Source organism: Pseudanabaena sp. PCC 9330, assembly GCF_055795045.1.
Window position 1 is genome coordinate 55,977 of the sequence record NZ_JAYFES010000107.1, and the last position, 55,846, is coordinate 111,822.

Sequence of the window (55,846 nt, forward strand, 5' to 3'; positions counted from 1 at the left end):
GCTGGTGATTTTCTGCATTCCCCTGGTAATCAAAATCTTTGAGGTGCTTCAGTTTGGAGCACTGTTTAGCTGGCTCTCCCAAGTACTGATTGCCCTGCTGGGGGGGCTGCTGTTTTTAATCAACTATTTCTATATTTTGCTGGTGCCTCTGGTGGGCTATGGCATTATCAAGTTCTTTCAAAAGGTGGTGCTCAACCCGCGCCTTCAGGTGGCGGGACGGGTGCAAAATCAAAAGTGCATTCGCTGCGCCAAAAAACTACACCCGGCTGATACTCACTGCCCCCACTGCGGCTACCACCAGGAAGTGGAGTGCGGCCACTGTCACCAGCCCACCTATAAATATCTGCCCTACTGTCGCCACTGCGGCGGCAGTCAGGAATTGGTGGATTGATGCCGATGGCAGAAGCGGTTTATAGCCGGTTTTGTCTGTACAGCCCCGATTTGCAGGGGTGTTGTACTGCAACGATTTCTACCCGGTATCGGCTTTGAATCGGAGTTCTGTGAGTCGGATTCGGTATGAGTACCTAATCCCAAATCCGAATTCCATACCCCTGATACCCAACCGGCCAACCTGTAGGGCGTTGGCGTAGCCTGGCCGAAGGCCTTACCGCTGTTCGCCCTGCTGAATCGGGGGCAGGCAAGCAGGATTTGGTATCAATGGCCGTGGGAGAACCAATCACGCAAAAAAATGGTCTCTGGCTGACGGGCCAGAGACCATAGATGTAAATCAATTCAGAGTAATGCGTTATGGGCGGTAAGCGAAAAGCCTCATCGGCCAGCAGACATAGTTGGTACCAACAACCTTGGTAAGAGCCAGCAGCCTTAGGCCTTACGGGAGTAGTACTCAACCACCAGCAGTTCATTAATGTTGAGGGCTACCCATTCGCGCTCGATGATGCCGTTGACCTTGGCGGTGAGTTTGGCTTTATCGAGTTCGAGGTGAGCGGGCACGTTGGCCAGACCGGGGAACTCCAGGTTGGCTTCAACCAACTTTTTGGAGGCGTCGCGATCGCGCACGGTGATCACATCGCCGGGGCGGCACTGATAGCTGGCGATCGACACTACGCGGCCATTGACGCAGATGTGGCCGTGGTTAACCGCCTGACGCGCCGAGGGAATAGTGGGGCCAAAGCCGAGGCGAAACACAGTATTGTCAAGCCGCATTTCGAGCAGCTGGAGAATCACCAACCCGGTGGAACCACCGGCCCGGCGGGCTTTTTTCACGTAGCGAAGCAGCTGCTTCTCGGTGAGGCCGTAGTTGAAGCGCAGCTTCTGCTTTTCTTCTAGCCGCACAGCGTATTCAGACTTTTTCTTGCGGTCTTGGCCGTGCTGACCGGGGGGATAAGCCTTGCGGGGGGTCTTGCGGGACAGGCCCGGAAGCTCGCCCAGACGGCGTACAACCCGTAGGCGAGCGCCTCTATATCGCGCCATAAACGTTTACTCTCCGAACAAATTCCAAAGATTCTAATCTTAGCGCTAATGAGCAATCAGATCAACAATTTACGAGAGTAAATTTGGCTCTCTGGGGTGATGCATAGAGACAGAAGTGAATGGGTGGACGGTGCCCACCATCCACCCATTCACTTGCTAGTGCTGGCTGAGGCGGCTGAGAAATGACTTTAGGCGATCGCTGCTGGGATTGGCGAACACGGTGGCGGGGTCGCCTTCTTCTTCGATGATGCCGTCGTTAAAGAACAGAACCCGGTTGGAGACCTCTCGGGCAAACTGCATTTCATGGGTGACCACCACCATGGTCATGCCCTCCTCGGCCAGCTGGCGCATGACGCCGAGCACCTCGCCCACCAGCTCTGGGTCGAGGGCGCTAGTGGGTTCGTCAAAGAGAATGGCGACGGGCTTCATGCAGAGGCTGCGGGCGATTGCCACCCGCTGTTTTTGACCGCCGGAGAGCTGCTCAGGGTAAGCGTCGGCGCGGTTCCCCAGTCCCACCTTGTCGAGATAGTGGGTGGCTAGGTCGTGGCAGTCGGCGGCTGAAAATTTGAGCACCTTGCGGGGTGCCAGCATCAGGTTTTCGATCACCGTCAGGTGGGGAAACAGGTTGAAATGCTGAAACACCATGCTCACCTGGCTGCGCAGGTGATAGAGCGCCTGCCGGGGCAGCCGGGCGGCGGAGACATCCTGCCCCATCACCTCTAGATGGCCCTGGTTGATTGCCTCTAGGCGATTGAGGCAGCGCAAAAAGGTACTTTTGCCACAGCCCGAAGGGCCGATGATCGACACCACATCGCCCTTGGTAAAGGCTGTGCTCACTCCTTTGAGTACCTCAATAGGGCCAAAGCTCTTGTGTAGATTATCGCAGGCAATGACGGGAGAAGCGATCGCGGGCAGGGTTGTGGTCATGGGTGATCGGCTAGCTGACAGGTGGGTGTTACCTTCCAGAAAATCACTGGTATCTGGGAGTATCTGTATCACAGATAACATTATTTTTCCGACAGAATTGACTATGGTGCGTCAAACCCCAGCCACTGTGGTTAGAGATCCTCAAGATTTGTCCAAAGGTTGTTGCTAAGCCCATGGTTCATCGTATACTTCGCGTTCGCTGGTTTAGGCGCTTTCTTGCCCTGGCGCTGGGACTATTGCTCGGGCTGGGGACGGCTCAGATGGTCAGCCTGGCCCAAGATCCACCAGCGGTGTGGGAGGTAGGCACTGAACCGGCCTTTCCCCCCTTTGAAATGAAGGATGAGGCCACTGGCGAATTGGTCGGCTTTGACATTGACCTGGTGAAGGCCATGGCAGAGGCTGCCGGGCGGGAGGTGAGATTTATTACCCTACCCTTTGACGGCCTCATCCCCGCTCTACAGTCAAAAACCATCAGCGCGGCTATTAGTGGTATGACCATTACCGCTGAGCGAGCCCAGACCATTGATTTTACTCGGCCCTACTTTAAGGCGGGCTTGGCGATCGCCGTCAAGCAAGACGATGACACGATTAAAACCCTAGACGACCTCAAGGGTAAGCGCATTGCTGTCGCCATCGGCACCACTGGGGCCGACCAGGCTGGGCAGGTGGAAGGGGCCACCGTCAGCACCTTTGACAACTCACCTCTGGCTCTGCAAGAGCTGCTCAACGGTCGGGTCGACGCGGTCATTAACGATCTGCCCGTCACCCTCTATGCCATTCGAGAGGCCAACTTGCAGGGGTTAAAAATCGTCGGCGAATTGGTCACCGAAGAGTATTACGGCATTGCCATCCCCAAAAACTCTGACGAGCTGGCGGCGATGAATGACGCCCTCGCCACCCTGCTGCAAGACGGCACCTACGCCGAGATCTATCAGCGCTGGTTTTTAGCCGAGCCGCCCGAGCTGCCGTTGGTTGCCCCCGCCCTAGCCGAAGCCGGTGCGGCCCAAGGCCTCAACTGGGGACGACTATTCCAAAATCTGATGAAAGGAGCCTGGATCACCATTCTTCTGACGGCGTCCTCGTTCTTCTTTGGCCTAATTGGGGGGACGCTGGTGGCCTTCGCCATGATCTCGCCCCTCAAACCCCTGCGTTTGCTGTGCCGCATCTACGTCGATTTCTTTCGCGGCACGCCGATGCTGGTGCAGCTGTTTATGATCTACTTTGGCCTGCCTGCCCTATTCCAAAGTCTAGGCTTTGACCTGAGCTTCAACCGGATTTTTGCCGCTGTTTTGGCTCTGAGTTTAAATGTGGCAGCCTACCTGGCGGAGATTTTGCGCGGCGGCATTCAATCTATCGATCGCGGCCAGTGGGAAGCAGGCGAATCTCTCGCCATGAACCCGATGGAAACCATGCGCTACGTGGTCTTTCCCCAGGCATTTCGACGTATTTTGCCGCCCCTGGGCAACGAGTTTATCACCTTGATCAAAGACACCAGTTTGGCAGCGGTGATCGGCTTTGAAGAACTGTTTCGCCAGGGGCAGCTCACCGTGGCTACCACCTACCGCGCCTTTGAGGTGTACTTAGCGGTGGCGATCGTTTACCTGATTATGACCTCCCTGGCCTCCTTTGCCTTCAAGCGTTTAGAGGCCTATATGGATCCTCTAAACCGGGCTAAACCGGTGAAAAAAGACCCCATCCCATCTACCGTTGGGGTTTAAGGTAGGGCTCTCCCCTTAGCGCTAGGCTCTGCCGATGGGGAGGTTCCACTTTTGACTAGGGGTTGCCGACAATCTCGGCCAGCAGTGACTCTACCGGGCCTAGCCCAGGCCCCATGGGGCTGTCGGCCCACTGGAGCAAGGCTGCTACCCGACTGGCCTGGGGCGATGAGTCGGGGGGCACATTGCCAGCAGGTGGGTTGAGGGTAAACACCAGTTGGCTAAACTGCGGCCCTGGCAGTCTAGAGAGACTGGTAAACAGCTGGCCGCGATTTCTAGTTAACGCTGCACCAGCATAACGGGGCACCTTCCCCAGTTCAGCGCTCCCCGCTGAGGGTGACTGCACAGGCTCAGATAGCGGCGGGCTGTCCCAGGCATCTTGCTCTTGTGCAGAGGGAGGCGATAGAGTCTCCACTGCTCGGCGAATGCCTTTGACCACATCGAGAAAGGCGGCATCGCGGCTGGCCCACGTCTCTACGGGCTTGCCATCCTTAGGTACGACTTGCAGTCGGTCAAAGGGTGCCCCCTTCCAGTCAGTGGGGGTGAGAATAATTGGAATCACCCGAGCGTCGCCGTTGCGGTGGCGCTCCATGGCTCGCTCCATTTCTTTGCCGTAGCAAAAGTCGGAGTTCATAAACCGGGGGCTGACCAACAGCAAAATAATGTCTGCACTATCTAGAGCGGTGCGAATTTGATCGTTCCACTCTGTGCCTGCTTCAATTTGCCGGTCTTGCCAGGGGCTGATTTTGCCCTGGCGCTTTAAGAGGGCCAGGTGATCTTCAAGTTCTTGCTTGAGGACCTCATCTCGATGGGAATAGGAGATAAAGACGCTGAGGGGCTGAGATGACATAAGTCAACCGGGCAAGCAGGGCTTTGTGCCCCTACTATAGCCTGGTTGCTGTTGCCAGCGGTATCTAGCAGATTCGCTAGAAGGGCAGCTTTTTCTTGCTGGCTTTTTCGCTGTCGTAGTCTAGCTCCTTCAGCTTTTTCATAATCCGGCTGAAGTACTCTTGCATGTAGTCTTCGAGGGTGGTGATCTCGTCTTTGGGAATGCCAAAGACTTCGTAGACCTCATCCATCGGAGCATCTAGGGGTTGGCTACCGGCGATTACCTCTACAAAAGCAAGGCGATCGGCAAAGTTCCAACCCCACTGAAAGAAGCCTGCCACTTTGCGGATCGCCCGCAGCAGCTCAAGGGAAATACGAGAGACTCGGGCCTGTTCGCCACACTTGCGCTCGCACAGCCGCATAATTTCGTAGGCTCCCCAGGCGCGGGTGCCCGCCAAGGGAAAGCTGCGGTTTTCGGTGGCGGGCACCGACAGGGCTTTGACAGCAAACCGAGCGATGTCTTGGGTATCCATGTAGGCGATGGGGGCGGCTTCACCCATGACCCAGATGGGCTGTTTCTCTAGCACGGGAATAGCGTATTGACCAATCAAGCCCTGCAAAAATCCGCAGGGCTGGAGAATGGTGTAGTTGAGCCCGGACTCGGCCAAAAATTTCTCGGTGCAGCGCTTGATGCTCATCAGCGGCACGTGGGGAAATTTTTCAGCATTGAGCAGGGAGATAAAAACAAAGCGCTGCACGTTGGCCTCGCGGGCAGCCTTAATCAGGTTGACCTTACCGTACCAGTCGACATCCATCACCGACTCGGAGGGCCGAGCTGTAGAGGCGTCAATCACGGCTTCAATGCCCTCAAGGGCAGGGGGAAGAGACTCTGGACGGGAAAGGTTACCCCGCACTAGCTCAACCCCCCACTCTCGCAGAAAGCCAGCTCGCTGAGCGCTCCTGACCATGCACCTAACCTCGTGCCCCTCGTCTAGGGCACGGCGGGCAATTTGTCTGCCCAGGGTGCCAGTAGCGCCAATGACCAATACTTTCATGAGGGAAATGATACAAAAGTTTAACTTCCTCTAAGAATATCAGATGGCTCCACCGGATACATCCCTAGAGCAAAATCTACTCTTCGCCACCCTGCACCCGCAGCATTAGAAACCCAACGCCTAAGCCCACTAGGGTGAGGGTGAAGATTGTGATTGCAGTAGTAAAAATTTCGCCGCCCATACGCTCTCCTTTCACAGCAATGAATTCAATCGATCGGTCGTCTAGCCCGCTAGCAGTGGACTTAACCGCTCGCAGCCCCTATTTTAGACCAGTTTGGCATTCCCCCTTTGACGATGACAGCCTGACCCGATGCAGTAGGAGCCCTGCCACTGGTCTAGATCTGACAGGGCTGATGGCCGGTGGGGTATGGGGCTACCCCGCTACTGCGGTACGGGAGGTAAGTTCGCCATTGCGGTAGGGTTCTTCCCCCTTGGAGCTAGCGAGAAATCTGGCGCACCATAGGAACTGTAGAGGACGGAAGCATAGTGATAGCTACGGTTTCAGAGATAGTTAGGTTTATGCCCTAAACGCTCTGACGATGGCTATACAAATGCTAGACCTCTAAATCCAAAGATTTCTTGGACAACTTCACCCAAGAAGATTTGGAGCAGCAACAACCAGGAGGTTCACATCTATGATCATTCGTCGTTATCTCGACCCCATTACCGAAATCAACGCTATTCGCCGCCAAATTAATGATGCGTTTGGAGATCTCACCACCGAAGCCCTGGCCAAGACCGACTGGGCCCCTGCCATTCGCCTGGTCGATCGCGGTAATGAGTTTGTGCTCACTGCCCACTTGGTGGGGGTGGCGGCGGCTGACCTCGACGTACAGGTGAGTGCCGATGTAGTGTCGATCTCGGGCAATCGTCAGCAGCCTGAGGCCCTCACTGAGAAGGATAGTACAGTGCTTTACGACGACACCCGCTACGGCAGCTTCCAGCGTATGGTCAACCTGCCCGATGCGGTGCAAAACGACCATGTAGTGGCCGACTTTAGCCACGGGGTGCTGACGCTAACGCTTCCCAAGGTGGTTGAAGCCCGCAACAAGGTGGTCAAAATTAGCTTAGGTGGTACCGAAGCCCCCGCGATTGAGGGGGCTGAGGCCTAGGAAAGGGCGATCGCAGCCCCACTTACGCCGCTAGAGCGTTTGAGAGAGTAGGCCATGATATCTGGGGGGTAGGCCAGTCTTACCCCTTCTTTTTGCCTGAGCAGGCTTTGGTGCATAAATGCGGCAAAGTCTGCTCAGAAATTACCTAAAACCGGACTGATTTTCTTTCTCTTGGTTGAGCAGAGCGTTTAGGCGGGCCTCACACAGCGTCAAAATCGCCTCGGTGTAGGGGCGGCGGCTGGCGATCTGAGTGCTGATATAGATGTGGCGCACTAGGGTAAGCGCGGTATAGAGGTCGATCTCGCGGCCCAGGGCGGCGGCCACGTGACCCGCTGGGTTGGCCCCGCAGTAGGCGGCTATGTAGGCAGCTTGCAGGGTGGCTTCGCGAGAGTTAAAGCTTGGCCCTGATGGGCCATCGCCTATCTCCCGCAGGCTTTGCTCGGTGATGTGGGCGATGAAATTACCAATATCTAACGCGGGCGAACCCTGGCAGTAGAGGTCAAGATCTACGAGCCACAGGCGAGAACCCCCGAGGTTGTCATCATTGACCAGGATCTGGTCGGCGTAGAAGTCGCGGTGGATGCCGGTGGTCGGCAGTAGGGGAGGCGCTTTGAACTCGGCGGGTTTAGCGATGGGATGGGGGAATTGGGCGGCGAGGCGATCGCAGGCATCGAGCACGCGATCGATCCGTACCGCCCATTGGGGGTATTGCGCTGAGACCAGGGGGAGGCGATCGCGCAAAATGCCCAATTCATCGGCCAGGGTGTGGGTTTTTGGGGTGGATGCGGGGGTGCGGTGCAGTTTGTGGGCCAGGGCGGCGATGCGCTCGGCTAGCGAAATGCTTTGATCGGTCGCCAGCAACTGGGTGGCGGGAATGCCGGGTACCTTGCACTGGAGGGCCATGTGCCAGTCGGGCACCAGCCCCAGGGGCTCTGGAATCGAGAATCCATCGGTGCTGTCGGCAGACCAGCCGTTTTGCCAGAGGGCTTGCTGGATCTGGTAGCTGGTGCGATCGGTACCCTTGGCGCGAATTTTGCCCAACAGGGTCAGCGGGCCTGCCGCCGTTTCTGCACGATACTCCACCAAGGCGCGGCGACCTAGCTTGTGGCGCACCAGCGTAGCCGCTGTGACCTGCTTCAGCGTGGGGAGCGTGGTCTGAAGCTGGGCCTCGGCCTGCAATAGATCTAGGGCGCTTTCTAAAAATGGAATTTTGGCATCTAGCACGGTCGATTCTCTACCTTGACACCGGCGAAGACTCATCCCTCAGAGCTGATTGCATACGAAACAGAGTTGAGTAGGAGCCGTTCTTAGCTATCAGTTCCCCATGGGTACCCTGTTCGATCACCTGGCCCTGCTCTAGGTACAGCACCCGATCGGCCTGGGTCGCCAGCGACAGATCGTGGGTGATTAAAAACGTGGTGCGCCCCTGGGCCAGCCGCCGTAGGGCAGCGACTACGGCCTGCTCATTGGCGTTGTCGAGGCCGGTGGTAGGTTCATCCAAAATCAAAATTGGGGTTTGGCGAATGGCGGCACGGGCGATCGCAATTCTTTGTCGCTGCCCTCCCGATAGAGTTGCCCCCCGCTCACCCACCAGGGTGTCGTAGCCCTGGGGTAGGGCGCTGATAAACTCGTGGGCATTGGCCAGGCGGGCGGCGGCCTCGATTTCGCCCTGGCTGACTCCGGCCACGCCGTAGGCAATATTTTCTCGCAGGGTGGCAGCAAACAGCAGGCTCTCTTGCAGCACTACGCTGATCTGGGGGCGCAGACTGTCGAGGGTGTAGTCGCGAATATCTTGCCCGTCGATGCAGATGCTACCAGCGGTGGGGTCGTAGAGACGCAGCAGCAGACTCATCAGGGTCGATTTGCCGCTGCCCGAGGGGCCGACGATCGCCACCTGCTGCCCCGGCTGCACCGCGAGATTCAACCCCTTGAGCACGGGGTGGCCCGGTTCATAGGCAAACCACAGATCCTCCAGGCGTACGGCCCCGCCAAAGATAGGGGCAGGGCGGGCGGTGGGGCGATCGCGCACCTCCGGCTCAGTCTCCATCACATTCAAAATGCGCTCCCCCGAGGCCGAGGCCTTGGCCAGCCGTCCGGTGTACTTGGCAAAATTCTGCACCGGCTTAAAGGCGTTCTTAAGGTAGCTCAAAAACACCAGCACATCCCCCGGCGACAGGGCATCGCGAATCACTAGCTGCGCCCCGGCCCACAGCACCAGTGCGGTGCCCAGGGCAATCACCACATCCACCGTACGCTCCAGGTGGGCCGCCAGGCGCTTGGTTTCTACCACCTCGCTGAGGCTGCGCTGGTTTTGCTCGGCAAAGGTGTCAGCAAAGGCATCTTCTAGAGACAGCGCCTGTACCAGCTTAATCGCCGCCAGCGACTCCGCCGCCGTCGCCGCCACTGCCCCTTCCTGCTTGCGCTGCTGAAGCGAGGCACTGCGAATGCGCTGGCTAAATCGGGCTGCCGCCAGCCAAAACAATGGGAATGTGACAGTGGAAAGCAGCGCCAGCCGCCAATCCAGCCAGATCATCACCACCACCATGCCCGCCAGGGTCAGCAGACTCGACACCAGAGGCAGGGCCGCCGTGATTAGCACTTCCTGCAGGCGGCTGGCATCGCCGCTGACCCGCACAATCAGGTCACCGCTGCGAGTCTGGGTATGGTAGCCCAGCGACAGCCGCTGCAAATGGCGATAGAGCTGGTTGCGAATTTGGGTCATCACCCGGCTGCTGGCGATCGCCAGACTCACCGTATTCCAGTAAGTTGCCACGGCTCGCAGCCCGGTCAGCGCCACCATCGCTACCACCGCTGCCGTCAACAGCACAGCCGGATCCCATGCGCTCAAGGGTTCTAACCGGGCCGAATTGTCGCCCCGCGCTGGCACCAGCACGTAGTCGAAGATCACCTTCATGGGCCAGGGCTCTAGCACCCGCAGAGCCACATCGGCCAGCAGGGCCAGGCTAGAGACCGCCAGCAGCGGCCACTGGGGACGAATGGTTGGCCAAAAGAAGCGGCCAAATTGCCACAGACCGGGGACAGCTTGGGTGAGTGATGAGGTGGAGCGATCCATGTCAGGAGTGAAAGGGTGAAGGGCTGTAGGGTGCATTCACGCAGCAATGCACCGCTCAAAGATGTTTTCCGTAGGGTGTATCCACCAATTCACGGCTCAGAGCTGGGCTTTCCAACCGGTTAGGGGCAGTGCATTGCTGGGCGTTGGCGTCAGCCTTGCCTAGGCGAATACATCCTACAGGGTGGGTGGGGGTGGCTTTTCAACCGATTAGGGGCGGTGCATTGCTGCGCGAATGCATCCTACGGGATGGGTGACGGGTTGGGATTGGGCGATCGCCAAAATCTGCTCAGCCACGGCATCCCAGGTGTGGTGGGCGAGAATGTGCTGGCGGGCGGCGCAGCCCAGGGCAGCACGGCGATCGCGATCGGCCCAGAGCTGCTCTAGCGCTGCTGCCAGCGCCCCCTCATCCCCCGGTGGGCACAGCAAACCGGTACTGTTGGGCACCACCAGATGCCGCAGCTGGCCGATGTCGCTCACCACCACCGGCAGCCCCGCCGCCATATACTCCACCACCTTCAGCGGCGAAAAATAGAAGTTCGTGCTGGCGGGATAGGGGGCCACCGCCACATCCATCTCGGCCAGGAGGGCGGGGATCTGCTCCGGGGGCACTGCTCCGGTCAGGCGAGTGACGGTCTGAATCTGGCGCTGAGCCAGGTCAGCCTCCAGCGCCTCCCGCTCTGGGCCGTCGCCCACGATCAAGAGCCGGGCGTCGGGCACCCGTTGATGGAGTTGGTCAAAGGCATTGACCAGGTGAGCCAGGCCATGCCAGGGTTTGAGAGAACCGACAAACCCCACCGTAAACGACCGATTTTCGTTCAAAGACGGCACAACATCCCTAAACCGAAGGTGGTTGACCCCGTTGGGAATCACCTGCACCTTCTCTCCATTGACCCACCGGGTGAGGTACTGCTTCACTTCCTCAGACACCGCCGCGATCGCCCCCGCCGCATCAAAGACCCGCTTCGCCACCTGCATGGCAATATCGCGATGCACCAGCCCTCGATGTTGGGCCTGCTCCTCAATCAGGGGCGCATTCACCTCTAGCAGTCCCGGAATTCCTTGGGCTTGAGCAAATTCCATGGCGCTGTAGCTCCACAGCGAGTAGCGCTCATAGATCAGATCGAAGGGGGACGCCAGGGTCAGTTCGGTCCGGAGGTCGGCGTTAATCGACAGAGCCGCCTGTTCGCGCTGGGCCAGCTCACCCTTGGGCACAGGGGGTAGGGGATGCAGCGGCACATCGGCCAAATCTGCTGGCGGCTGACCGCCCCAGCGCACGGCAAACAGCTCCACCGTGGCCCCCTGATTGCGCAGGGCGCGAATCACCTCCTGCACATGGATCGAGCAGCCCTTGTGGCCAAAGACGGGAATCCCTGGATCGGCACAGACGTAGGCAATCCGCATGGGTCATACCTCCTGAAGTTTGGGCACGGCAGGAACCTCAAAGTGCGATCGCAGCTCGGCGGCGTTGCGGGCAATGTCAAACTCGGCCTCGATCAGCGATCGCGCCCCCGCCGCCAATCTCTCCCGCAGTTCTGCCTCGCTCAGCAACCGCTGGATTGCTGTCGCCAGCCCATCACTATCGCCCTGGCCCACCAGCAGCCCCGTCTCGCCATCGCGAATCACTTCGGGAATGCCGGTCACATCGGTGGCCACACAGGGCGTGCCCAGGGCCATCGATTCTAGCAGGCAGGTGGGCAGGCCATCGCGGTTGCCGTCGGATCCAATCACGTAGGGGGCGGCAAACACTGCCGCCTGCTGCATGAGCTTAAAAACTTCCTGCTGAGGCCGGGGGCCGAGAATGTCTACCCAGTCGTCGAGGTGGAGGGTTTGGATTTGCGATCGCAGGTCTGCCTCCAGCGGCCCCGAGCCCACAATCTGACAGCTAAACTCTACTCCTCGCTGGCGCAGCAGAGCGCAGGCATCAATCAGGTGAGTAATTCCCTTTTTCTCTACCAGGCGGCAGACGGAGAGGATCGTGGGCGATCGCCCCACCGGAGACCGATAGCCCAGTTCCGACAGATCCATGCCGTTATAGATGCGCCGCACCCGGCCCGCATCGGCCCCAAACTGCTGCCGCAGGTAGGCCAAGTTGTAGTCGCTCACCGTGATTACCGACGCCGCATCCCGCAGCTTGCGCCGCAGATCCTCCGGCTCCACCGACTCATGAAAAATATCCTTAGCGTGGGCCGTAAAGCTGTAGGGTACATCGGCAAAGTGGGCCGCCAGCCGTGCCACACTGGTGGCCACGCTGCCAAAGTGAGCGTGCAGGTGCGTGATCCCCCGCAGGCGAATTTCCTGGGCCAACCACGTCGCCTGATACACCACGCTAGAGCGCTCTTCAGCCGCCAGGGCCAGCTTGCTCCATAGATCTGGAAACACCTTCGCCGCCTCTTTTAGCTCTGACCAAAAGTAGGTAGCCGAATTGGGCGTCAGCGTGGTGATCGAGGGATTGTTGCGCCCCTGGGCGGGTTTGCGCAGGTAGGTGACCGGGGCGCGCACCCGAGAAATCTTGTCCTGAAAGTGGGTATCGGAGGGTGGCCGCAGAGCAAAGATCTGAACTTCAGTACCCGCTGCCTCGTGGGCCAGGATCTCGTTGACGATGAAGGTCTCGGAGTAGCGGGGGTAGCGCTTGACGATGTAGGCGATGGGCATGGGAGTAGGGGGGGAATTAATTAGGGGGTGATGGCGGGATGAGATGACGGCGGAGTGGTAGGGCGCATTCGCGGCTCATTACCAGGCACCGATCGCCCCAGATTTCAGCCCTAGAGCCGCAGTGCGTGTTACTAACACGCCTGGGAATCGGGCATCGAGTCTACCGCCAGCAGACCATCCAGCTCATCTACCAGGTTTCTCAGGCCGTTGAGGTTGATCGGTCGGGGGGCTGTCGCCGGATCAATCGGCTGCCGTAGCCACTGACTGATGCGATCGGGGCTGAGCTGATCAGGGTGCAGCAGATCGATATACCCCTGACGGCGCAGGCGATCGCCGCGAATCCACTGCTCTTGGCGGGGGCTAATGCGGGGCACCAGCAGGGCAGGCTTTTGGTAAGCGAGAATTTCGCAGGTGGTGTTGTAGCCGCCCATAGCCACGACGCGGCTGGCCGACTTCAGCAGCAGGGTGGGCTCCGTCAGATATTCCACTAGGCGCAGGCGGGGGTTGACCTGGGCGAGGGCGCAGAGACGGGCTTTGGCCTCAGCGGGCATAAAAGGGCCAGTGAGCAACACCCCCACCATGCCGGGGGGAAAAGTCGCCTGGGCAAAGGCTTCGGCCAGGTCGGCACCGTCTTGGCCACCACCCACTTGGCAAAACACGAGTTCGCGATGGCTAGGCAGCCCCAATTGCTGCACCTGGGTGTGGGCAGCGGCAGTTAAGTACTGAAGTCGAGTGCGAGGGTCGAGGTAGCCCAGAGGACGCAGCTTAGCCACGATATCGGCAGGAAAGCGGTACTCCTGCCGCAGATCGTAGACCTTAGGGTCGCCGTAGACCCAGACCGTATCGTAGTAGCGCCGAATGGCGGCAATATTCTCCGCTCTCTGCCAGTCGCGATGGACGGCGGCGGGGGTGTCGAGCACGTCGCGCAGGCCCAGCACGCAGCGAGTACTGAGGTGACGACGAATGTATGCCAAAGTGGCATCTAGCTCACGCACTGCGCCTCGGGGCACGTTGTCGACAATCAGCACATCGGGGCGAAAATTTTTGACGGCAGCCAGTATGAGCTGCGATCGCAGCTGCACAATCTCTTGCAACCCCAACCCCAGCCGCCGCGCCTCATACCCGCCATCGCTGTTCTTAGAGAGGGCTGGCAGAGTCAGTGTATCCATTCCCGCAATCACTGGGGTCGGATTGGCATCGCCCATGCCGCTCACCAGCAAAATGTCGGCCTCCAGACCGGCGCTGCCGATAGCCTGGGCAATCAGCAGATTGCGGCGCTTGTGCCCCAACCCCATGGTGTCGTGGGAGTAGAGCATAATGCGCGGCTTTGAGGCGGGGGCGGGCGGGGCGATCGCACGACTACCCCGCTGCCTAGCTCTACCTTTAGCACCTGCCAGGGGCTGAAGGGGTGAAATCTGTGGCTGACTATGTGTGGACAAAACGGCCTCCTGACGGCTTAGAGCGAAGTAATTAAGCCATTCACGATTAAAGATGAGTTAAGAGTCGACAAAGTTCCTAAAATCCCGTTTTTTTGAGAAAATCAGAGAATTTTTGTCGGAAAACATGACTTCCCATCCTTATTCTGCCGATCTTGTCTAAATCATCCGTGAAAGTTAAATGAGACCATTCTCACATAGCCATCCAAAGTTCCTGCCACTCGAGCCACTACCCTCAGCCCGAGAGTTGTACTCACATTGGTTAGACCACCCAAAAACCCTAAGCCTTCAAACGTTCTAGCCCGCACAGGCTGCTCTCAGCCATGCCCCACCCCACCCTCTACAGCCCAACGCCGCCACCCAAACCCTAGATACTGTCAATTACGCAGTGGTCATTTTGAATTTGGGTTGTTACAGTGAATTAGCTTTGAGTTTTGTAAAGAAAGTATTAACGAAACTTATATGTGGTGACGTTTGGTGATATGCCGAGTCGCCCTCCACCGTGAGGAGTTCCCTTTGACCATGTCTGCCATCACCATTTTTTGCGACTTCGACGGCCCTATCGCCGACGTGTCTGACCGCTACTACGCCACCTACCGACAGGGTCTAGGGTGGATACAGGCCGCCGCCCAAGCTCAGGGAGATCCTCTAACCGTGCGCTACCTGTCCAAATCTCAGTTTTGGACTTTTAAGCAAAATCGCATACCCGATCGCCAGATCGCCCATTGGTCTGGGCTCAACGGCCCCCAGATAGACGCCTTTTTGGCCCAGGTCAGCCGTATTGTCAACCAAGCGGCCCTGCTCGACCACGACCAGGTGCAGCCCCAGGCCCGAGCCGGACTCGATATTTTACGCCAGTGCGGTGTGCGGGTAGTGCTCGTTACCCTGCGCCCCCCCGACCAGGTCCTAGAGTTTCTCGCTCAGCACGATCTGGAATGGGCCATTAGCGACCTCTACGGCATGCCCCAGGCTGAAGCGGCCTACAACAACCAGGCCAACCACAAGGTAGACCTATTGAGGACGGCGATCGCCACCCAGCAGCGCCAGGGCTACGACCTCAGCCAAGCCTGGATGATCGGCGACACTGAAGCTGACATCATGGCGGGTCAAGCTCTTGGCATCGACACCGTTGCCGTCACCTGCGGCATCCGCAGTGATAGCTATCTCCAGGGGTTTCGCCCCACCCACCTAATGCCTGACCTGTGGACTGCCTGCCAGAGGCTCCAGCAGCGGGTCACCTTGAAGAGATAATCAGCCAACAGAAGAACGGAGCAGAAATTTCTGCTCCGTTCTTCTAGTCGCGGGTAAAGCCTTCTAGTCGCGGTCAAAGCGCCCCCACCAGCGGTTGAGGGGGTAATACAGTGCCGGCGCCCACAGGCTGCTGAGAATGGCTGAGCTGAGGGCGATGCGCTGATGATAGAGCCAGATTGTGCCCAGGGGCGGATAGAGAGAGTCGGCAGAGATGAGCTGATTAAAGCTGATTTGCAGCGCCAGCACCGTTTCGGCAATCACGGCCATGGCAAATACAATTAGCGCCACCGAGACAATGTCTTCTTGCAAGTAGCGCTGCTTTTGCAGTCGCGCCGTCAGCACCCCCACCACGATCAGGCTCAGGGTATGGGTGGGGTCGGGCGCGGTCATGGCATCTTGCAGCAGGCCGAGAACGAGACCGGCGATCGCCGCCTCCCACTGGGTGCGCTTCACGCTCCAGGCTACTATCCAAATTAGCAGCCAGTGGGGCGACACGCCCAGCAGCTCCATCCCCGGTATACGACTGGGCAGCAGCAGCAGACAGATCAACACCGATGCCGCCGTCACCGCACTATTGATTGCCCAAGGCCGTCGCCAGACCGGCAGTGACGAAACCCGTGACACAGAGGTCATGGCCCATCCTCAAGAATGACCGCAGGTTCTTCCCCAGGCAGCACTGGTGCGTCAACCGTTTCCTGGGGCTCAAAGGGGTGAATGACCGCCCATTCTAAAACGGGCAGAGGCGACGACAGCTGAATCACAGCCTCCGGGGCAGGGCTCTTAGTCAAATCGATCGACTCGATGCGCCCGATAGGAATATCGCGAGGAAACAGACGGCTGTAGGACGAGGTGACAATTACATCACCAGCCTTGACATCGGGAATTTTTTCAAAAAATTCAATGACCACCCGATTATTTGACTGCCCCCGCACTACTCCCATGGCCCGGCTGCGGCTGACTTTGGCACCCACCCGGCTGGTCGGATCGCTGATCAACAGCACCCGGCTGGTGCTAGGCGACACCGCCACCACCCGACCGACGAGCCCGCCAGGCCCGGTGACCACGTGGCCCACGGCTACGCCACTGCGGCTGCCTCGATTGAGAATGGCATGCTGCCACCAATGGTCGGCAGCCCGGCCAATGACTGCGGCCCTGATGCCCTCGATGGGTAAGGCATCGGTGTAGGCTTCTAGAGTTTGTAGCGCACGATTTTGATACTCCAGCTCGACAATACGCTGCTGAAGCTCAAGAATATAGCTGCTCTCAAACTGTTCATCGCGACTGAGACCTGGCTGCAGTGGTCGAGTCAGCCAGTGATAGGCCTCATAGACAACAGCACCATCGTTGGCCCGCATCACCCAAGCGGTCGAAACAGCCAGGGTAATCAATCCAGCTTTGAGGGCGTGGCGAGTCCACCAGCGTCGTAGGGCAAACATACTTGTTGGTTATAAATAAACCTCATCCCAGTCCGAAAGCTGAGTTCTGCCTGGGGAAAACTACAGACCCCGAGCTAGACTTAGCACAACTCTAGGGTGAGCCCTACATGCTCGATCGCCCGCTGAAAACCCGACCCATTTGGCTGAAGTTTTCAAGCACACGCCCAGTGCCGAGCACAACGCAGCTCAGTGGGTCGGCGGCGACGTGAACTAGAATGCCGGTCTCATGGCTAATCAGGGTATCGAGCCCCTTCAGTAGGGCACCCCCCCCGGCTAGCATAATGCCGCGATCGATAATGTCGGCAGCCAGTTCCGGTGGGGTGCGCTCTAGGGTGCGCTTCACCGCCTCAACAATAACTGAGAGGGGCTCGGCCATGCTCTCGCGAATTTCGGCACTCTTGACGGTAACGGTGCGAGGCAGACCTGACAGCAGGTGTAAACCCCGCACATCCATAGCGATCTCGTGATCGTCGGGGCTGGGGTAAGCCGAGCCGATGTTGATTTTGATCTCTTCGGCGGTGCGCTCACCCACGACCAGGTTGTGCACCTTTTTCATATAGCTAGAGATAGCTTCGCTCAGCTCATCGCCCGCTACGCGCACCGACTCGCTCAGCACCGTGCCCTGAAGGCTAAGCACGGCCACCTCAGTGGTGCCACCACCGATATCGACAATCATATTGCCGGTGGGCTCGGCCACCGGCAGCCCAGCACCGATCGCCGCAGCTACGGGTTCGTCGATCAAATAGACCATGCGCGCCCCAGCCTGCTGGGCGGCATCCATTACGGCTCGACGCTCTACCCCAGTGACACCGCTAGGAATGCCGATCACAATGCGTGGCGACACCAGGGTACGCCCTTCGTGCACTTGGCGAATAAAATGCTTGAGCATGAGCTCGGCAGTATCAAAATCGGCAATAACGCCGTCGCGTAGGGGGCGGAGGGCTACGACGTTGCCGGGAGTACGACCTAGCATGCGCTTGGCTTCTTCGCCCACCGCCAGAGGTTTCTTTTCAACCTGGTCAATGGCTACTACAGAGGGTTCTTGCAAGACGACCCCTTTGCCAGAAACATATACGAGGGTATTGGCCGTACCTAGGTCAATGCCCATATCGCGGGAAAATCTGTCGAAGAAAGCCACAGGCAATAACGCCCCTACACTAGAAAAAACAGAGCATCAACGCTAGCGCAAACCTTTGGGCATTGACGTTGATATCGAAGTGGATTCTATTACGTTTCGTATCGATGCGTCCAGTAAAAAAATAAGGATTGGGTAAGGAAAAATTAGCTACTGGCATCGCGTTGGCGGCGCAGTATTGACAGGCTGGGGGGTGTGGGGTTTACGCCAACGCTCATTGGCCAACAAATATAAGGAGATCTCTGGAAAAATAAAGACATTCTCCCGCAGGGGCGCAGAGCGCCATCAGGAGACAACAAAAATACCGAAGACTTTTGTGGTCAGAATTGGTCTCAGGGTTATCCATAGCCCGCCTCCTGACATCGCCCAGAGCGCTCTGGGTGCTGTCCGATGATTCAGAGTTTCGCCTACAATGCGAAAACGTGAGTTGGGCGAGTGCTGATGACGATTAATGTGGTAACTCTTGTAGGCCGGGTGGGCACTGACCCAGAGGTTAAATATTTTGAGTCTGGCACGGTGAAGTGCAATTTGACCCTAGCGGTGCGGCGGCGATCGAGTCGCGACGACAAGCCCGATTGGTTTAACCTGGAGCTTTGGGGCAAAACCGCTGAGATTGCGGCTAACTACGTGCGCAAGGGCAGCCTAATCGGGGTCAGCGGGTCACTCAAATTCGACCACTGGCAAGATCGGGCATCAGGAACTCCCCGCTCTAAACCTCTGATCAAAGTTGAAAATCTAGACCTTTTGGGGTCAAAGAGGGACAACGAAGCGCCCACAGGCTACAGCGACGACGAATTTTAGGTGTGCCAGCTGGCGGCAGGCGATGCTCACCGCCAGCAACATTGCACCTTGCTTCAGAACTTTGCTCAAGACATGTCTGGAAGCTGCCGGTGAGAGTCTTCGAGCCAGTCAAAAATTTGGCTGAGCTGCTCGGTGCTGACCAGGCCGTATTGCCAGAGCGCCATGGGCAAAAGATTGGTTGCCTGCCCCGCTTTGCGCAACCCCATGGCGATCGCCTGTGAAGACAGCGCCATTTCGGTCTGCAAAAACTCAATGAGTTGGTGGTGGCGCTGGGAGGGCATGACAAACCAGGGCAGTGGCGACAAGTTAGGCTTCACTATAGCGAGCCTGGCCCAGGTTTGCCTCTGCCCTGGGAAGATGTGCCTGTCTATCTCAGGCTTGAGCCGGTTCAATCCAGAGGTGGATGAAGGGGGGCTATTGGGGACGACTTTCTAAGTAGTCGGCCAGCCGAGTCAGGGTGTCGTTGAGTTTTTCCTCGATGGTCAGCTCTGCCGCCTCGGCTGCCTCGACGGCTTCCTTGCGCTTCAGCTTCTCAAAGCTGCGGATGATCAAGAACAGCACTAGGGCAATGATGGCAAAGTCGACGATGGTGCCCAAAAAGCTGCCCAGGCGAATGCCCGGCCCTACCACCGCCTCGCGCCAGTCGGTACCGGCCCCAGACAGGAGCGGGTTAATGATGGCGGGCATCAGCACATCTTCTACTAGAGAGCTGATGATAGCCCCAAAGGCAGTGCCAATAATCACCGCTACCGCCAGATCAACCACGTTGCCCTTCAGGGCAAATGCTTTAAAGTCTTCCCAAAAACTACGGACACGACGTCCACTACCATTGGCCATAGGACTCTACTCCTCACGGGGTTTACTGCTTAGTAAGCAAAGCTCACATTAGTACAGACCCCCAAAAGAATCTACTGGCAACCAATCATTTGGGCTAGCTGATCAGCGACCCTGCCGACCAATCGACGCGCACTCTGATTTTTAGTTTTGACGCTGCACTAAGGCGGTAGTGTCTTTTGCCATAGCCCCTGTAAAGAAGCACTGGGGTAGCGATCTGGCCTCAGGAAAGCATAAAATTTTCTCCTGAGGAGGCGCTGGAGGCTGGTGTGTAGAGAATCGGAGCTTAAAGAGGCAGAGGGCAGGGCTTAAAGTGCTGTTAACCCGGCCTGGGTAAACAGAGCTATAAGATTGCCAAGCAAGATTAACAATCAACATTTCTGGTAGAGCCGTTGCACCATGCTAGAACCCACTCAAGTCATTGAACTGTTTTTGACTGCGCCCCACATTCTCGAAGTCAAGGCCGGGGAGACCATCTTTGAGGTCGGCACGCTTGGGGATGTCATGTACGGTTTGATCGAGGGCGAGGTAGAGATGCATGTGAATGGCCACGCCTTTGAAACCATTGCCCATGGCGATGTGTTTGGAGAAGGGGCGCTGGTGCAAATTCCCCCCGTGCGGGCCTCTACGGCGGTGGCCAAGACCGACTGCAAACTGGCGGTGGTAGACAAGGCCCACTTTATGTTTTTGGTGCAGGAGACACCGCTGTTTGCCCTGGAGGTGATTCGCAGCCTCTCTAGCCGACTGCGCAAGGTCAAGGCGCTGGCCTAGGTCTGGCCCCAAACCCTGCCGATGGGAGATGATGGGGAGCCTAGCTGGGATGTGCGACTCAGTTTGGACGCTTTTGTGGCACGACAGTGTCACAGCGGTCGTCTTGATCCTCTAAACTGCACCTCAGTAACGATAGTGAATACGGTTGAGACCGAGGAGTGACAGGATGGATGCAGCCGCCCTCTGGCAACGCTACAAAGACTGGCTCTACTACCACGAAGGTCTGGGCTTTTACTTAGATGTCAGCCGCATGGGCTTTGACGATGCCTTTGTGGCCAGCATGCAGCCTCGCTTTGAGAAAGCGTTTGCAGATATGGCGGCGCTAGAAGCGGGGGCGATCGCTAACCCCGACGAAGACCGCATGGTGGGTCACTACTGGCTGCGAGATGCTGACCTGGCTCCCACCCCCGAACTGAAGCAAGACATCCTCGAAACCCTCACCAGTATTGAGCAGTTTGCCAGTCAGGTACGCACTGGAGGCATTACGCCCCCCGGCCAGGCGCGCTTCACCGATGTGCTCTCCATTGGCATTGGCGGCTCAGCGCTGGGGCCGCAGTTTGTTGCCCAGGCCCTGGGGCCAGACTTTCCGCCGCTGGATATTCACTTTATCGACAACACCGACCCCGAGGGCATCGATCGCATTCTCGCCCGCCTCGAAGACAAACTGCCCACCACCCTGGTAATTGTCACCTCAAAGTCGGGGGGCACCGCCGAAACCCGCAACGGCATGGTCGAAGTGCGTACCCGGTTTGAGCAGCGGGGGCTAGATTTTCCCAAGCAGGCGGTCGCCGTCACCGGACGGGGCAGCAAACTCGAAAATCAGGCTCTCAGCGAGGGCTGGCTGACGACCTTCCCCATGCGCGACTGGGTGGGGGGTCGCACCTCTGAGCTGTCGGCGGTGGGCCTACTGCCAGCGGCCCTGCAAAACATCAGCATTCGCTCTATTCTCGGTGGTGCCAAGGAAATGGATGCCGCCACCCGTGTTTCTAACCTGCGCCGCAACCCGGCGGCCCTGATTGCCCTGGCTTGGTACTATGCGGGCAACGGCAAGGGGGAGAAAGACATGGTGGTGCTGCCCTACAAAGACAGTTTGCTGCTGTTTAGCCGCTACCTGCAACAGCTGGTGATGGAGTCGCTGGGTAAGGAAAAAGATTTGGATGGCAACCTGGTCTACCAGGGCATTGCCGTCTACGGCAACAAGGGCTCTACCGATCAGCATGCCTACGTGCAGCAGTTGCGCGAGGGGGTGGCCAGCTTCTTTGTCACCTTTATTGAAGTGCTCAAGGATCGGAGCGGCGATTCAGCCGAGATGGAGCCCGGTGCCACCAGCGGTGACTTCCTCTTTGGCTTTTTGCAGGGAACTCGCAAGGCTCTCTACGAAAACCAGCGCCAGTCTATCACCCTGACCATTCCTGATGTCAACGCCCATACCGTGGGGGCTCTGATCGCCCTGTATGAACGGGCGGTGGGCTTTTACGCCTCGCTGGTGAATATTAATGCCTACCACCAGCCGGGGGTTGAGGCGGGCAAGCAGGCCGCCGCCGGGGTGCTCGACCTGCAACAGGCGGTGGTCAAGGCTCTCGCCCAGAGCCCCGAACCGCTTACCTTGAGCGAGCTGGCTGAGCGGGCTGGGGCGTCAGGCCAGGTAGAGACTATCTATGCGATCGCCCGTCACCTCCATGCCAACCAGCGCAACCTGATCATTCACGGCAACCCTGGCCACCCCGAGGCGATCAAGATCGCGGCGCTCCAGTAGCCTGCTTCTAACGATCCCACTTCTAGCTTTCCCAATGGTGCTCCCCTAGTCGGGGATCCACACGTAGGGGCTACCCGACACTGAGACCCCCCCCTCCCGCGAAAACCGCACGACCACCAGCCGGGAGTTGTCGCGCCCTAGATCGAGGTAGCCGCTGGCCCAGCGGTCAGATCGCACAACGCCAGTGATTTCGAGTCGGTAGCCTCCAGCGGGCAGGTAAAGGGTTTTTTGGCGATCGAAATTGCTGGGCTGGTGCACCGCGCGACCGTTGAGGTAAACGGTACCCCATTCACTCCCCTGGGCATCGAGCTCTACCCTAACCTGGGTGTCTTCACGTCGAGGCAGCGGGTAGGGCGGCACAATAATGATCGACGGATGGCGAAGGGTGGTAGGCCGTTGGCGAATAATGATTTGGGTGGAGCTCTGGGTGGGCGATCGCCGAATGATGGTTTCTTGTGCCGCAGTCAACGGTGCCCAAGTCATCGCTAGTACCGCTACTAGGCCATAGCCCCATTGCCTTCGCCGGGGCCACTTGCTGCCCCCACTGCCCTGAGCGGGAATGCGATCGGCGCGTGCCATATTAACTCTCATGTGCGTCATAGCCTTAAACTGTTGCCCCTGGTTCGCCCCTGGGGCGTCTGGGGTAGCTGCACCCGGCTTCATCGAGTTTGACCTGGAGGTGGCTGGAGAACTCCAGGCACCTAACGGGTAGATATCCACACCTCAGGCTGCCCACCCAATTCAGTAAAGTTGACTAAAATCTAACTAATGGAAAATCAAATCTCCAGGGCTAGAAGCTAAGCTAGCTCTAATGATTGGCCTAGTTTGGGCGATCGCCCTTCCTGGAGCAGTTAAGTCTATTGTGCCAAATCTATTGCGTTGTAGAGGATAGGGCTTTGAGTAATACCAGCAATTTTCGTGAAGCTATCAGCAAGGCCAGGGGCCAGGCTCTAGTCGGCCCCAACGTGATTAAAAATGCGCTGCCCTACGTGGGCGGCGGCCTGATCTTGACCGCCCTGGGCTCCTTTGGCGGCCTGAGCGTGATGGCCAGCAATCCAGCCATCTTTATGCCCACCTTCTGGGTCGCCTTCATTGCCCAGATTGCGCTGTTTTTTGTGGCTATGAATGTCGCCTCTAAGGGCAATAACAGCACCGCTCTGCCCCTGTTGGCGACCTACAGCCTGCTCACCGGCTACACTCTCAGCGGTCTGCTGGCCGTTGCCCTGGGCACTGCTGGGGTCGGTGTGACTGGCATTGGTGCGTCGGCTTTGGCCTGCGGGGTGGTCTTCATCGCCGCCCGCCAGATTGGCTCTAACCTGTCTGAAGAAGACGGCTTTGCCCTGACCAAAACCATCGGCATCGGCGTGGTCGCCATTCTGATTGCGGTGGTGGGTCAATTTATTTTCGCCATGTTTGGCGGCCCCATTCCCCAGTTTCTCGACATCGCTATTTCAGCTTTTGGCGTGCTGGTCTTCTGTGGCGCTTCCGTAGTAGATTTCTTCATTCTGCCTCGCACCTATAAAGACGAGCAGTACCTGTCGGCGGCGCTGTCGATGTACCTCACCTACATCAACCTGTTTGTGTTTATTCTGCGTCTGCTGATCGCCATTAACCGCGACTAATGCAGGCACGACTAATGCAGGCATAGATTGAGCACAAGCCCCGGAGACATCTCTGGGGCTTGTGTTTGGGCCTGCGGTTTACGTTTGTTTAAACTAAAAGCTGTTGTTTACCCCAGTGCACCATGACCGTCGATGCCAATTTGCTGGAACTGTTGTTCAACGGCGCAAATCTATTTGTGCTGCCTTTCTGGACGCTGATGGTGCTGGTGCCCAACACCAAACTCACCCGTACCGTGATGGGGTCATGGTTACCCTTTGTGGGCTTAGCAGCGGTGTACCTATTTTTGTTTGTCACGAGCTTTACCAATGTGGAGGGCATTGACGCCTTTTCTGACCCCAATCTGGGCCTAGCGGAGCTGGCGGGGCTGTTTGCCAACTCCCATGTCACCGCCACAGGCTGGGTGCACTTTTTGGTGTTTGACCTGTTTGTGGGTCGATGGATCTACTGGCAGGGCCAGGAGAATGGGGTATTTACTCGCCACTCTCTGGCTCTGTGCCTATTTGCTGGCCCCCTAGGACTGCTGTCGCACCTGACCACTGCCGCCCTGTGGCAGCGTTTGCAGCGGCCCGCTGCCGAGCCCATTGCCCCCCTGGCCAGCGAGACTAGCGATTAGCCGATCTTTGGAGCTTTGATCGACCAATCTATGACTGTCTGAGCCGTAGCCTCGTGACCTTGCTGCCGATGGTGGGTTTGAGCAGCGATCGCGACAGCGCTAGCCCACGGCAACCTCGGTGAACTGAGGCTTAAACGGCGAGTGAAACCCCAGCACAACCCAAACATTCACGCAAATCTAAGAGGAAAACACCTTGGGTAGAGCTAGATTTGCCAAGGCCCAGCTGCTTTCTGGGCTGACATTCCTGGCCGCAATGGTGATGACGTTTATCCTGGTGCAATCCTTCTGGGCTCAGGCGCTTCGGGGCATGGCGCTGATGACCTTCCCTGGTATACAGGGTGCCCTAACCGCCAAAAATGCCTTTGACCAGAGCCGCCTGACCCGGTTTAGCCCGGTACTGGTCAGCGTAGAACTGGTCTGTGCGGTTTTTTTGGCCGTGGCCGCTGGGGTAGCGCTGGTGGGGGCTAGATCACTGCCGGTGCTCTATGGCAGCTGGGTCGTTGCTGCGATCGCTACCCTGATACTGGCGATCGCCGCCGCACTAGATGTAACAGGGGCCATGCGCCGCAGGCAAAATCATCGCCGGGCACTGATCAAGCTCCTGCTGCAAAGCGTAGCGTTGATCCTATACAGCATTCTGCTGATGTGGACGGGGCTGCTGTTGTTACTCTCGCTGACGGGCGAGTCGTATATGGGCAATTGAGGTGGTTGTGTTGGGTGCAATCAGATTATTCGATCTGTAAAACTGTCGAACAGAACTGATTTAACCGTTAGGCAACTTGACCTGACGGAGCTACTAGGCGCATGGAAGTTCACATTTACCCTTGCCCCTTTCGGACGGGATGGATTTACTGTGACATCCGTGCCAACGATAGACAGGTGCATTCAGTTCATATCGATGCCTTTAACGCTTACTTACAGTGCCAGCATCTGGATGGGGCTGGAACCGATATCAATATCGATGTCCCTGGGGAAAATCTGAAAAAGCTGAGAGAACAGTATAAACAGCAACATAAAAATCACAAGATATGATCTCAACCTCACGGGCACTGTCCCCATGGGTGGCATAGATAGCTTTCGCATCCCTCGTGGTCTGCTACCAGTACTCACAAATAACCTGAGTTTGGGCTGAGAAAACTCCCTGGAGAAGGAGGCCCACTGTCCTCTCCCAAGGAGGGGACGGCTCAGGTTGAGTAAGCCATCTGTGAAGTCGCATCTACGTGGACCTCAACAAATTCCCAATCAGTTGCTTGCCTCTGCCCGAGGGATTGCATCGTACTTGCCATCCTTGATGTTTCATAACCCATCCTTACCTATACTGGTACCTTGGTGCCTTTATGGCCGTCCCGGCTACACTGCCTCAGATTAACCGCCAAGGAGTCCCATGTCTGTCATCCGTGCCCTGCATCAACAGTTGGTCAGCAAAGAACGCACTGCGGTAGAGATTACCCAGGGCTACCTTGACCAAATTGCAGCCCTGGAACCCAAAGTTCACAGCTATCTGACGGTGACCGGCGAACAGGCCCTGGTCCAGGCGGCTCAGGTCGATGCTCGCATTGCAGCGGGCGAAGACATTGGCCTGCTCACCGGCATTCCCATCGCGCTCAAAGACAACCTCTGTACCCAGGGGGTACGCACCACCTGCGGGTCAAAGATTCTAGAGAACTTTGTGCCACCCTACGAGTCGACGGTGACGGGCAAACTGCGGGATGCGGGGGCGATCGCCCTGGGCAAGACCAACCTCGATGAGTTTGCCATGGGCAGCTCCACCGAAAACTCTGCCTACGGCCTGACGGGCAACCCCTGGGATGTGAGCCGGGTACCGGGTGGCTCGTCTGGGGGGTCTGCCGCCGCCGTCGCTGCGGGAGAATGCGCCGTCGCTCTAGGGTCGGATACGGGGGGCTCCATTCGCCAGCCTGCGGCCTTCTGTGGCGTGGTGGGGCTCAAGCCTACCTACGGGTTGGTCTCGCGCTTTGGCCTGGTGGCCTACGCGTCGTCGCTAGACCAGATCGGCCCGCTGACTCGTACGGTCGAAGATGCGGCGATTTTGCTGGGCGGCATTGCCGGCCACGACCCCCGCGACTCCACCAGTTTAGATGTGCCGGTGCCCGACTACACCCAGCACCTCAAGACCGACCTCAAGGGTCGCAAAGTCGGCATCATCACCGAAACCTTTGCTGCCGAGGGCATTGACCCCGCCGTACGGGCCGCCACCGAGAAAGCCATCCAGCAGTTAAAGGATTTGGGGGCCGAAATTCAGGAGATCTCTTGCCCCCGCTTTCCCTACGGGTTGCCCACCTACTACATCATTGCCCCGTCGGAGGCTTCGTCGAACCTGGCCCGCTACGACGGCGTCAAGTACGGTGCCCGTAACGCCAATGACAGCCTCATGACCATGTACACCAAAACCCGAGCCGAGGGCTTTGGGGCCGAGGTCAAGCGGCGGATTATGATCGGCACCTACGCCCTATCGGCGGGCTACTACGACGCCTACTACCTCAAGGCCCAAAAGGTGCGCACCCTGATCAAGCAAGACTTTGAGACTGCCTTTGACCAGGTGGATGTGCTGGTGTGCCCCACCGCCCCTACCACCGCCTTCAAAGCGGGCGAAAAGGTGGACGACCCGCTGAGCATGTACCTGTCTGACTTAATGACCATTCCGGTTAACCTGGCGGGGCTGCCGGGGCTGAGCCTGCCCTGCGGCTTTGATGACCAGGGGCTGCCTATTGGCCTGCAAATTATTGGCAACGCCCTGCGCGAAGATCTGCTGTTTGAGGTGGGTTACGCCTACGAGCAGGCAACCGAGTGGCACGGGCGGATACCTGCGATCGCCTAGGACATGTCATCAGTGTTACCACACCCGACCCAAAAACAGGCTAAGGGCTGCAACTAATTGATTACAGTCCTTAGCCATCCATTGATCCAGGGTAGAAAAACCGTCACATCGATAGGCTAGCAGACCACTGGGATCTCCGATAATAGAGAAGCAGGCAGGCTGAATAGGTCTGTTCCCAAGATGGCTTTGACGGATTTTTCCCCTGTCATTGCTGCCCTATTCGTGAAACCTTTCTAAGCGTTATTCATGCCCATGATCAAGTTGTTGGTTGGTGTTTTGGGTGTGACAGGGCTGGTTTACGTGGGGTTGTGCGGGTGGCTGTGGGTGTCGCAGCGGCGGTTGATGTATCTGCCGAGTAGCGCCATGGGGGCAACCCCTGGCGACCTGAGGTTGGGCTACGAAGAGGTATGGATACCGGTAGCCGGGGCCGACGGTGGGCAGTTGCACGGGTGGTGGTTGCCGTCAGATCGCCCTGACGACTTCACCATTCTCTACCTGCACGGCAATGCGGGAAATATTTCGAGCAACCTCGCTAAGGCGGCGGCCCTTCGAGCCGTCGGTGCTGCGGTACTGGCGGTTGACTACCGTGGCTATGGGCTGAGTTCGGGGCCGTTTCCCAATGAGCAGCGCCTCTATCACGACGCCTGGGCCGCCTGGCAGTTTTTGCACCGGGAGAAGGGCGTTTCTCCCCAGCACTTGGTGATTTACGGGCACTCTCTGGGCGGTGCCATCGCTATCGACTTAGCGCGGCAGATTCCCCATCTGGGGGGGCTGATCGTAGAGGGGTCTTTTACCTCCATGGCCGATATGGCGACGCTGTCTGCCTACAACAGTTGGTTTCCGGTGCGGTGGTTGCTCACCCAGCGGTTTGAGTCGCTGGCTAAGGTGCCACAGTTGTCGGTGCCCACCCTCTACCTACACGGGTTAGCTGATGCCTCGGTGCCGGTCACGATGAGCGAATCGCTCCACAGCGCCACTCCCAGCCCGGCAGATCTCTGGCTGGTGCCTGGGGCTGACCACAACGATCTGCTCGATTGGACGGAAGATGATTTTGCCCGGCGGATTCGAGCTTTTTTGCAGAACCACGCCTGGGCCCACCACTGAGATCAGGTCTGCAAAGCTGTGGTAAATCTGTGCTCTGCTGGAAGGGAGTGGCCGGCAAATTTGCTATGGTAGGCAGAATTTGCGATCGCCCAAGCGGTGCGATCGCATTTGGCGATCTAGGGCGTATCTGTCCACGGTATTCCTATGGCTCAACCTTTTACATAAACTTCTATGGCTCGTCTTTCCACCGAACTCAATCGCTATTTTTTTGAAGAGGTCACTACGCCCCAGGTCACCCTCAAGGAAATTTTAACTCTGGCCGGTGAGCGTACCTTTGGTTTTTTGTTTGTGCTGCTGGCGCTGCCCTCGGCGCTGCCGTTGCCAGCACCGGGCTACTCGGTACCCTTTGGTATCGTCCTTTTTCTGCTGGCGGTGCAGCTAATTGCGGGCCGCACCCGCCCCTGGATGCCCGAAAAATGGAACGACAAACAGTTTGACCTGGTATCGGTGCAGAAAATTGTCAAGGCGGGCAGTCCATGGCTGCGGCGGCTAGAAGCGATCTCTCGACCGCGCCTGAGCCCTGTGTGTACTAGTGTGCCTGGGCGTACGGTGCTGGGGTTGGCGATCGCGCTGATGGCCATCTCCATGATGATTCCGATTCCGGGCACCAATACCCTACCGGCTATGGGCATTTTTGTGACGGGTTTTGGCCTGCTCGACGACGACGGTGCCATCAGCCTGGGCGGTCTGGTGCTGTGTGTGATGGGAGGCATTCTCACCACGCTAATTTTGACCTTTGGCTACGAGGCGGTTAAAACCGGCATCGAGTTTCTCAGTAACCGATTGTTTTAGGGCTAGCTCACCCCTAGGGTCAGCCTCCAACGCCGCAGGGTACCGGTGGCACCGGCAGCACTATCTACCACCCGCAGTCGCCAAGAGCCCTGGGCTGGTTGGCCCAGCACTCTGACGAGCACCGGGGTGGTCTCCAGGCTATAGGTTTGGCGAAGCTCCCGTTGACGGCCCAGGGTGCGGCCTTGCAGCAGCACAGTCGTACCGCTGGGGGCAACTAAGCTCAGGCTGATATCCCCTAAAAACTCGTGATCCAGGGCGACATCCACGCTGATATCAGTTACGGCCCCGGCAGCAGCGATTCCCGAAGGGATCGCTTCGCGAATCGCCACACTGCTCTCTACTCCGCCCGGCTGATTGTCTGGGATGGCCTGTTCGGTCTGGTTTTGCTGCTCTACTACTCGCCCTAGCTGCCGTCCGGCAAACCCTCGCCGCTGGGCCTCGCGCACCGCCGCCGCCGCGTTCACCTTGCCGTAGCCAAACCACTGGGAGTGGCCGTTGGCGTTGTAGGTGCCGTACAGAAGGCCGAGCTGGGGGTCGGGATTGCGATCGACAATTTTGTCGGCGGTAGTCTGAAGAATTTCGCGCACCTGGCAGGCCGTCAAATTGGGGTTGACTGACAGCATCAGCCCCGCCACCCCCGCCACCACCGGGCAAGAGCTAGAGGTGCCGCCAAAGGTATTGGTAAAGTCGTCGCGGCTGTAGCCCTCTCCCTGGGTGCGATCGCTCGTCACCATGCCCAGCCCCGGCAGCACCTGGCGAATGGGCGGCCCGGTCTGCACATTGCCCACCTGGGGCAGCGCCATGCTCGGGGGCGCGTTGTTGCTGGGGGCCGTCACCGCGATGTGCTCGCCCCAGTTGCTGTAGGCCGCCTTGGTGCCCAAGCTGGTCGACGCCGACACCGCAATCACATCGGGGTGAATGGCAAAGCCGCTCAGCCATCGAGTTGCCCCACTGAGGGCATTGGAGGGCCACTGAGTTTCGTTGACGGTGCCGCTGACCGGGCGGTTAGCGTTGCCCGCCGAAAACACAATCACACAGCCCTTGCCGTTGCGCCCGGCGGTAGCCGCCCTCGTCAGCGCATTGGTCTGACGCAGCGTCAGCGGAAAGTAGTTGGCCGCAGGCGACCAGCTACAGGTAATCACATCGGCTCCCCGCCGCACCGCTTCGTCAAACAGCTGCTCGATCGCACTGTCGTCGATAAAGCCCGTAGTGCGAATGGGCATAAAGGCGCAGCCCGGTGCCACCCCAACAATGCCAATGGCATTTTCTTCGCCAATGGCCAGACCCGCCACCGCCGTGCCGTGGTTATCGCTGGGCTGGCTGGGCAGGGGCACCGCGTCTTTATCTCTCAAATCGAGTGGGGCTACCAGCTTGCCCATACCCTGCAGGTCGGGGTGGTTGAGGTCAAAGCCGTCGTCGCTGACAGCAATCACCACCGATCGCGCCCCTCGGGTAATATCCCAGGCGGCCTCGGCAGAGATATGTGACCCTGCCGCCAAGCTGGCCCCACCGCTGTGGGACAGGTGCCACTGCTGGGGAAAGCGATCGTCCGTCGGGCGGTAGAGCCCCCCAGTTGCGATCGCCAGGTTAGGCTCTGCCGTCAGCACCGTAGCCATCGCCATCAGCCGGTTGGCCAGCTTAATTGGGTTCTCGGGGGCCGCTGGGGTAACCGTGACCACAAAGGTGTTGGGAATGCCCACCAGCGGCTTGGCGATCGCCAGCCCCAGCTCCGCCAAACTGGCCTCAATCTGAGCGGCCCCCACGTCGGGGGCAAACTGCACCGTCAGCTGCTCGGTCAGGTAGACCCAGGTTTGGGGGCTATCGACCAGGCAGTAGACATGGCTAGCAAACAGCACCCGGTGATCTTGACGAGCCAGGGCCAGAGTGGGCTCTAGGGCCGCTGCCGCCACCTGCCATTCCACCAGCTGCCCGCCCGCCACTGCCCGCACCGCCTCCGGTCTGAGCCACTGCTGCAACGCCTGGATTGCACCTGGGTCTGCTAGGCGCGTGGTGAACCGGGTGGGCACCTTTTCTAAAAGCAACTCTTCGCCACCGCGCTGCAAAATCTCACCGCTAAAGTCTGGGCGGGGGCCGATGGGAAGGCGAGGGTCGGCGGATGATCCAGTCATAGTTTTTGGCGGTTTCTCCAGCCTACAGCGGTCCAGCCTGGGCGCTTGCACCCAGCCCAGCTCTCGGTGGAGTGGGCAATTACCCACATCCTGAAGGACAATTGCATCACTGGCCCAAACCTAGGTGTTACGCCATACCGAGATGATAAGATACCCCAGTGAATTTCAGTTTGATTGTCCCTCACTATATTTTCTCTATGGCCGCTTCCTGTCGTTCTCTACGTTACTCCCTGGCCAGTTGTGCCGCTGCCGTGCTGTCTGTAGCCCTGGTTGGGGGAATGGCTGAAGCGGCATTGGCCCAAAATGGTGCAGACCCCACTCGGCCCATGACCCAGGCGGCCAACTCCCTGACCATTGCCAGCGGGCAACAGCTGATGACCGAAGCCAGTGCCGCGATCGCTGAGCAAAACTATCCCCTGGCCGAGACTAAGCTCCAGCAGGCGCGCGAAAACTTCAACCAGCTCTCTACCTATTACCAAGAGCTGGCCCAAATGTTTGTCGGCATTGACACCCAGATCAACCGCACCCACCGCGAAAAAGCCCTAGAAACCGCCCAACTGCGTGACCAGGCCGCCTACCAGCTGGCCCTCGTGTACCGTGCCCAAAATCAGCCCAGCCAAGCTGTGCCCCTGCTAATGGAAATTTTACGCAGCCAGCAGCCCACCCGTGACCTGGGCCAGCGCGCCTACCAACAGCTGTTTGAGCTGGGGTTTGTCGATGAACCCTACGCTGGGCGCTCGGCCACTACCCCTGCTGAGCCTGTAACCCCTTAACTCAGGCATCACCCCAAACGCCTGCCTGGTGGTCAGCGATAGCCCAGTGCCATTGGTTAGTGCATTTAGCATCCCAAAGAATGTGGGCCCTTAGCATCGGTAAAATGCTTCAACCAGACTGGCGATCGCCATCAAATGGTCATGTCTCCTGGCAAGATGGTCTTGAGGTAGTTTTCTCCTCCCACCCATCCACCCTTGGAACACAGCAGTCCTATGATTACTCCCGACCAGGTTAGCGCCATGATCAAAGCTGGCCTCCCCGACGCCGACGTGCAGGTGCAAGATTTGACCGGTGGCGGCGACCACTACCAGGTAGTAGTGGTTTCATCAAAGTTTGCAGGGCTCAGCCTGGTGCAGCAGCACCAGCTGGTGTACGGAGCCGTACGCGAGGCCATGTCCTCTGAGGCTATCCATGCGCTAGCCTTAAAAACATACACTCCAGAAGGTTGGGCTACCCAAAGCGCCTAGATCTTGTTCTGTCTCGACTGTTTATTCCGCTTCTCAAAGGTATTGACACTATGGATTCGGCAACTAAAGAAAGGCTCGACCAGCTGGTTCAGACCAACACCATCATGGTTTTCATGAAAGGCAATAAGCTTATGCCTCAGTGCGGCTTCTCCAACAACGTTGTGCAAATTCTCAATGTGCTGGGAGTGCCCTTCGAGACGGTTGATGTGCTGGCTGACCCAGACATTCGCCAGGGCATTAAAGAATATTCAAACTGGCCGACTATTCCCCAGGTCTATATCAACGGCGAGTTTGTGGGCGGTTCCGATATCCTCATTGAGCTTTACCAAAACGGCAAGCTTCAGGAAATGGTTGAAATTGCCTTGGCTTCCTAGGACACCACGCATGATTGCCCCCTTTTCAAGGGGGTTTATTGCAGAGACCTTTGCGAAAGATATAGAACCTGCCTCAACAGTACTGGCCGAGTTGGCCCTGGCCAAGGGGTTGATAGTTGTGCAAGTGTTAAATCCCTAATCTGCCCATTTTGGCAAAACTCAGGGTTCTAGCCAGGGCTGATGGCTGAGCAGGCAAGATTTGGCGAAAAACACTGGGCTCTCTACATCACAGCTTCTCGCTCCAGCCGCAGAGTCACAGGGCCATCGTTGTGGATCTCAACCTGTATCATGGCTCCAAACTGGCCAGTCTCAACCCGCAGTCCGCTCGCATGGGGTGGCGGCGAATTTTTCTTGCCACACGGCTCGAATGCGATCGGCGGCATCGGCCATAGCAGCCTCGCTGGGTGGCTTGCCCAGGGTGCGAAATACCTGTAGTTCCAACCCCTTAAGTCCCAGTTCCTCAGGATGATGACCATCGGGGTAGCGGGGTTGCAGCACAAAGTGCACGTGGTAAGGCGGTTGGTCAACCCACAGACTGACGTAGACCCGTTCGGCTTCCATGGCCAGGGCGATCGCCTCCGACATCTGCTGCAAAAATGGCCCTAAAGACGCCGACTCAGCCATGGACAAATCCCACAGATTTTCTCGGTGGAGGCGGGTTTTAACCACCACCGAACCCAAGCCATAGGGGCCAACGCAGTGATCGGCCACCCACCAGGGGTTCTCGGCAATGGTACCGCCAGGCACTGGCTGACTGCCCGTCAAAAGCTGACAGGCCAAACAGGTGGGCGGGGGGCTGTTGTCGGTCATAGGGGCGGGGCTGCCTACGGGAAGGGCCGTGGAACGGTGACCCTGATTTTAGAGTTTAAAGCAATCTTCGCGACAGTCATACTCCAGCAAATGTCGTCTCTCTTCTGGTTAAAGCCCAAGCTCGTTTGCGCCAGAGCCGTGACCTCTGCCCCCGGCCCCAGCACAAATGGCTGATCTTACTCGGCCAACTTTGTGGCGATCGCCTGCCTGAGCTCAGGGTCTTGCTGGGCCTGGGCCATAATTTGCTCAAACTCAGCCACGGTCAAAGCCTCAGCTTCGATGGCAGATTGAATCTCCTGGCTAGCTTCCTGTCGCCGGGCCGCAACCTGCTGGGCAGCGGCGGCAAACTGCTCGGCCTGCTCGGCAGGCACCTCAGCCGTGGGCGATTGCTGGGCTTCGGCGATCGCATTGTAGTCATCTACTGTTAGCCCCTCAGCCTCAACGGCAGCGATCAGGTCGGCCTGCACCCCCTGCTGAATGGCTTGAATGGCCTGATAGGCGCTGACAAAGCGATCAATTTGGGTATCAGACACCTCTACCGGGGTAGTCGGGGCGGGGGCTGGTACCTCCTGGCCCTGGGCCACCGCCGCGACCGGCGTACCCAGCAACAGGGTGGCCGAGAGCAGGGCTTTGAACAAAATTGAAGGTTTCATTGCGATGATCCTCGCCTATGGTCAACTGCGAATCCACGATGGAAATTCGCGGGGAGCACCGGTTTAGGTGTCCTTAGGTTGGCACCTTAGGGGGCGATCGTGTCAGGCCGATGACAGCCCTGTGACGATAGTGTGAACCGCCGCCGTCCCATGTTGTGGACAGCAGCGATTTACACCCAGCATTGCCCAGACAAAAGCTCCCGAGCCCAGAGTGAGGTTGGCTCTATCGACAGGTTGGGCACTGCCGACCCAAGTCAGCCATTTTCCCAGAGCAGCCGATCGCTCTGAAGACTACTCCTTCAGCGTGTCGTTGTTCAAAATTGAGGGCCAGTTGGCATTGGCCTGCATAATTTTGGTGTCTGTATCTTGCTGAAACTCAGCCTGGGCAGCGGCGCTGTAGTTTAGGTAGAGCTTGCCGTCGCGCACCTGCCAGGCAGCGGGTATAGTGGTCGCTAAAACACCACCAGCAGCAGCTTTAGCGCAGTAGCCGCCATACTGGGGGGCATAGGCCGCCGGGTTTTGGGCAAACAAATCGCGGTTTTCTGCGCTAGAAAATAGCCATTCAGCACCGTTCCAACTGTGGGAATATTGAGCGCTGCCCGCCACGGGTTCACTTTGGGTAAAGTAAGCCACCACATCTTGGCCATCTAGGGCTACGCCATTTTCAGTGTAGACCGCAGGAAATCGCGTCGATTGCATCTGGGTCAGCTCCTGAGCAGGGCTAGATCCGACGGTGGGCATATCGCGAGACATGGAGGCGTGTAAGCTGCTGCTCAAACCCAACGTCATTAAACCAGCGGCGATCGCAACAGCAACGTATTTAGTATTCATGGCGATTAGTTATCCAAAATTAGGGGCAAAGAATGAGAATTCAAACTATGAGCTGGAAACAGGTTTTTACCGTTTCAAGCCGATTTCTGAATCTAACTCAGACTAAGCTCTACCAGATTTGGCCACGTGAGTTTTTGCTTAGAAATGCCTGAAGATAGGTGAGAGATGTCTTGGGGGTGGTTCTTTTGTTACCCCTAAAGCTAACGGCCTGTCAGGCCATCTACGGCTTCCAATCGTGCCCGACCCAAGCAAAGCACGGTGCTGATGTCGCCGCTGAGCCCGGCCTTGTCGCCGCAGGCGTGCTCAGGCGCTTACCGTCAAAGGCGGTAGCCTCTATTCAGGCTTACTGCCCCACGACCTAGAACAACCTAGGCACCAGTAGCTAAACCCTCTGCCACTCGGATGTGTCTCCGACAATAGGTCAGTTCAGCCCATTGGCTTAAACCATAGAGGGGCTTAAACTATAGAGGCAGATCCAAAGCAGTGGTCATCATGATTTTTCCTGGGGCTCCGGTTACAGTCATCAATATCAACGACACCTACTACGGTTTTCAGGGTCTGGTGCAGCGCATCACCGACGGCAAAGTGGCGGTGCTGTTTGAGGGCGGCAATTGGGATAAGCTGGTGACCTTTGAAATGTCAGAGCTGGAACCGGTCAGCAGCGGCAAGCGCCGCTAGGTCTGGCCATGCGCTTACCCCTTCCCCAGGCTGCTGCCCAAGCCCGACCCACCGACCACATCGCCGAGGTGATCGAAACCGCCACCACGGAGTTTTTGGCCCAGTGTCTAGAACCCGAAGCTCTGGCCTTTTCTGCCATGCCCCCATTTGGCAGCTGGGTTCATGCGATCGATGAAGAGTCGAACAATCGGGTGTACGGGGTGGTCTACCACGCCACCACCAGCCCCATCGACTCGGTGCACCGGGCGCGGGCGCTGGGCCTATCGCTCGAAGACCTGCGTCAGCAGCAGCCCCAGATCTTTGCCATGCTCAAGACCGAGTTTAAGGCGGCGATCGTCGGCTTTCGCGCTCCCGACCTGGCCGGAAGGCCCCAGGGGTCAATTTTTCAGCACCTGCCGCCGCGTCCGCCCCAGGTGCATCAGGCGGTGTTCTGCTGCACCCCCGAGGCGGTGATTGAGTTCACCGATCAGCTCGATTTTCTCAGAACCCTGCTGGCCATGGGCAGCGCTCCGGTGGATAGCCTGGTGGCGGCAGTGCTGCGCCAGGGCTACCAGCTGCGTAAACTCGATCGCGCCTGGTTGGTCAATGCCGGACGCACCCTGAGCGTGTTCTTAAAGGATGACTACGATCGCCTGCGGATTATCCTCAGCCAGGTCTACGCCTAGCCATGGAAACCTTTGACTGGATTGTAGTGGGCAACGGTTTGGTGGGGGCTGCGGTCAGCTACGAGTTGGCCCGGTGTGGGTTGTCGGTGCTGTTGATTGATCGCGCCCTCGACCCCGGCAACGCCACCCGCTACAGCTACGGCGGCATCCCCTACTGGTCGGGCAGTACGCCGCTAACCCAGCAGCTGTGTGAGGAGGGCATCGCCAAGCACCGCCAGCTCAGCGATGAGCTAGACGCCGATACCGAGTTTCGAGAGCTGGATCTGGTCTTGACCCTGGGCCTGGATGGTGACCCCGAGACGGCGGCCAAGCCCTACGCCCAATGCGCCACGCCGCCCCGGTTTGTGTCGGCGACGGCAGCCCAGGAACTAGAGCCACTGCTAAATCCAGGTGCGATCGCCGGAGCCTTTACCGTTCGCCACGGCCATGTTTCTCCCACCGCTCTGGTCAAGGCCTACAATCAAGCCTTTCAGCGATTGGGCGGCACCCGCATCATTGCCGAAGTGGTAGATCTGGTACGCATCAAAAACCAGGTGACAGGCCTGCTCACCGCCGAGCAGGCCTACCCGGCAAAGCAGGTTTTGGTCGCTGCCGGGGCGTTTACGCGATCGCTCCTCCACCAGGCCCAGGTTCACATTCCCCTCTACTACACCCACGCAGAACTGATCGAAACGCCGCCGCTTGATCTGACCCTGCGGGCGCTGATCATGCCTGCCCAAACCCAGCGTTTTTCCCTAGAGTCTCAGGCCAGTAAGCCCGCCACCGATGCCCAGTGGGATCAACCGGGCTATGAAGTCACTCCTCCCATTCTCGATAGCGGAGCGATTCAGTTTCGCGATCGCCATCTGTGCCTGGGCCAAATTAGCCGCACCCTGACCGATCTGGAGGCGGATCTGGAGGCCGCGGAGAGCGATCGCCGACTACGGGCTGCGATCGCTGACCAGATCCCTGCCCTGGCGGAGGTGCCCGGCACCTGGCGACGCTGCCGAGTCAGCTTTAGCCGCGATGGCCTGCCCCTGGTGGGGGCTGTGCCCGGTGTAGAAGGGTTGCAGGTAATGACCGGATTTAGCGCCCCCTTTGTCTACCTACCCCCCGTGGCCCAGCACTTTGCCCAGGCCGTCGTCGGTGCCGCTGACCCGGTCATGCAGGCGATGGGTCTAGACCGTTTTAGCGATCGCCAAACTCGCCCATAAACTTGACCTCGGGCTGGAGGCGCACCGCCCAGCGGGCCTCGACCTCGCCCTGCACATGGCAAATCAGATGGCGAATCTCCGTCGCGGTAGCGCCCCCCAGGTTCAAGATAAAGTTGGCGTGGCGCTCGGCAACCTGGGCGTTGCCAATGCGGTAGCCCTTCAGACCCGCTTTTTCGATCAGCGTCCCCGCTGTGTCAGGGTAAGGGTTGCGGAAGACACTGCCGCAGTTGGGCAGATCGTAGGGCTGGGTGGCGCGCCGCTGGTTGAGCCCCGCCAGGGTATCGGCCACCACCACCGCCGGGTCGTGCCCCGCATCCAGCTGAAAGGTGGCCTCGACCACCACCCGACTGCCCCCCTGCAACACCGACGTGCGGTATTGAAAGCCCAGCTCGGCGGGGGTGAGTTTGGCCAGGCCGCGATCGGGATCGAGCACCGTGGTCGACACCAGCACATTCGCCGCACAGCCACCGTGGGCACCAGCATTCATCACTACCGCTCCGCCCACGGTACCGGGAATGCCCACTGCCCATTCCAACCCGCGACAGCCCTGCTTGGCCGCCTTCCATGCCAGGGTGGGCAGGGGTTCGCCAGCGGCGACGGTGACGCGCCCATCACCCTCAAACCGGGTGCTGCGCCAGCGGCGGGTGCAGATCACCAGGCCCGCTATGCCGCGATCGCCAATCAGCAGATTTGACCCAGCCCCCAGCGGCGTCATCGGCAGATCAGCGGCGATCGCCCACTCCACCAACTGCTCCAGCTCGCTCAGGCTACGGGGCATCGCTAGCCACTCTGCTGGGCCACCGACGCGAAAGGTCGTGAACGGCTGTAGCGAAGCCCCTGGTTTTAAGCAAGCTAAACCAGGCACAGCCCCAAGGGTTTGGTTCATGGCCTCAGTGCTCAACGGTTGTTTCCCCTGCTACTCAAAACCCTAGAGACGGCTGCTGGCTAGCACGCCTCCTGCAGCGACGGCATCTCGGCCTCGGCGTAGTAGGCCATGACCTGGGGAATAATCTGATTGAGGTTGCCCGCCCCCATAAACATCACTAGGTCACCGGGCCGCAGGCTGTGGGCCAGAGCCGCCTGAATATCATCTAGGGTATGGCCGTAGAACACCCGAGGATGGGCTCCAGCGACAACATCGGCCAGTTGCCGACCTGAGACTCCAAAGGTATTGCTTTCGCCAGCGCTGTAGATGTCAGCCATAATGACTTGATCCGCATCGCCAAAGGCCTCGGTAAAATCGTCTAAGAGAGCGGCAGTGCGGCTAAACCGGTGGGGCTGAAACACAGCCACAACGCGACGACTCTCACCACTGTGACGGCTATCAGCCAGGGTGGGCAACGATTGATCAACCTTAATGCGGGCAGCTGCCAGGGTGGCACGAATTTCGCTAGGGTGGTGGGCATAGTCATCAAAAAACTGAATGCCGTTGTAGCTGCCTCGATGCTCAAACCGGCGCCGCGCACCACAAAACTGCTCTAGACCATCGGCAATATCGGCAAAGGCAATGCCCAGGTGGCGACCGACGGCCACTGCCGCCAGGGCATTGCTCAAGTTGTGGCAACCCAGCACTCGCAGGTGCAAAGAGCCCAGGGGCTGACCCAGTTCCCACACCATAGCTGAGGTGCCCTCAGCCCCAAACGTCACATCAGTGACGTGGTAAGTAGCACCAGTATTGGCATGCAGACTGTAGGTCACATCGGGCTTAAGGCTATTGACCACCACCTCACAGTCGGCGCTAGCCACCAGCAGTCCACACTGCCGCTGAAACGTTTGAAAGGTGGCCACCACCTGCGCTAGATCGTGGTAGTGATCGGTATGGTCAAGCTCGATATTGGTCACGATGCCAATGCTGGCTGACAATTTTGCCAGAGTACCGTCTGACTCATCGGCCTCAGCCACTAGGTAGGGTCCCTGACCAATGCGCGCATTGCCCCCCCAGATGGCCACCTCGCCACCCACGACAATGGTTGGGTCTAAGTTTGCCTTTAGCAGTAGGTGCCCAATCATGCTGCTGGTGGTGGTTTTGCCGTGGGTACCGGCTACCGCGATGCTGTTGTACTCGCGAATGAGCGCCGCCAGCACGTCTGACCGGTGAAAAATGGGACACCCCAAATCTAGGGCCGCCTGGTACTCCGGATTGCGGGGATCAATGGCGGTAGAACAAATCACCTGAGGAATAACGCCTTGATCGACCACGGCAACGGCTGAACGGGTCTCGAGGGCTACACTTCGACCGCTCGACCGGCCCCCTGTGGTGGCCACTGTCGAGCGATCGCCCTCTAAAAAATAGTTTAAGTTGGCGGCTTCTTGCTGCCAAAAGATATGCGCACCGGCTTCCTGCAAGCGCCGAGTGATGTGGGTGAGGCGAAGGTCAGAGCCCGAGACCGGCAGGTTTCGTTTAGTCAAGATATAGGCCAATGCCGACATGCCAATGCCGCCGATTCCAATGAAATGGAAAGGTCTGCCGGTAAAATCTACGGAAATTGGCATCGTTACACTCCTTACAACACCACACCACACCAAGTGTCAGGCGTAATCATAGCAAGAATTATTAATTTGGCCTAAACATCAAGGCTGGGCGTTGCGGCTGTTCCGAGGCGGCTTTAGCGCTTAGCTTTGCCTGGTTTGAGCGCAGGCCAAGCCTCACTCGATGGAGCCCAATGGGAGAGGAGCAATAGATGCCGCAGTGGGGCGATCGCTGGCCAGACAAAGGGTGTAGCTATTTTTAGAGTAGATCGTTTAGAGCCAGGAGATGCGATCGCCTCCTGCCGTAACTCATGGAGCAAAAAACAAAAATGTCATACCAATTTTCTATTCATAGCGGCGGCGAAGAGTAAAAATACTTATGCTATGACCGTGCGCCAACCTGCTCAGCTCCTGGGTACCGCCGGTTCCAGGGCCGCAAACTATAGATATGAAGCCCCAGATCTCGACTGGACATAGATTCGGTTCAATGGAATGACTCTATAAAGTGGATCATGCTTTGCGATATTATGGTCTCGTCTAAGAATAGATACCTAGTACGACTACAACAGAGGGTTAAACGCAGTGGTTAGAGTAGCAATTAATGGTTTTGGCCGCATTGGCCGTAATTTTCTGCGCTGCTGGTTGACGCGCGAGAACAGCCAGCTTGAGGTGGTAGCTATTAACGATACGTCTGATCCTAAGACTAACTCCCACCTGCTGAAGTACGACTCTATGCTGGGTCGTCTCGATGCCGACATCGTCGCCGGGGAAGACACCCTGACGGTCAATGGTAAAACCATCAAATGCTATTCCGATCGCAACCCCAACAACCTGCCCTGGGCCGCCTGGGATATTGATCTGGTAATCGAGTCTACCGGCGTGTTTGTCAGCGAAGAAGGGGCCTCTCGCCACATCGAAGCCGGGGCGAAAAAAGTATTGATTACCGCGCCGGGCAAGGGCGGCGGCATTGGCACCTACGTCATGGGTGTGAACGATGCCGACTACACCCACGACCGGCACAACGTGGTCAGCAACGCTAGCTGCACCACCAACTGCCTGGCTCCGGTTGTCAAAGTGCTCAACGACAGCTTTGGCATCATCAAGGGCACGATGACCACCACCCACAGCTATACCGGCGACCAGCGCCTGCTCGACGCCAGCCACCGCGACCTGCGCCGGGCCCGTGCTGCGGCTCTCAACATTGTGCCCACCACCACCGGTGCGGCCCAGGCGGTAGCCCTAGTCATTCCTGAAATGGCCGGTAAGCTCAACGGCATTGCCCTGCGGGTGCCCACCCCCAACGTCTCGGTGGTTGACCTAGTGGTACAGGTCGAAAAGCCTGCGATCGCCGACCAAGTCAACCAGGTGCTCAAGTCTGCTGCCGAAGGCCCCATGAAGGGCATTTTGGCCTACAGCGACCTGCCGTTGGTCTCCATCGACTACCGCAAGACCGATGAGTCTTCCATCGTTGACTCTAGCCTGACCATGGTGATGGGCGGCGACATGGTGAAAGTAGTGGCCTGGTATGACAACGAGTGGGGCTACAGCCAGCGCGTGGTCGACCTGGCGGAGCTGGTCGCTTCTAAGTGGCAGTAGACCCTTGACCCCAAGGGAGCTATGTCAGTACCACCCATCTACATGTCTCTAAACCCCTAGTCTAAAGACATATAGATGGGCAAATAGCTAAGCAAATAGCTAAAGAGAAGGGAGCACAAATTATGTGCTCCCTTCTCTTTAACTTGGGCTAACCCAGCCCTGTGGCTTAGATGAGCACGGTCGCCTGCGGTTTGCGCTACTGGTTTGCGCTCCTCAATATAAGAATTGCTCTTATGCCAAATCCTGCTCGACCGAGAGTATCCAAGCAAGGGTTGGTATCGAGCGTCGCTCAGCGCTGATACCACCCGGCCAGGGCCAGGGCCAGGGCATCGGCGGCATCGTCAGGGCGAGGAATGCGATCGAGGTTCAGTTCGCGAGCTACTGCCTCCTGCACCTCGGCCTTGTCGGCATTGCCGTAGCCAGTCAGCGCCTGCTTGACCTGGGCAGGGGTAAACTCGATGTAGGGCAGGTTTTGCTGAGCCAGTACTAGCATCACTACCCCCCGCGCCTGGGCCACCAAAATGGTATTACCCATGCGGTAAAAGAAAAATTTCTCAATCACCACCAGGTCGGGTTTGTACTGATCGAGTAGGCTGTGTAGATCGCTGTAGATGGTGCAGAGGCGATCGCCCACGGGAGTTTTGGCCGGGGTCTCGATCACGCCAAAATCGACCACCGCTGCCTCGGCTTGGGTAGATTGGGTAGGCGCAACGCCAGGGTCATCACCATCGATTACCCCAAACCCCAGAATGGCTAACCCTGGGTCAAGCCCAAAAATGCGTTGACCCACGGAATGCCTACCGCGCCCCCACGGGCTGGCGACCGTTCACTGCGGCATCGTCGGGGTCGGCCAGGCCAAACACCTTGCAGAATGTTTTCTCGACCTTGTAGCCCGAGTCGATGCTCTCTAGGGGGTCTTTGCGCAGGCGGTGGCGCAGGCAAAGCACAATGACGCGCTTGATGTCGTTGAGGGTGACTTCGGTGCGGCCCTCGTAGGCGGCGATCGCCTTAGCGGCCCGGTTGGTGACAATGTCGCCCCGCAGACCGTCGACATCTAGCTCAGAGCAGACCTCAGAGATGCGTACCCGATCGTCGTAGTCGAGGGTGACCGAAGCCAGCCGCTCCCGCGCCTCGACCAGCTTGACCTGGAGCGCTTCCTGTTCGGCCTGGTGCTTGGTGAGATAGGTGGTGGGGTCTTGGTCAAACTCAGAGCGTTGCTCTACGATTTGCACCCGCAGCTCGGGGTCGCGCACCGTGCGAATCTCGGCGTGCATACCAAAGCGATCGAGCAGCTGGGGCCGCAGTTCGCCTTCCTCAGGGTTGCCCGAGCCCACCAGCACAAACTGAGCCGGGTGGCGAATGGAGATACCCTCCCGCTCAACGGTGTTCCACCCGGAGGCGGCGGAGTCGAGCAGCACATCGACCAGGTGATCGTCGAGCAGATTGACCTCATCGACGTAGAGAATGCCGCGATTGGCCTTGGCCAACAGGCCCGGCTCAAAAGCTTTGACGCCTTCGGAAAGGGCTTTTTCGATGTCGATGGTGCCGCAGACTCGGTCTTCGGTGGCTCCCAGGGGCAGATCGACCATGGGCACTTTCTTAAGCGCCACGGGCAGGTCGTCGGTACCCCGCTCGGCGTGAACATCTTGATCTTGGGGCGATCGGTTGAAGGGGTCGTCGGCTACGGTTTCAATCTCAGGCAGCAGGTCGGCCAGGGCGCGAATGGTGGTCGATTTGCCCGTACCGCGATCGCCCATAATCATCACCCCGCCAATTTTGGGGTCAATGACATTGAGCAGCAGGGCCAGCTTCATGTCGTCTTGGCCAATCACAGCGGTGAAGGGAAATACCGCGCGGCGGGCGGGAGCAAAGGAGGCCGAGGGAGTCGCAGCAGTAGAATTCACAGGCGTTTCAAAAGATGACGGCAAACACAATCTAAACTCAGGGCGTCTTCCATTGTGCCACAGTAGCTGCGCTCCTCTGGCTCTGAGCAAGGCAAAAGAGCGATTCTCACTAGCTTCTACCTCACGGACTGCCTAGTTTGTATTATTCATGACCTAGGGGCAATGCCCGTCATTCCTGTGGCAACGGGCATCTAGCCAAAACCGCATACTTTCGAGTGGATTCCCGCCCAGGCGGGAATGACAGCCGCTCGGTTCCCTCCTTATTAAGAGATCTCTGGCAGAGCAGACATCCCCGCGTAGGGGCGCAGGCCCTGCGCTCTTCGGAAGCAACCAAATTCTTCGGTATCTTGCTGCCAGAATTGGCCTTAATAATCCACCCTAGGGCGATCGGGCTCTGTCGAGCGCTATTCTGAACCAAAGGTTCTGTAAACGCCATCCATTCAACCATGCCTAGAGTGGTCATCGCTGGCGCTGGCCCCACCGGGGCTACCCTGGCTCTACTGCTGGCCCAGCGCGGCATCTCCGTCACCCTGGTCGAGGCCGCCCGCGACTTTCAGCGCCAGTTTCGCGGCGAGGGGCTCATGCCCACTGGGTTAGATGCTCTCCACCAGATGGGCCTGGATTCTCTGATCGAAAGCATTCCCCACCGCCCCCTCAGCGCCTGGGAGTTTTGGCTCAACGATCGCCGCCTCTTCCGCGCCAACGAGACCCTGGGATCATCCCGCCCCTGCACCCTAGTCTCTCAGCCACCATTGCTCGCCGCCCTGGTGCAAACCGCCCAGACCCACCCCGGCTTTGAGTGGATCTCTGGCACAGCCGTGAAGGACCTGCGGTGGCAGGGTGAACGGGTCGCTGGAGTCCATCTGGTCGATGGTCGCACCATTGAGGCAGATCTCGTGATCGGGGCTGACGGTCGCGCTTCGGTCATTCGCCAGCGGGCCGATCTCTCCCTCGACACCCAGCCCAAGAGCATTGACGTGCTGTGGTTTAAGCTGTCTGCCCCACCGGGCTACGAGGCCGACAATCGCTTTTGTACGGTGGTGAAAGGGGGCCGGGTATTTAGCCTATTCCACGGAGCCGAGGCGGGCAAATTGCACCTGGCCTGGGCGATCGCCCCCGACGAACCTACTGAACAAAAAGACTGGGCCAAGACCTTTGCCGACCTAGTACCGCCAGAGTTTATGGATCATTTTCAATCCGCCAAAAACAGCATTTCAGCCCCCCTGCGGCTCTCGGTAGTGGTGGGCCGCTGCCCCCGCTGGCACCGCCCTGGACTGCTGCTGCTGGGGGATGCGGCTCACCCCATGTCGCCAGTACGCGCCCAGGGCATCAATATGGCGCTGCGGGATGCGATCGTGGCGGCGAATCACCTGGTGCCTGTCTTTAAATCAAGGGACTCTATTGATGCTGAGGCGGTCGATGGGGCGATCGCCCGCATTCAGGCCGAGCGCGAGCCCGAAATTATCGAGGCGCAGCGGCTCCAGGCCCACGAAGCCAGTCGGGGCGAACTGCTGCGCCGGGTTGACCCTCTGCGCCAGGGGCTGAGCTTGCTCTCACCTGTGGTAGGGCCAGTTATTCAACAGCTCTGGACTCAGCAGCAAAAGCCCCTACGCGAAGGCATTACTAAGGTGCGGCTGACGGTGTAGTGAAGCGGCTAGCGTAGACCGAGGTGCAGCGTGAGGGCCGCATCTATCGCCTGCATCGGGCCGGGTTCCAAATGTCCTACTCGACCACCGACTATTCTTTGTTTTGAAATGGTGCGAATTTGCTGCGTTTGAGCTTTTGAGGCTTTGGGTAAGCCGCTGTCGGCAGTAGTCAGCAAGACTTCAAAGGGGTATACCCGACTCACTTGAGATGTGAGAGGGACTACCGTAACCGTAGAAGCAGCGCGATTGTTGGCATTATTGCTGACGATTAGCACCGGGCGTTGCTTGGCAATCTCTGAACCAACGACTGGATTGAGGTCAGCAAAGTAAATATCACCACGCTTCATCAGCGAGCCCATCGGCAGCGGTGATGTCCCAGGCGCTATCGGTTTCTTGCGCCGCCAGAGCGTAGGCTTCTTCTAGTTCTTTTTCGCGCAGTAGCTCTAGGGCTTGCTCAATGACCTGCGATCGCGATTTGCAGTCGTGATTGGCCCGGTAAGCTTCAACAAAGCTGAGCAAAGGCTGAGGCAGCGAAATCGACAGCTTAGCGACCTGCATAGGACTCCAATCGGTAGGAAGCATAGTCATACCAAAAGTGTAGCGTTTGACCGCCCGTAGCGGTAGGAAGAATCGCCCATTTCTCGTCACTGTTTCCGTAGGCAGGGCCAGTTGGCTTTACCCAATTCCCCGTTGCTACAACATCTACTCAAGCTGTTGCTCAACCCGTGCCGTTTGTAGGCTACAAGCGGCTCCCCAACGAAGTTGAGTATAGTAGAAGGCAAATTCTGGGCATCTATGGCGGCGACTCCACCCCAACGAGATTTTTTTGTCAGCTACAACAGTGCTGATAAAGCCTGGGCCGAGTGGATCGCCTGGATTTTGGAAGAGCGCAGCTACACCGTCAAAATTCAAGCGTGGGATTTTTTGCCCGGCAATAACTTTGTGCTGGAGATGGATGACGCAGCGGCGGGCTGTACCCGCACGATCGCCGTGCTCTCTGACGACTACCTCCAGGCCAAATACACCCACCCCGAGTGGGCCGCTGCTTTTAAGCAAGACCCCCAATCCCAAGAGAGTCGACTGATCCCCATTCGGGTGGGGGAGTGCAGGCCCGAGGGGTTGCTGGGGCAGATCAACTACATCGACATTGTTGGTAAGGCTGAGGGGGATGCGGAGCGATCGATCGTCGAGGGCATTGCGGCGGCGCTAAAGAAGCGAGGTAAGCCGGAAACTCGCCCGTTGTATCCCCGCCGCGAACTGGCCCGCCCCCTGCCGCCGGAAGATGCCCTGGAGAAAGCCAGCTTTCCAGGCCGGGTGCAGACGCAGAACCCGTTTTTGCCGCTGACGGGGGCGGTGGATGAGGCGGAGCAGTTTTTTGACTGCGATCGCACCCTCAACCGCATTTTTGAGGTGCTCAACAGCGGCAGCAATGTGGCGCTGATTGGCGATCGCAACCTGGGCAAATCTTCGCTGCTGCGGGAGGTGGCCCGGCAGGCCGAGGGACGGCTGACCCTGCCGCGCCAGCCCATTTTTATCAACCTGGTGATGCTGTTTAGCGAAGATGAGTTTTACGAAGAACTCTGCGCCAAGGTGGGCATCGCCGAAGATACGCGCGGCAACAAGCTCAACCGCGCCCTGCGGGACAAGCGCCTGCTGCTGATTTTGGATGAGGTGGAGCGCATTGTGCAGGATGAGTTTTCGCGCCGGGTGCGCGACCAACTGCGCGGCCTCTCGGAGGGCAAAGACGCCCCCCTGCGCCTGGTGCTGGCCGCCCGCGACTCGTTAGAAACGCTATTCCCTGACAGCTATGACGGTGGCATGGTGTCGCCCCTGCACGGCATTTGCTGGGAAGAGCCGATTAAACCCTGGTCGGCGGAGAGCATGCGCCAGTTTATCGCCACCCGCCTGGCCCCCACGCCCATTCGCTTCAGCGACGATGAGATTGCCGATCTGATCGCCACCTGCGGCGGCAGACCCAAAGATCTAATGCAGCACTGCAACGCCCTCTTTCGTACCAAACTTCCCTAGGGTGGGAGAACGCCATGGGTTTCTTTAGTGCCCCTAGGACAGCCCCAGCCTTGGTCTAACTTACAATAGAAGAGCTTTACCTCATTAGATAAGGAGGCAAGATGGCAACACTAACCTTGAGTGATGAGCAGGTTATTGAATTGGTCAAGCAGTTGCCAGTCGATCAGCAAGTAGAGATATTTAGGTTTTTACTGCTTCAACAGTGGGGCAAATGGGAATCGCTATCCCGTTATGGAGTCGAAAAGGTCAGGGTGCTTGCCCAGGGGAAAAACCTCAATTGGGACACAATGACTGAAGAAGAGCGTGATGCCTTCATTGATGAGGTGGTGCATGGGGACTAAGAGACTGCTTCAAAAGCCAGCCCAGCCTTGATCTGGTGCCATCAGCTAAACCAAAGCTTGGAATCCTTGGCTCTTTAAAGTGACTTTTAATGCACTATGCCGTAGTTTTTGACACCAACATCTTAATCTCCGCCCTATTGTCTACAAACAGCAACCCATTTCGATGTCTGGCATTGGCAAAAATAGGGCAGATCGAATCTGTGACCTGCCAGGAAATTTTAGATGAGTTTGCCGAAAAGCTGCTTGTCAAGTTCAGGTTTTCTGAAGAGATGGCACAGGCAGCTGTGGAGGAAGTGCGTGGATTCTCTCGCTTAGTCAAGATTCCAGGAACACTTCAAGTTGTCTCCGACGATCCGGATGACGATATGGTTATAGAATGTGCCGTCATTGGCAATGCAACCCACATTGTTACAGGAGATAAGCATCTTTTATTATTGGCAAACCACCAACAAATTATGATTCTGAAGGCAACAGAGTTCATTAAATTGTTGTCATCGTTCTGAAGTTCTATCAGCTGCCAAAAACCACTTCATTAGAAGAATTCAGACCATTGGTAAAACCGGAAGATTATCCTGCGTCCAGCAATCGAGAAGATTATGAACGCCCCAGCCTCAAACTCGTACTTTTTAGCACCCTCCTACTTGCTTGAGAGAGTTGCTCGGAGGGGGGTAGGGGTGTCTCAGCTTGAGCCAACCTACCCCTACCACTCCGAGGAGGGGATTTTGCGGCAGGGGGTACTCCACTGTGGCTAAAGACGACCTGGCCAACCTGCGCCTAGATCTGGCCCCAAAACTCAACCGCCCCCTCTCGCTGTGGAACCCTTTTGATTACTTGCGGTTACTGTTTTGGGTGTTTTATTTTCCTCAAGCATTGCGGTGGTATATAGATCAGTTTGGCGGTGGATATATTTCAAGCAGCGAGTTGAACTGGCGAAATGGGTTTGAAATTTTACGTACCAATCGAGTGCAACGAAACCTTTTACTTCAGGGAGTCTTACTTACTAATGCCACTCCTTTACTACTGAGCTATTTACTAGAAAATTTGGGTTTCTCTGTGAATTGGTTAGGCGTGGCATACGGTATAGCGGTGGGCGTTGCGTACGGCATAGCGGTGGGCGTTGCGCTGGGCGTGGGGGGTGGCGTGGCATTAGGTGTAGCAGGTGGTGTTGCGTTAGGGGTGACTTTAGGCGTAACGGCAAGTACGGCAAGTGTAATAGGGAACATGACGTTCGGCGTAGCGGTAGGCGTAGCGGCAGGCATAACAGGGGGCGTAGTATATGGCGTGTCGGCAGGCATGGCGGTCGGCTTAGCATTCGGATTAGCAGCAGGCGTAGTGCTAGGCATAGCGTTCATCGTGGTATTTGGCGTAACATTCAGCGTGGCGGTAGTCGTAGCGTTTGGTGTGGCGATTGTACGACCTGATAGTTGGCTGCTATTAATTTTAATAAAACCCCTTAAACTAAAGAGATACTTATGGTCAATTGCCTCAATTACACCATTACCAATTTCATTTAGCACTCGTATATTGCAGCAAAATTTTCGCTGCAATTGGGGACTAGCTGCTCTTAATGCAAATGAAATTCTGGCTTATACCTATCAGTTTATTCCAGTTTCAGGAGCCATAAATAAAGCGCTAAAGCCACTCCCTAGCAGTGAATTACTGTCAAAGTTTGCTCAAATCACTCAGTCTCCTTTTGATTGGAATTTAATCAGGTATAGCTCAGCCTCGTTAGGAAATGCTCTTAGAGCGCGGTTTGTAAAAGGACTTATTATTTTGCCATTCCGGGGGAGACTGGTATCCCGCTTTAACACCGCCCCTCGCCTTGATACTCCTGCCCGCGCTGCCGCCGCTGGCTTTTGGTATCTCCACGAGGAACAACCCGCCGAAGCCGCCCGCGCCTTTGCTGTCATCCGCGACATTCGCCACGGCGAAGAAATGCACGGCCTCGCCAGCCTCCTCGCCCTCTTCGACGCCGCCGAAACCACCGAGCAAATCGCCGCCATCGAGCTGCCCGATCTGCCGCGCGATCGCACCCTCCGCCCCCAAACCTGGGAAGCCATCAACCGCTTTTGTAACGTCGTTGCCGACACCAAAACCGCCCAGGCCAGCGCCTCTCGCACCGCCCGCGCCTTCGCCACCAACCGCGCCCTGGGCGAACTGCAACACATTATTGAACACGAAGCCGACCTACCCGAAGCCGAGCGCTCCCTGGTGATCGAAATCGCCAAAACCTGGCGCAATGCCCTGCTCGACATCACCGCCGAGGTGGGCGAACTCAACCTCGCCCAGCCAGTACAAAATCCCTACGTCATCGGCGACCCAGTCGAGGGCGACCTGTTCGTGGGGCGCGACGACATCATGCGTCAGCTGCAAGAGCTGTGGCTGATGGGCAACCACCTGCAATCGGTGGTCATCTACGGCCACCGCCGCATGGGCAAAACCTCCATTCTCAAAAACATTGAGCCTCGGCTGGGTTCAGGCATTCACATCGCCTACGTCAACCTGCTTAAAAGCGCCGGGGCCGAAACCCTCAGCGATGTGCTGCTGGCCATCAGCGATCAGGTCGCCACCACCCTCGCCATCGCCCCGCCCAGCGATGCCGATATGGAAACTAGCCCGTCGCGCACCTTTGAGCGCTTTTTGCGCCGGGCCACCGACACCCTCGCCCAGGGCAAAGGGCTGATCATCGCCCTCGACGAATTTGAGAAAATTGAAGAACTGATCGAAGCGGGCAAGCTAGAGGCCAGCTTTATGGCCTACCTGCGGGGGCTGGTGCAAGACAGCCCCAGGGTGGGCTTTGCCTTCGCCGGGCTACACACCCTGCGAGAAATGTCTGCCGACTACTTTCAGCCCTTCTTTGCCAGCGTCATCCCCATCAAAGTTGATTTCTTTAAGCCCGCCACAGTACAAACTCTGCTGCCCAACCCCGGCAGCGACTTCCCCCTCGACTACGACTACGACGCCCTCGATGAGATCTGGCAGCTCACCGCTGGGCAGCCCTACCTCACCCAGCTCATCGGCTTTCAGCTGGTGCGCCGCTACAACGACCAGGTCTTTGAGCGCCAGCAGCCCCGCGAGGCCAAATTCACTGTCGCCGATGTGCAGACCGTCATTAGCCAGCCCGAGTTTTTTGCCCAGGGCAAGCCCTACTTTGCTGGAGTCTGGGCGCAGGCAGGCCACGACGCGCCAGGGCAGCACTCAATTCTCATTGCTCTAGCTCCTCACCCCGACGGTCTAGCCGAGGACGATCTGCAAGCAGAGTCTGGCCTAGACGACGATACCTTTGCCGCTGGTCTAGCTACCCTGACCAACCACGACGTTGTGCGCCTTAGCGACGGCACCGCCAAAATCATCGTCGAAGTGTTTCGCCGCTGGGTGCTCAGCCAGCGGGGCTAAGTGAAAAAATCTTGCCGTTGCGCCTCTCGCTACAATACCTTCAGCAATTACCACACACCATGGGGCGCACACCCACCCTCACCTACGATCGCGGCACCCTGATCTTGCACCCGCCCCCCAGGGGCAAAAGCTGGGTTGACTTCGCCCACTGGGACGATCGCATCGAGAAATTTCGCATTCCCGCCCAGCAGTACCGCACCCTGGTCGAAACCCTGAGGGCCGAGCAGGTGTCCTTCAACGACCAGACCCAGACCTTTACTCCCCTAGCGCTTGATCCCCAGCTCACCCTAGAGCCCTATGCCCATCAGACAGAGGCCCTCCAGTCTTGGATTGACCAGCGCTGGCGGGGTGTGGTGGTGCTGCCCACCGCCAGCGGCAAAACCTACCTGGCCCAGATGGCCATGCAGGCCACCCCGCGATCGACACTAATCACCGTGCCGACGCTAGATCTCATGCATCAGTGGTACGCCCACCTGAAAGCCGCCTTTCCCGATGTAGAAGTGGGGCTTTTGGGTGGTGGATCAAAAGATCGCACCCCGATTTTGGTGGCCACCTACGACAGCGCCGCCATCCACGCCGAGAGCCTGGGCAACCAGTATGCCCTGCTGATCTGCGACGAGTGTCACCACCTGCCCAGCGACTTTAATCGGGTGATTGCCGAATATTCCATCGCGCCCTACCGGCTGGGGCTGACCGCCACCCCCGATCGCGCCGATGGCCGCCACGAGGATTTAACCCATCTGCTGGGGCCGGTGGTCTACGCCAAGTCAGCGGCAGATCTGTCGGGCGATGCTCTGGCCCCATTTCAGATCGTGCCGATTAAAGTCAAGCTGTCGGATGAGGAGCGATCGCGCTACAGCCAGCTGATGGCCCAGCGCAACCAGTTTTTGCAGGAGGCCAATATTTGGCTCAGCTCGGCCCAGGGATGGCAGCGGTTTGTGCGGGCCAGTGCCCAGTCTGGGGCCGGGCGGCGGGCTATGCTGGCCCACCGAGAGGCGAGGGCGATCGCCCTCGGTACTGAAGGCAAGCTGCGGGTGCTGGCAGATCTGCTGGCTCAGCACCATCCAGACCGCACACTTATATTTACCAATGACAATGCTACGGTCTACCAGATCTCTGAGACCTTCTTGATCCCCGCCATCACCCATCAGACCCCGGTCAAAGAGCGCCACGCCGTACTTCAGGGGTTTCGTAGTGGTGACTACCCCACCCTGGTGGTCAGCCACGTGCTCAACGAAGGAGTAGACGTACCCGAAGCCCGAGTGGCAATCTTGCTCTCCGGCAGCGGCTCTGTGCGCGAGTACGTACAGCGGCTGGGGCGCATTCTCCGCAAAGGCAGTGGTGGCAAACAGGCGATCCTCTACGAAGTCGTAGCCGAAGAAACTACCGAAGAGGCGATCTCTAGCCGCCGTCGTCAGGGGGTGCAGCACCCAGGCGATCGCCCTCGTCAGCTAGAGCTAGTGCCGGTTAAACCGGTGTACGGTGGCGATCCCCTGCCAGCGATGCCTCGGGCCGCAGAAGCCTTGTCCCCCGAGAACGATTATCTCTCCTAGCCCCCCCCGAGGCCAGTTGTTGCGATCCCAAAGAAGTGGCATTTTTCTTAGCGCAGAAATGCTCTCAGCCGCTATCTTGGTATTAGACTAAAGCTTGTTCAGGCGAAGGTTGGCGGCACTGGTTTTCAGCTCCTCTCCACGCCAAGTCTGTACCTCTTTACTGGGTGTCACAGCCCCGAGCTTTCCCCCCACAGCTCGACTCTGTTCTGTTAGGCGATCGCCACCGTTAGTCGTCTAAATTAGCCTATCTGGCTACTGATCAGCGCTTTATTCGCTAGCGCGCTGACAATGGCGATCGCCCTAGAGTTTAGCCTCGCTTTTGCCAGGGGCTAAACCGCTTCCGCGTCCTGTCAATTTCGCCACCCTTCCATTTAACCCGCATTTTTGTTCATGAGTTATTTGACTGCCTCGGCTCTCGTTTTTGCCCTGAGTGCTGGTTCTGCTGGGCTATTGGCTGCATCTAACCAGCTTGCCCAGGCGGTTTCTTTTGGTTCCACCCAAGAAGGGCTAGGTCAGGTAGACTCTGCCCTCGGTCAGTTAGTCGCCTCGCCTGACGAACCGACGCTGGGTGCGATCGCCGCCGATGTTTGCCTGAGCCTACCCGACTGGCAGCGCCCCTCAGAGGTAGCCCACGTCAAGCAGCTAGAGGCTATGCCCCGCTACGGCGTCGCCCTGTACAGCGAGCCCCTAGCAGACATGGCCAAAGCCTGGTGGAGCCACGAAATCTTTTCGTTCACCACCTATGGGCTCAGTGCCCGTACCGACCCCCTTTACCTCTCGGGGGTGTGGACGGCCCTAGACGACACCTGGAGCTGCTACGACGGCGACCAGCCTGAGCAAATTAACCAAGGCGAGCTAGCCGAAGTTTGGCTGCTGCACCACCGACTGGTGGGGCTAGACTGGCAAGATGGCCTGTACCGAATCACCGTTGAGCCGGTGGGGGCAGGGCTGCAGCTCGTACAGTTTCCTCGCCAAGAGTCGGAGCCGACTCTACCCATTCAAGTCATGACCACCGCTGGTCAAGTTTTGGCGGTCATGTCTGGCGATTGGTAGGAATTAATTTACTCTGATAAAACGTAAAAGCCCTCCGTTTGTTGGACGAAGGGCTTTTACGTTTTATCAGCCAGGGCTTATATGCAGTAGCTGAAGTGCTCTCTTAGCAGAGGTTTACGATGGCAGCGGCCATTGCCTAAAGAGCGGGGGCATCTAACCAACCGGCGCTCAGCACCACGGTCAGCCCCATGAACAGCACTGTCAGGGTCCAGGTCACGCGGTTGAGAGTGGTTTCGGCGCTTTTGGTGCTGGTAAACAGCTGGGCTTGGCCCCCTAGGCCCCCTAGGCCATCGCCCTTGGGGCTGTGCAGCATGACCAGGGCCGTCAGGCCCACGGCGGCAATCATCCAAATAACCTTCAAAACTGTGGTGACTAGCATCGCGTTTTTAGACTAATTCTTCTTAAGATAACGGGTCTGCTCAACCGCAAGGGGTGCCGGTGGATGCTGCCTATGGGGCGATCGCAGCCCCCAGCCATGGCCAGACTATCTTCCACTATACCCTAGGGCGAGACTCGGTCGCTAAGGCTAGAGACCGGTGGGGCGATCCCCAGGTTAAAGAGCCTAGATCGACAGCTTGACTGGGGTACGGTTGTGGCGAATCTCCACATCGGCGGGGAGAAACATCGATCGCCCGGTCATCTCCTGGGGCTGAGGCAGACCCAAAATTTGCAGAATGGTGGGGGCAATATCCGACAGCCGCCCGTCTTCGCGCAGGTTGACGTCGCCGCCGTAGGCGGGCACCTTGAGCTTCTCACCCTCGACTAAAATGAAGGGCACCGGGTTGGTGGTGTGGGCGGTCCAGGGTTTGTGGTTTTCGTCCCACATCAGCTCGGCGTTGCCGTGGTCAGCAATGATAATGGCGGTGCCCCCGGCTTTGCCGATGCCCTCAATGAGCCGACCCAGCTGCTCATCGACAGCCTGGAGGGCGGTGACGGTAGCATCCATTTTGCCGGTGTGGCCCACCATGTCGGGGTTGGCGTAGTTGATCACCACCAGAGAATAAACCCCCTTCTCAATGGCGGCGAGGGCGGTTTTGGTGACTGCCGCCGCCGCCATCGCTGGAGCCTTGTCGTAGGTGGCCACCATGGGGCTCGACACCAGTTCTCGGTCTTCGCCCTCCAAAGGCTCTTCTAGACCGCCGTTGAAGAAATAGGTAACGTGGGCGTACTTCTCAGTTTCGGCGGTGCGAAACTGCTTGAGGCCGTGGTTGGCTACCACTTCGCCCAAGATATTGCTCAGGTTTTGGGGATGAAAGGCCACCTGCACCGGCATCTCGGGGTCGTACTGGGTCATGGTGACCAAGCTCAAGGGGGCAATCAACTCCCGCTCAAAGCCTTTGAAGCTGGGGTCAACCAGGGCGTGGGTGAGCTGCCGAGCCCGATCGGGGCGAAAGTTGAAGAAAATTACGCCGTCACCGGGGGCGATCGCACCGGGGGCCAGCCGCACGGGTTCGACAAACTCGTCGTTAATCTCTTGATCATAGGAAGCCAAGAGGGCTGCCATAGCGCTCTGGCCACTGCCCTGGCCGGGGTCAGTCATCACCCGGTAGGCTTTCTCCACGCGATCCCAGCGGTTGTCACGATCCATGGCGTAGTAGCGACCGCTGAGGGTGACCAACCGCCCTAGGCCCAGCTGGTCGACAAAATCTTGAATTTTTTGCACCACTATCTTGCCCTCGGTGGGCTTGGTGTCGCGGCCGTCGGTGATGACGTGGATGCAGACTTCCTCAATATCTTGGGCTTTGGCCATCTCCAGCAGGCCAAACAGGTGCAGCAGGTGAGAATGCACCCCGCCCTCAGAACACAGGCCCACTAGGTGCAGTTTGCTGTGGCGGTAGCGCACCGCCTGGCACACCTCCAGCAGAGCTTCGTTTTCTTGCAAGGTGCCGTCTTCAACGGCGTCAGAAATGCGCACCAGCTCTTGGGGCACGATGCGACCCGCCCCAATGTTGAGGTGACCGACTTCAGAGTTGCCCATCTGGCCTTCAGGGAGGCCCACATCCTTGCCCGATGTACGAATCAGGGTGTGGGGATAAGCAGCCCAAAGACTATCCATCACAGGGGTTTTAGCGGCGGCGATCGCATTGCCATCGCTATTTTCCCGA

The 55,846-nt window shown here is 58.0% G+C and carries 55 protein-coding genes and 1 pseudogene (2 of these 56 only partly in view); 27 read left to right on the forward strand and 29 right to left on the reverse strand.

Annotation, left to right across the window (positions count from 1 at the left end; genetic code table 11):
- A protein-coding gene (locus tag AC0QKW_RS14075) for a hypothetical protein (protein ID WP_473151706.1) crosses the window boundary here: on the forward strand, positions 1 to 391 show its 3' end. The gene continues 845 nt to the left of window position 1, outside the view; only the last 391 of its 1,236 coding nucleotides appear in the window; its start codon lies off the left edge, out of view; its stop codon occupies positions 389 to 391.
- 431 nt (positions 392 to 822) lie between these two features.
- On the opposite strand, the gene rpsD is transcribed toward AC0QKW_RS14075, so the two are convergent.
- Positions 823 to 1,431 (reverse strand): 30S ribosomal protein S4, encoded by a 609-nt coding sequence (gene rpsD / locus AC0QKW_RS14080; protein ID WP_473151707.1) that lies wholly within the window; start codon positions 1,429 to 1,431, stop codon positions 823 to 825.
- Positions 1,432 to 1,587: 156 nt separating this feature from the next.
- Entirely contained in the window at positions 1,588 to 2,358 is a 771-nt protein-coding gene (locus AC0QKW_RS14085; protein ID WP_473151708.1) for an amino acid ABC transporter ATP-binding protein, read from the reverse strand.
- A 173-nt stretch (positions 2,359 to 2,531) separates the two neighbouring features.
- On the opposite strand from AC0QKW_RS14085, the gene AC0QKW_RS14090 reads away from it, so the two are divergent.
- Positions 2,532 to 4,076 (forward strand): ABC transporter permease subunit, encoded by a 1,545-nt coding sequence (locus AC0QKW_RS14090; protein WP_473151709.1) that lies wholly within the window; start codon positions 2,532 to 2,534, stop codon positions 4,074 to 4,076.
- Between the two features lie 55 nt (positions 4,077 to 4,131).
- Here AC0QKW_RS14090 and AC0QKW_RS14095 read toward each other — a convergent pair whose 3' ends face one another.
- From AC0QKW_RS14095 to petM, 3 genes are all read right to left on the reverse strand, one after another.
- A complete protein-coding gene (locus tag AC0QKW_RS14095; RefSeq protein WP_473151710.1) occupies positions 4,132 to 4,923 on the reverse strand; it encodes a toll/interleukin-1 receptor domain-containing protein in 792 nt (263 codons plus the stop codon).
- A 76-nt stretch (positions 4,924 to 4,999) separates the two neighbouring features.
- The gene (locus AC0QKW_RS14100; protein WP_473151711.1) at positions 5,000 to 5,956 is read right to left on the reverse strand and encodes an SDR family oxidoreductase; all 957 of its coding nucleotides are present in this window, start codon (positions 5,954 to 5,956) and stop codon (positions 5,000 to 5,002) included.
- 76 nt (positions 5,957 to 6,032) lie between these two features.
- Positions 6,033 to 6,137: a cytochrome b6-f complex subunit PetM gene (gene petM / locus AC0QKW_RS14105; RefSeq protein ID WP_473151871.1), complete on the reverse strand. Its 105-nt coding sequence runs from the start codon at positions 6,135 to 6,137 to the stop codon at positions 6,033 to 6,035.
- Positions 6,138 to 6,591: 454 nt separating this feature from the next.
- Here petM and AC0QKW_RS14110 point away from each other — a divergent pair, with 454 nt between their 5' ends.
- A complete protein-coding gene (locus AC0QKW_RS14110; RefSeq protein ID WP_473151712.1) occupies positions 6,592 to 7,068 on the forward strand; it encodes an Hsp20/alpha crystallin family protein in 477 nt (158 codons plus the stop codon).
- Positions 7,069 to 7,209: 141 nt separating this feature from the next.
- Here the strand turns inward: AC0QKW_RS14110 and AC0QKW_RS14115 are convergent, their stop codons facing one another.
- The 5 genes from AC0QKW_RS14115 to AC0QKW_RS14135 form a co-directional block, all read right to left on the reverse strand.
- Positions 7,210 to 8,292 carry a phosphotransferase family protein gene (locus AC0QKW_RS14115; RefSeq protein ID WP_473151713.1) on the reverse strand — a complete coding sequence of 361 codons (1,083 nt, stop codon included), beginning with the start codon at positions 8,290 to 8,292 and terminating at the stop codon, positions 7,210 to 7,212.
- 10 nt (positions 8,293 to 8,302) lie between these two features.
- Positions 8,303 to 10,141: an ABC transporter ATP-binding protein gene (locus tag AC0QKW_RS14120; RefSeq protein ID WP_473151714.1), complete on the reverse strand. Its 1,839-nt coding sequence runs from the start codon at positions 10,139 to 10,141 to the stop codon at positions 8,303 to 8,305.
- A gap of 207 nt (positions 10,142 to 10,348) precedes the next feature.
- Positions 10,349 to 11,542 (reverse strand): glycosyltransferase family 4 protein, encoded by a 1,194-nt coding sequence (locus tag AC0QKW_RS14125; RefSeq protein ID WP_473151715.1) that lies wholly within the window; start codon positions 11,540 to 11,542, stop codon positions 10,349 to 10,351.
- 3 nt (positions 11,543 to 11,545) lie between these two features.
- Positions 11,546 to 12,793 carry a glycosyltransferase family 4 protein gene (locus tag AC0QKW_RS14130; protein WP_473151716.1) on the reverse strand — a complete coding sequence of 416 codons (1,248 nt, stop codon included), beginning with the start codon at positions 12,791 to 12,793 and terminating at the stop codon, positions 11,546 to 11,548.
- Positions 12,794 to 12,924: 131 nt separating this feature from the next.
- Positions 12,925 to 14,109: a glycosyltransferase family protein gene (locus AC0QKW_RS14135; protein ID WP_473151717.1), complete on the reverse strand. Its 1,185-nt coding sequence runs from the start codon at positions 14,107 to 14,109 to the stop codon at positions 12,925 to 12,927.
- A gap of 642 nt (positions 14,110 to 14,751) precedes the next feature.
- Between AC0QKW_RS14135 and AC0QKW_RS14140 the strand changes: the two genes are divergently transcribed.
- Positions 14,752 to 15,480, forward strand: a complete 729-nt coding sequence (locus AC0QKW_RS14140; RefSeq protein WP_473151718.1) for an HAD family hydrolase — start codon at positions 14,752 to 14,754, stop codon at positions 15,478 to 15,480.
- Positions 15,481 to 15,543: 63 nt separating this feature from the next.
- Here the strand turns inward: AC0QKW_RS14140 and mreD are convergent, their stop codons facing one another.
- The 3 genes from mreD to AC0QKW_RS14155 all read right to left on the reverse strand — a co-directional run bounded on the left by mreD (position 15,544) and on the right by AC0QKW_RS14155 (position 18,054).
- A complete protein-coding gene (mreD, locus tag AC0QKW_RS14145) occupies positions 15,544 to 16,113 on the reverse strand; it encodes a rod shape-determining protein MreD (RefSeq protein ID WP_473151719.1) in 570 nt (189 codons plus the stop codon).
- Complete coding sequence (gene mreC / locus AC0QKW_RS14150; RefSeq protein ID WP_473151720.1) at positions 16,110 to 16,916, reverse strand: rod shape-determining protein MreC; 807 nt, start codon at positions 16,914 to 16,916, stop codon at positions 16,110 to 16,112. Before mreC ends, mreD begins: the two co-directional genes overlap by 4 nt.
- Positions 16,917 to 17,019: 103 nt before the next feature.
- A complete protein-coding gene (locus AC0QKW_RS14155) occupies positions 17,020 to 18,054 on the reverse strand; it encodes a rod shape-determining protein (RefSeq protein WP_473151721.1) in 1,035 nt (344 codons plus the stop codon).
- A gap of 438 nt (positions 18,055 to 18,492) precedes the next feature.
- Here AC0QKW_RS14155 and AC0QKW_RS14160 point away from each other — a divergent pair, with 438 nt between their 5' ends.
- Complete coding sequence (locus tag AC0QKW_RS14160) at positions 18,493 to 18,852, forward strand: single-stranded DNA-binding protein (protein ID WP_473151722.1); 360 nt, start codon at positions 18,493 to 18,495, stop codon at positions 18,850 to 18,852.
- Between the two features lie 65 nt (positions 18,853 to 18,917).
- Here the strand turns inward: AC0QKW_RS14160 and AC0QKW_RS14165 are convergent, their stop codons facing one another.
- Positions 18,918 to 19,169: a DUF2949 domain-containing protein gene (locus tag AC0QKW_RS14165; RefSeq protein ID WP_473151723.1), complete on the reverse strand. Its 252-nt coding sequence runs from the start codon at positions 19,167 to 19,169 to the stop codon at positions 18,918 to 18,920.
- Positions 19,170 to 19,266: 97 nt separating this feature from the next.
- Positions 19,267 to 19,689 (reverse strand): large conductance mechanosensitive channel protein MscL, encoded by a 423-nt coding sequence (mscL, locus tag AC0QKW_RS14170; protein WP_473151724.1) that lies wholly within the window; start codon positions 19,687 to 19,689, stop codon positions 19,267 to 19,269.
- A gap of 396 nt (positions 19,690 to 20,085) precedes the next feature.
- Between mscL and AC0QKW_RS14175 the strand changes: the two genes are divergently transcribed.
- Positions 20,086 to 20,457 carry a cyclic nucleotide-binding domain-containing protein gene (locus tag AC0QKW_RS14175; RefSeq protein WP_473151725.1) on the forward strand — a complete coding sequence of 124 codons (372 nt, stop codon included), beginning with the start codon at positions 20,086 to 20,088 and terminating at the stop codon, positions 20,455 to 20,457.
- 166 nt (positions 20,458 to 20,623) lie between these two features.
- The gene (locus AC0QKW_RS14180) at positions 20,624 to 22,213 is read left to right on the forward strand and encodes a glucose-6-phosphate isomerase (protein WP_473151726.1); all 1,590 of its coding nucleotides are present in this window, start codon (positions 20,624 to 20,626) and stop codon (positions 22,211 to 22,213) included.
- Between the two features lie 45 nt (positions 22,214 to 22,258).
- Here AC0QKW_RS14180 and AC0QKW_RS14185 read toward each other — a convergent pair whose 3' ends face one another.
- On the reverse strand, positions 22,259 to 22,792 hold the full coding sequence (locus tag AC0QKW_RS14185) for a hypothetical protein (RefSeq protein WP_473151727.1): 534 nt from the start codon (positions 22,790 to 22,792) through the stop codon (positions 22,259 to 22,261).
- A gap of 317 nt (positions 22,793 to 23,109) precedes the next feature.
- Here AC0QKW_RS14185 and AC0QKW_RS14190 point away from each other — a divergent pair, with 317 nt between their 5' ends.
- From AC0QKW_RS14190 to AC0QKW_RS14215, 6 genes are all read left to right on the forward strand, one after another.
- Entirely contained in the window at positions 23,110 to 23,835 is a 726-nt protein-coding gene (locus tag AC0QKW_RS14190; RefSeq protein WP_473151728.1) for a Bax inhibitor-1/YccA family protein, read from the forward strand.
- Between the two features lie 122 nt (positions 23,836 to 23,957).
- Positions 23,958 to 24,449 carry an ABA4-like family protein gene (locus tag AC0QKW_RS14195; protein ID WP_473151729.1) on the forward strand — a complete coding sequence of 164 codons (492 nt, stop codon included), beginning with the start codon at positions 23,958 to 23,960 and terminating at the stop codon, positions 24,447 to 24,449.
- Positions 24,450 to 24,642: 193 nt separating this feature from the next.
- A complete protein-coding gene (locus tag AC0QKW_RS14200; RefSeq protein ID WP_473151730.1) occupies positions 24,643 to 25,152 on the forward strand; it encodes a hypothetical protein in 510 nt (169 codons plus the stop codon).
- A gap of 681 nt (positions 25,153 to 25,833) precedes the next feature.
- Entirely contained in the window at positions 25,834 to 27,285 is a 1,452-nt protein-coding gene (gatA, locus tag AC0QKW_RS14205) for an Asp-tRNA(Asn)/Glu-tRNA(Gln) amidotransferase subunit GatA (RefSeq protein ID WP_473151731.1), read from the forward strand.
- A 252-nt stretch (positions 27,286 to 27,537) separates the two neighbouring features.
- Positions 27,538 to 28,389 (forward strand): alpha/beta hydrolase, encoded by an 852-nt coding sequence (locus tag AC0QKW_RS14210; RefSeq protein WP_473151732.1) that lies wholly within the window; start codon positions 27,538 to 27,540, stop codon positions 28,387 to 28,389.
- Between the two features lie 171 nt (positions 28,390 to 28,560).
- On the forward strand, positions 28,561 to 29,181 hold the full coding sequence (locus AC0QKW_RS14215; protein ID WP_473151733.1) for an exopolysaccharide biosynthesis protein: 621 nt from the start codon (positions 28,561 to 28,563) through the stop codon (positions 29,179 to 29,181).
- Positions 29,182 to 29,183: 2 nt separating this feature from the next.
- On the opposite strand, the gene AC0QKW_RS14220 is transcribed toward AC0QKW_RS14215, so the two are convergent.
- Entirely contained in the window at positions 29,184 to 31,310 is a 2,127-nt protein-coding gene (locus AC0QKW_RS14220) for a S8 family serine peptidase (RefSeq protein WP_473151734.1), read from the reverse strand.
- A 197-nt stretch (positions 31,311 to 31,507) separates the two neighbouring features.
- Here AC0QKW_RS14220 and AC0QKW_RS14225 point away from each other — a divergent pair, with 197 nt between their 5' ends.
- From AC0QKW_RS14225 to grxD, 3 genes are all read left to right on the forward strand, one after another.
- Positions 31,508 to 32,083 (forward strand): hypothetical protein, encoded by a 576-nt coding sequence (locus AC0QKW_RS14225; protein ID WP_473151735.1) that lies wholly within the window; start codon positions 31,508 to 31,510, stop codon positions 32,081 to 32,083.
- A gap of 213 nt (positions 32,084 to 32,296) precedes the next feature.
- Positions 32,297 to 32,551, forward strand: coding sequence for a BolA family protein (locus AC0QKW_RS14230; RefSeq protein WP_473151736.1), 255 nt, complete (start codon positions 32,297 to 32,299; stop codon positions 32,549 to 32,551).
- A gap of 50 nt (positions 32,552 to 32,601) precedes the next feature.
- Positions 32,602 to 32,925, forward strand: a complete 324-nt coding sequence (grxD, locus tag AC0QKW_RS14235) for a Grx4 family monothiol glutaredoxin (protein ID WP_473151737.1) — start codon at positions 32,602 to 32,604, stop codon at positions 32,923 to 32,925.
- Positions 32,926 to 33,146: 221 nt separating this feature from the next.
- On the opposite strand, the pseudogene AC0QKW_RS14240 reads toward grxD, so the two are convergent.
- The 4 genes and pseudogenes from AC0QKW_RS14240 to AC0QKW_RS14255 form a co-directional block, all read right to left on the reverse strand.
- Positions 33,147 to 33,251 (reverse strand): annotated as a pseudogene (locus AC0QKW_RS14240) (D-aminoacyl-tRNA deacylase); the annotation flags it as partial.
- Complete coding sequence (locus tag AC0QKW_RS14245) at positions 33,235 to 33,735, reverse strand: HIT family protein (RefSeq protein WP_473151738.1); 501 nt, start codon at positions 33,733 to 33,735, stop codon at positions 33,235 to 33,237. The gene AC0QKW_RS14245 and the pseudogene AC0QKW_RS14240, both read right to left, overlap by 17 nt.
- Before the next feature lie 176 nt (positions 33,736 to 33,911).
- Positions 33,912 to 34,388: a DUF4168 domain-containing protein gene (locus AC0QKW_RS14250; RefSeq protein ID WP_473151739.1), complete on the reverse strand. Its 477-nt coding sequence runs from the start codon at positions 34,386 to 34,388 to the stop codon at positions 33,912 to 33,914.
- 291 nt (positions 34,389 to 34,679) lie between these two features.
- On the reverse strand, positions 34,680 to 35,219 hold the full coding sequence (locus AC0QKW_RS14255) for a YHS domain-containing (seleno)protein (protein ID WP_473151740.1): 540 nt from the start codon (positions 35,217 to 35,219) through the stop codon (positions 34,680 to 34,682).
- 492 nt (positions 35,220 to 35,711) lie between these two features.
- Between AC0QKW_RS14255 and AC0QKW_RS14260 the strand changes: the two genes are divergently transcribed.
- From AC0QKW_RS14260 to AC0QKW_RS14270, 3 genes are read left to right on the forward strand one after another with little or no spacing between them, the layout of a single operon-like run.
- A complete protein-coding gene (locus tag AC0QKW_RS14260) occupies positions 35,712 to 35,897 on the forward strand; it encodes an NAD(P)H dehydrogenase subunit NdhS (protein ID WP_073610644.1) in 186 nt (61 codons plus the stop codon).
- An 8-nt stretch (positions 35,898 to 35,905) separates the two neighbouring features.
- Positions 35,906 to 36,562 (forward strand): HAS-barrel domain-containing protein, encoded by a 657-nt coding sequence (locus tag AC0QKW_RS14265; protein WP_473151741.1) that lies wholly within the window; start codon positions 35,906 to 35,908, stop codon positions 36,560 to 36,562.
- A gap of 2 nt (positions 36,563 to 36,564) precedes the next feature.
- On the forward strand, positions 36,565 to 37,755 hold the full coding sequence (locus AC0QKW_RS14270) for an NAD(P)/FAD-dependent oxidoreductase (protein ID WP_473151742.1): 1,191 nt from the start codon (positions 36,565 to 36,567) through the stop codon (positions 37,753 to 37,755).
- Here AC0QKW_RS14270 and murB read toward each other — a convergent pair.
- Positions 37,730 to 38,641, reverse strand: a complete 912-nt coding sequence (gene murB / locus AC0QKW_RS14275; protein ID WP_473151743.1) for a UDP-N-acetylmuramate dehydrogenase — start codon at positions 38,639 to 38,641, stop codon at positions 37,730 to 37,732. The genes AC0QKW_RS14270 and murB overlap by 26 nt on opposite strands.
- Positions 38,642 to 38,700: 59 nt before the next feature.
- Positions 38,701 to 40,248, reverse strand: a complete 1,548-nt coding sequence (murC, locus tag AC0QKW_RS14280; RefSeq protein WP_473151744.1) for a UDP-N-acetylmuramate--L-alanine ligase — start codon at positions 40,246 to 40,248, stop codon at positions 38,701 to 38,703.
- Between the two features lie 558 nt (positions 40,249 to 40,806).
- On the opposite strand from murC, the gene AC0QKW_RS14285 reads away from it, so the two are divergent.
- Positions 40,807 to 41,820 carry a type I glyceraldehyde-3-phosphate dehydrogenase gene (locus AC0QKW_RS14285; RefSeq protein ID WP_473151745.1) on the forward strand — a complete coding sequence of 338 codons (1,014 nt, stop codon included), beginning with the start codon at positions 40,807 to 40,809 and terminating at the stop codon, positions 41,818 to 41,820.
- A gap of 289 nt (positions 41,821 to 42,109) precedes the next feature.
- On the opposite strand, the gene ruvC is transcribed toward AC0QKW_RS14285, so the two are convergent.
- Both ruvC and bchI read right to left on the reverse strand, forming a co-directional pair.
- Complete coding sequence (gene ruvC, locus AC0QKW_RS14290) at positions 42,110 to 42,610, reverse strand: crossover junction endodeoxyribonuclease RuvC (RefSeq protein WP_473151746.1); 501 nt, start codon at positions 42,608 to 42,610, stop codon at positions 42,110 to 42,112.
- A 7-nt stretch (positions 42,611 to 42,617) separates the two neighbouring features.
- Complete coding sequence (gene bchI / locus AC0QKW_RS14295; RefSeq protein WP_473151747.1) at positions 42,618 to 43,724, reverse strand: magnesium chelatase ATPase subunit I; 1,107 nt, start codon at positions 43,722 to 43,724, stop codon at positions 42,618 to 42,620.
- Between the two features lie 446 nt (positions 43,725 to 44,170).
- On the opposite strand from bchI, the gene AC0QKW_RS14300 reads away from it, so the two are divergent.
- A complete protein-coding gene (locus AC0QKW_RS14300) occupies positions 44,171 to 45,370 on the forward strand; it encodes an FAD-dependent monooxygenase (protein ID WP_473151748.1) in 1,200 nt (399 codons plus the stop codon).
- 8 nt (positions 45,371 to 45,378) lie between these two features.
- Here AC0QKW_RS14300 and AC0QKW_RS14305 read toward each other — a convergent pair whose 3' ends face one another.
- Both AC0QKW_RS14305 and AC0QKW_RS14310 read right to left on the reverse strand, forming a co-directional pair.
- Entirely contained in the window at positions 45,379 to 45,717 is a 339-nt protein-coding gene (locus AC0QKW_RS14305) for a type II toxin-antitoxin system PemK/MazF family toxin (protein ID WP_473151749.1), read from the reverse strand.
- Entirely contained in the window at positions 45,704 to 45,928 is a 225-nt protein-coding gene (locus AC0QKW_RS14310; protein WP_473151872.1) for a CopG family transcriptional regulator, read from the reverse strand. Before AC0QKW_RS14310 ends, AC0QKW_RS14305 begins: the two co-directional genes overlap by 14 nt.
- Positions 45,929 to 46,165: 237 nt before the next feature.
- Between AC0QKW_RS14310 and AC0QKW_RS14315 the strand changes: the two genes are divergently transcribed.
- From AC0QKW_RS14315 to AC0QKW_RS14340, 6 genes are all read left to right on the forward strand, one after another.
- Positions 46,166 to 47,398 carry a TIR domain-containing protein gene (locus AC0QKW_RS14315; RefSeq protein WP_473151750.1) on the forward strand — a complete coding sequence of 411 codons (1,233 nt, stop codon included), beginning with the start codon at positions 46,166 to 46,168 and terminating at the stop codon, positions 47,396 to 47,398.
- A 101-nt stretch (positions 47,399 to 47,499) separates the two neighbouring features.
- Positions 47,500 to 47,739, forward strand: a complete 240-nt coding sequence (locus tag AC0QKW_RS14320; RefSeq protein ID WP_473151751.1) for a hypothetical protein — start codon at positions 47,500 to 47,502, stop codon at positions 47,737 to 47,739.
- 89 nt (positions 47,740 to 47,828) lie between these two features.
- On the forward strand, positions 47,829 to 48,242 hold the full coding sequence (locus AC0QKW_RS14325; RefSeq protein ID WP_473151752.1) for a putative toxin-antitoxin system toxin component, PIN family: 414 nt from the start codon (positions 47,829 to 47,831) through the stop codon (positions 48,240 to 48,242).
- A gap of 1,270 nt (positions 48,243 to 49,512) precedes the next feature.
- Positions 49,513 to 51,135 (forward strand): AAA family ATPase, encoded by a 1,623-nt coding sequence (locus AC0QKW_RS14330; RefSeq protein WP_473151753.1) that lies wholly within the window; start codon positions 49,513 to 49,515, stop codon positions 51,133 to 51,135.
- 59 nt (positions 51,136 to 51,194) lie between these two features.
- Positions 51,195 to 52,688, forward strand: coding sequence for a DEAD/DEAH box helicase family protein (locus AC0QKW_RS14335; RefSeq protein WP_473151754.1), 1,494 nt, complete (start codon positions 51,195 to 51,197; stop codon positions 52,686 to 52,688).
- A 390-nt stretch (positions 52,689 to 53,078) separates the two neighbouring features.
- Positions 53,079 to 53,741, forward strand: a complete 663-nt coding sequence (locus AC0QKW_RS14340; RefSeq protein ID WP_473151755.1) for a hypothetical protein — start codon at positions 53,079 to 53,081, stop codon at positions 53,739 to 53,741.
- Positions 53,742 to 53,877: 136 nt separating this feature from the next.
- On the opposite strand, the gene secG is transcribed toward AC0QKW_RS14340, so the two are convergent.
- Together secG and gpmI are read right to left on the reverse strand one after the other, a co-directional pair.
- Positions 53,878 to 54,120, reverse strand: coding sequence for a preprotein translocase subunit SecG (secG, locus tag AC0QKW_RS14345; protein ID WP_473151756.1), 243 nt, complete (start codon positions 54,118 to 54,120; stop codon positions 53,878 to 53,880).
- Between the two features lie 183 nt (positions 54,121 to 54,303).
- On the reverse strand, positions 54,304 to 55,846 hold the 3' portion of the coding sequence (gpmI, locus tag AC0QKW_RS14350) for a 2,3-bisphosphoglycerate-independent phosphoglycerate mutase (RefSeq protein ID WP_473151757.1). It continues 56 nt past the right edge of the window; only the last 1,543 of its 1,599 coding nucleotides appear in the window; the start codon falls outside the window, past its right edge — the gene reads right to left on this strand; its stop codon occupies positions 54,304 to 54,306.

Excerpts from the sequence above, each read along its gene's own strand:
- rpsD (WP_473151707.1), bottom strand. The coding sequence starts at position 1,431 with ATGGCGCGATATAGAGGCGCTCGCCTACGGGTTGTACGCCGTCTGGGC.
- AC0QKW_RS14085 (WP_473151708.1), bottom strand. The coding sequence starts at position 2,358 with ATGACCACAACCCTGCCCGCGATCGCTTCTCCCGTCATTGCCTGCGAT.
- AC0QKW_RS14090 (WP_473151709.1), top strand. The coding sequence starts at position 2,532 with ATGGTTCATCGTATACTTCGCGTTCGCTGGTTTAGGCGCTTTCTTGCC.
- AC0QKW_RS14095 (WP_473151710.1), bottom strand. The coding sequence starts at position 4,923 with ATGTCATCTCAGCCCCTCAGCGTCTTTATCTCCTATTCCCATCGAGAT.
- AC0QKW_RS14100 (WP_473151711.1), bottom strand. The coding sequence starts at position 5,956 with ATGAAAGTATTGGTCATTGGCGCTACTGGCACCCTGGGCAGACAAATT.
- petM (WP_473151871.1), bottom strand. The coding sequence starts at position 6,137 with ATGGGCGGCGAAATTTTTACTACTGCAATCACAATCTTCACCCTCACC.
- AC0QKW_RS14110 (WP_473151712.1), top strand. The coding sequence starts at position 6,592 with ATGATCATTCGTCGTTATCTCGACCCCATTACCGAAATCAACGCTATT.
- AC0QKW_RS14120 (WP_473151714.1), bottom strand. The coding sequence starts at position 10,141 with ATGGATCGCTCCACCTCATCACTCACCCAAGCTGTCCCCGGTCTGTGG.
- AC0QKW_RS14125 (WP_473151715.1), bottom strand. The coding sequence starts at position 11,542 with ATGCGGATTGCCTACGTCTGTGCCGATCCAGGGATTCCCGTCTTTGGC.
- AC0QKW_RS14130 (WP_473151716.1), bottom strand. The coding sequence starts at position 12,793 with ATGCCCATCGCCTACATCGTCAAGCGCTACCCCCGCTACTCCGAGACC.
- AC0QKW_RS14135 (WP_473151717.1), bottom strand. The coding sequence starts at position 14,109 with ATGCTCTACTCCCACGACACCATGGGGTTGGGGCACAAGCGCCGCAAT.
- AC0QKW_RS14140 (WP_473151718.1), top strand. The coding sequence starts at position 14,752 with ATGTCTGCCATCACCATTTTTTGCGACTTCGACGGCCCTATCGCCGAC.
- mreD (WP_473151719.1), bottom strand. The coding sequence starts at position 16,113 with ATGACCTCTGTGTCACGGGTTTCGTCACTGCCGGTCTGGCGACGGCCT.
- mreC (WP_473151720.1), bottom strand. The coding sequence starts at position 16,916 with ATGTTTGCCCTACGACGCTGGTGGACTCGCCACGCCCTCAAAGCTGGA.
- AC0QKW_RS14160 (WP_473151722.1), top strand. The coding sequence starts at position 18,493 with ATGACGATTAATGTGGTAACTCTTGTAGGCCGGGTGGGCACTGACCCA.
- mscL (WP_473151724.1), bottom strand. The coding sequence starts at position 19,689 with ATGGCCAATGGTAGTGGACGTCGTGTCCGTAGTTTTTGGGAAGACTTT.
- AC0QKW_RS14175 (WP_473151725.1), top strand. The coding sequence starts at position 20,086 with ATGCTAGAACCCACTCAAGTCATTGAACTGTTTTTGACTGCGCCCCAC.
- AC0QKW_RS14180 (WP_473151726.1), top strand. The coding sequence starts at position 20,624 with ATGGATGCAGCCGCCCTCTGGCAACGCTACAAAGACTGGCTCTACTAC.
- AC0QKW_RS14185 (WP_473151727.1), bottom strand. The coding sequence starts at position 22,792 with ATGGCACGCGCCGATCGCATTCCCGCTCAGGGCAGTGGGGGCAGCAAG.
- AC0QKW_RS14195 (WP_473151729.1), top strand. The coding sequence starts at position 23,958 with ATGACCGTCGATGCCAATTTGCTGGAACTGTTGTTCAACGGCGCAAAT.
- gatA (WP_473151731.1), top strand. The coding sequence starts at position 25,834 with ATGTCTGTCATCCGTGCCCTGCATCAACAGTTGGTCAGCAAAGAACGC.
- AC0QKW_RS14210 (WP_473151732.1), top strand. The coding sequence starts at position 27,538 with ATGATCAAGTTGTTGGTTGGTGTTTTGGGTGTGACAGGGCTGGTTTAC.
- AC0QKW_RS14215 (WP_473151733.1), top strand. The coding sequence starts at position 28,561 with ATGGCTCGTCTTTCCACCGAACTCAATCGCTATTTTTTTGAAGAGGTC.
- AC0QKW_RS14220 (WP_473151734.1), bottom strand. The coding sequence starts at position 31,310 with ATGACTGGATCATCCGCCGACCCTCGCCTTCCCATCGGCCCCCGCCCA.
- AC0QKW_RS14225 (WP_473151735.1), top strand. The coding sequence starts at position 31,508 with ATGGCCGCTTCCTGTCGTTCTCTACGTTACTCCCTGGCCAGTTGTGCC.
- AC0QKW_RS14230 (WP_473151736.1), top strand. The coding sequence starts at position 32,297 with ATGATTACTCCCGACCAGGTTAGCGCCATGATCAAAGCTGGCCTCCCC.
- grxD (WP_473151737.1), top strand. The coding sequence starts at position 32,602 with ATGGATTCGGCAACTAAAGAAAGGCTCGACCAGCTGGTTCAGACCAAC.
- AC0QKW_RS14245 (WP_473151738.1), bottom strand. The coding sequence starts at position 33,735 with ATGACCGACAACAGCCCCCCGCCCACCTGTTTGGCCTGTCAGCTTTTG.
- AC0QKW_RS14250 (WP_473151739.1), bottom strand. The coding sequence starts at position 34,388 with ATGAAACCTTCAATTTTGTTCAAAGCCCTGCTCTCGGCCACCCTGTTG.
- AC0QKW_RS14255 (WP_473151740.1), bottom strand. The coding sequence starts at position 35,219 with ATGAATACTAAATACGTTGCTGTTGCGATCGCCGCTGGTTTAATGACG.
- AC0QKW_RS14260 (WP_073610644.1), top strand. The coding sequence starts at position 35,712 with ATGATTTTTCCTGGGGCTCCGGTTACAGTCATCAATATCAACGACACC.
- AC0QKW_RS14265 (WP_473151741.1), top strand. The coding sequence starts at position 35,906 with ATGCGCTTACCCCTTCCCCAGGCTGCTGCCCAAGCCCGACCCACCGAC.
- AC0QKW_RS14270 (WP_473151742.1), top strand. The coding sequence starts at position 36,565 with ATGGAAACCTTTGACTGGATTGTAGTGGGCAACGGTTTGGTGGGGGCT.
- murB (WP_473151743.1), bottom strand. The coding sequence starts at position 38,641 with ATGAACCAAACCCTTGGGGCTGTGCCTGGTTTAGCTTGCTTAAAACCA.
- murC (WP_473151744.1), bottom strand. The coding sequence starts at position 40,248 with ATGCCAATTTCCGTAGATTTTACCGGCAGACCTTTCCATTTCATTGGA.
- AC0QKW_RS14300 (WP_473151748.1), top strand. The coding sequence starts at position 44,171 with ATGCCTAGAGTGGTCATCGCTGGCGCTGGCCCCACCGGGGCTACCCTG.
- AC0QKW_RS14305 (WP_473151749.1), bottom strand. The coding sequence starts at position 45,717 with ATGAAGCGTGGTGATATTTACTTTGCTGACCTCAATCCAGTCGTTGGT.
- AC0QKW_RS14310 (WP_473151872.1), bottom strand. The coding sequence starts at position 45,928 with ATGCAGGTCGCTAAGCTGTCGATTTCGCTGCCTCAGCCTTTGCTCAGC.
- AC0QKW_RS14315 (WP_473151750.1), top strand. The coding sequence starts at position 46,166 with ATGGCGGCGACTCCACCCCAACGAGATTTTTTTGTCAGCTACAACAGT.
- AC0QKW_RS14320 (WP_473151751.1), top strand. The coding sequence starts at position 47,500 with ATGGCAACACTAACCTTGAGTGATGAGCAGGTTATTGAATTGGTCAAG.
- AC0QKW_RS14325 (WP_473151752.1), top strand. The coding sequence starts at position 47,829 with ATGCACTATGCCGTAGTTTTTGACACCAACATCTTAATCTCCGCCCTA.
- AC0QKW_RS14335 (WP_473151754.1), top strand. The coding sequence starts at position 51,195 with ATGGGGCGCACACCCACCCTCACCTACGATCGCGGCACCCTGATCTTG.
- AC0QKW_RS14340 (WP_473151755.1), top strand. The coding sequence starts at position 53,079 with ATGAGTTATTTGACTGCCTCGGCTCTCGTTTTTGCCCTGAGTGCTGGT.
- secG (WP_473151756.1), bottom strand. The coding sequence starts at position 54,120 with ATGCTAGTCACCACAGTTTTGAAGGTTATTTGGATGATTGCCGCCGTG.